Below are 57671 nucleotides of genomic sequence, written 5' to 3' on the forward strand. Positions count from 1 at the left end.
GGCGAACATATCGCTGGTTGTTCCCATCGTATCGAACTTCAATTTCATTTTGAGTTAGTTCTGGTGCAAGGAGTCCAAGATCCTGCAGTTCAATAAAACGACAAGAGATTTTAGATTGTTCTTGATGCAGACTTTTTGCAAAGCCCACTAAAGCACGGGCATAAACACAAGGATTTTTACTAATACAAACCAGTTGTATTGGATTTTTGGGCTTTAATTGGCATATTTGGCGTGTTAGCGTTTGGAGAAAATAATAGGTTCGCTCTAAATTCTTTTGAATCGAATCAATTTCTGTAACTGAATAAGGCTCCTTATTGGAATCGTCCAGGGCAATAACAATACATTCCCGAGGTGAGTCGATTAATATGTCTGTACTATAAGGATCAGTCACAAGTTGGCATGAGACCGTGGGAGCTGATACATGCTCCTTAATGGATTGGATTACTTGCGGGTTATTCCCTAAAATCAGGATGGATTCCGGAGACTTTGTTGAGGAACATAGGGATTGAATGCTCCATTGGGAAGAATAATAGGCTACCCTTGCCTCAGGTTTAGGAGATGCAGGCACTGCGCATAAGGTAAATCCCGTAATAATTAATAAGAGTGTTCCCTCTGTATCAGTCACTTGAATATTAAATACAGGCATGTGCTGATTATCTACAGCAGAAATCAAGTTGGCCCGGACGTAACATGTTTTGGTTAAAGCCTTGTAAATATCAATTTGTGTTATGGAAAAAGGCAGGTAGAGTAGGTCGCGATTTCTAAGTAATACCTGGGTAGTCTGTAAAATCCCATCGAACAAAGCAGGATGGAGCACAAATTCATGGTCCTTAAAAGGAAGAATTGCGGGAAGGGTAAGCTCGGCCAAAAGATTATTGTCATCAAAATTTAGGGTTTCAATAACCTGAAAAGCTGGACCGTAGAATATCCCTACCTGTTTAAAATAGGCATAAATTGCATCAGGTTCCTGAGTTTGGTCCAATGCTGATTTTAACTCCTGAATGTTAAGTCCGATGTGGGGGGCCACAGGAGCGCTCTCCGCACAATAGATAGAGCCACTCATATAGGAAATAGCGTGCTCTTTATCAGTTAACACAAACGATACCCAATCGCTTTCAGGAGCTAGATGAACATGCAGAGGATTGGACAAATCCGGAGTTTTTATTGGTTTTTTCCATATTATATTACTTAAGGTGAGTACGTGCTGATTGTTTGAAGCCAGACTTGCAGCAACACGAACCATCTCTAAACACACAGCACCAGGTAAGACCGCTTCATCATGTAACTGATGATCGTGCAAATAAAATTCATTTCCTGAAAATTGCTTACTAAAAACCGATGCCGAAAACGTAGACCTATTTTCATCGATCAATGGATGGATACTTTGATGCGTCTTACTTTTAAGCTCCACCCAATGTGATTCTCTGGCGAAGGGATAAGTAGGGAGCGATATTTTTTCCTGATAATTCCCATAGATGGTACGCCAATCGATGGGTTTGCCTTGTAAATACATACTCTGAATTTGTTTTAAATCAGCAGCCTGCTCATTGGTATTGGATTGTGCTGCTGCGAGCAGATATTGGTCGATATCTTCACTGGATGAAATAGAATTCAAATAGTCCTTTAACTCATCAATCGTCGTCACTATCACGCAAAAACGCTTGGGAAAATGTTGCCGTCCCGCATTCAAAGTGTAGCTGAGAGAAGCTAAAGAAGGAGCATTTTGTTGTCGATCCAACCATTTAAGCAGCTCAGCCGCTCGTTGCTGCAATGCAGATGTCGTGAGTGCAGATAAGCTAATTAGGTAAGCAGAGTTTTGAAATAAGCTTTGGACGCGCTCTGGACTCTCTTCAAGAATAATATGGGCGTTGGCGCCGCCAAACCCAAATGAACTTACTCCCGCTCTTCTAGGATTGTTCGCTGTTTTGGGCCATTGGGTCGGCTGATTCACGAGATAAAATGGGCTGTCCTCAATTTCAATATAAGGATTTAATTCATTTAAATGTAAATTAGCGGGTATCAGTTCATGATGCATTGCAAGTAAAGTTTTAATGATCCCCGCAATTCCTGCTGCAGATTCCAAATGACCAATGTGGGTTTTCACTGCTCCTAAACCGCAATAGTGCTTGGGTAAGGATTCAACCTGTTGTTCCTCAGCCAGATGATGGAATGCTTTTTTTAAACCATTGATTTCAATGGGATCCCCCAACGGCGTTCCAGTCCCATGGGTCTCGATGTACTGAATGCTGTGGACAGGGATTTGCGCGCGCTGACAAGCAGTGATGATCACCTCTGCTTGTGCATTGGGATTGGGCGCGGTAAGCGTATTGACATGTCCGCCATGATTGACTGCAGTTCCCTTAATTATCCCGTAAATATGGTCGCCATCGTCTAAGGCCTGAGTGAGTTTTTTCAATAAAATAGCGCCCGCTCCTTCACCACGTACATATCCATTGGCACCTTTATCAAAAGTTTTGCAACGCCCATCCTCACTTAACATTCCCGCTTGATTGGCAGCAATAAATGAATTGGGAGTGATTAATATATTCACTCCGCCTGCAAGGGCAAGATCGCAATCACCATGTAAAAGCGCTTGGACTGCTTGATGAACAGCAACAAGGGAACTGGAACACGCTGTATCAATGGTCTCGCTCGGTCCGCGCAAATTTAAAATGTAGGAAATACGATTGGCAATCATGCTATTCATCGTACCTGTTGTAAGATAAGCATCCATAACTTCATTTTTTTGCAACAGTTCGGCGTAATCATGATTAAATACACCCACAAACAAACCTGTTTTCATTGTGGCTAGAGTTGAGGGACTGTATCCAGCATCCTCAATTGTTTTCCAAATGGTCTGGAGAAATACGCGTTGTTGTGGGTCAATTAACTCCGCTTCGCGGGGCGAGATATTAAAAAAAGTTGCATCAAATTGATCGATATGATCAATAAAACCACCCCATTGTACAGTTAAATCATGCCAGTTCCAGCGTGATAGAGGTACTTCACTGATGCAATCTTTACCCTGTAATAAATTCTCCCAAAAGGCATCAAGATCAGGCGCTTGAGGGAAAACACCGCTCATTCCGATAATAGCAATATCATTCGATTCAGCAGATACTGGTGTTTCCTTGTTAAACATGTTTACAACCCCAGGGCCTGCTAATAAATCGGTATAAAATTCTTCCAGAGTGGCATATTCATACAATGTAGCTGGAGATAAGGTTAGTTGATAGGCTTCATTGAGGATCGTAGTGAGGTGAATGATATTAATGGAATCGAAAGAATAACGGCTTAAGGGTGCATATAAGTCGATGTCGTTTTCATCTATGTTCAGTACATTGGCTACTAAAGTGATGAATTGATCTTGCCCACGATGATTTTTATTGGAGTTTGCTGAGGTGTGCTGTGAAAAATTCTGAGCTAAAACTGCAAGATTGTGTTCATTATATAATGATTGAGCTTTTTTTCGTTGTAATTTGCCACTACCGGTTTTAGGAAGGGCTCCCTTAGGACTAAAAACTACTTCATGAATATCTACACCATGATGTTTGGTGATTGCATGACGAATGGCATTTTTGATCTCAGGCCATAGTGATTGAGGTGTTTCTTCTCCCAACTCCTGTACGATAATGATTTTTTCTTTGTTGGCAAATTCTGTAGAAAAGGCGACTTGGGGAAGTGTTATTTTGAACGGAGAGAGGGCATGGGCCACCGTGATTTCCAAATCGAGAGGATAATATTTCTTGCCATATACCACGAGGACCTCTTTTAATCTGCCGGTTAAATAGATTTCATCATCTTGAATCAACCCAAGATCACCCGTTCTGAAGTAATGGTGATCGATGCCAGGAACGGTTGCATGAAACACTGCTTGTGTTTCATCAGGACGTCTCCAGTATCCCTGAGCGAGTGATTTGCCGGATAACCAAATTTCACCCGTTTCTCCAGCTGCAACGGGACGTTGTGTTTCAGGATCCACAACAAGTGCCTGTAATCCGTGCAATAATTTACCGCTGCTGACTAATCGTCGTTGATGATTTGTATCGTTTTGTTGGATCAATGAATGCGGTTCCGAGCCAAAAGAGGTTACTGCAATTGCACCTGATAATTCGGACATCCCATATGCGGAACAAAACTGCTTTAATGAAAAACCGCAGGAGCCAAACTTAGTAGAAAAATCAATAAGGGTTTGATATTGCACAATATCGCCCCCATTAATTGCGACCTTCCAGTGTTTTAAATTGAGTGCTGCAATTTCTGTTTCTTTGATATCCCGTACGCAAATATCATAACCAAAGTTGGGGCAACCACTATGGGTAACTCGATAGGTTGAAATAGCGGATAACCAGGTAATAGGTTTATTAATGAATGCAGCTGGGGGAACGATAATTGCTTTGGTTCCGTGATATAGCGGTACTAATATTCCACATACCAGTCCATACACATGGGTATGAGGAGCCCAGGTCAAGGTGATGCTTTTTTTCGTGTAATGCCAAACTTTAATCGTTTCTTGCAAACTATGCTGTAAATTTCCATGCGTGATGATTGCGGCTTTGGGAGTCGAAGTTGACCCTGAGGTATATTGTAAGTAGGCTACGGTGTCGTCAGTAATAGGAATTGATTGATAATTTGTTACAGACTTAGTTTTAATTGTATCCGTAGTCAGTATCGGTACTTTTCTCTTTAGAATAGTTTTAATACCTGAGTGGAACGAAGATAAGCTTAAGACTGCGGCAATATCAGCATCTTCTGCAATACTGTTTAGGAATGCCTCATGTTTGGCAAATTCATCTTTTTTAGGGCAGGATATGGGTACGGCAATAATGCCAGCATACCAACACCCAAGCAAACTTGTTATAAACTCAACCCCTGTGGGGTAAAGAAGAATGACGCGTTTGCCAGTCATTTTTTTGGTTTGTAAATGGACGGCAATTATTTTTGCCTGGTAATCCAACTCCGCTAAGGTAAGTTCTGCTGTTTTATGTACACCATCTTCTAGGTAAAGAATTGCTTCTTGATGAGGATTTTTTTGCGCTCTGTTTTGTACTACATTAACAATGTTCTGCATGAGCAACTTCCATTTGCTAAGTCACAGTTGGGTTGCACCATGCTATCAATACTCGCAAATAATGTCATCCTTATCTTGAGAGATATTATTGCAGCTAGTGTATAAGGGAGCGTAACCCGGGTTTACAACCCAAGAGAGTCCAGGTTGGCCTCATTTTGCACTGTCGATAGATGTTTACCAATTAGTCAAAGCTTCATAGGTATTTGTGGCGTGTGCTTTTAAAAATTCAGAAAAATCTTTGACATCCAGTGGCTTACTAAAGTAATAGCCTTGCATAATGTAACAACCATTTTCTTTTAAAAATTTAATTTGTTCTAACGTTTCTACACCTTCAGCCAGACAATCAATATTCATTCGATGAGCCAAAGCAATGGTGTTTATTACAATATTTCTACTATCAATACTGACGTCAACATCTTGGATAAAGGTCTTATCAATTTTTATTTTATTGACTTTAAAGAGCTTAAGATTACCAAATTCAGAATAACCAGTACCGAAGTCATCAATGGCTAGGGAGATCCCCATTTCGGTAAATTTATTAATAATTGGGATGGCGTCGTTTTGAAATGCATTGGACTCTGTTAGTTCAAGTTCAAGAAACTTGGGGGATAGCTGCAGTTGATTTAAAATTTTCTCGATACGCTCAACCAGATCTTGTTGGACTAGCTGTTTTGCTGACAAATTAACGGACATAACTAATTTAAAGCCGCTGTCATGCCATTGTTTCAATTGATGGCATGCGGTGTTTAATACCCATTCACCAATCGGAAGAATCATACCGTTGGCCTCGGCTAAAGGGATAAACTCCAATGGGGAGAGCAGTCCTAATACAGGATTTTTCCAACGTATTAAAGCCTCGGCACCACAAACTGTTCCCGTTCTTAAATCAATAAATGGTTGGTAATTTAATATGAATTCGTGATTTTCAATAGCACGATACAGTTGATTTTCTATATTTAATTGTCTGGAGGCATCGGCAGTAATTACGGTATTGAAAATACGTACGCTATTTCCTCCACGCTCGGTAGCTAATGTTCGTGCGGCTTCTGCGTGCGTAATCAAGGTATCTACATCGCGGCCATCATTCGGAAATATACTGATACCCACACTTGCTGTTAAGTTTAATTCTTGTTGGGCAACATACACTGGATTTTCTAATACAACAAATAATTCCTGAGCACTGTCTTCTGCTTCCAGAGAATCAATGATTGGATCGATTAAAATAACAAATACATCTTTGCGTAATAGAGAAATGAAATATTTTTTATTCTTTTCTGCAAGTTGGGCAAAACGTTGGGCGATGCGGTGAATAATGGTAGCGGATGCTTGATGACCGATACTATCATTAATTTTCATCATATTGTTTAATGAAAAACAAGCAATGGCAAATTTTTGGTGTTCTCTAACCGCTCGTTCCGTTATATCCTGAATGTGATCAAAGAGAAAACGTTCATTAGGTAAATCGGTTAATAAATCATGTGTGGCTTGATAGGTTACTAATTTAAGCGATTGTTCTAATTCTTCAGTGCGTTCTTTAACTCGTTGTTCTAACAAAGTATTCATATCTTCGAGTTTATGGTTCAGTAAAGCATTCTCATAACCCAGACGAAATACTTTTAAAATGATTCTATTCCCTACAAAGCAAGCCACGAGCATAAATATCCCGAGCACGAAAAAGGAGCCCGTAACCGACATACTTATATGACTCGCCTCAGAATGAAATAAGTCAATGATTAGGAAGAAATGATATAAAATGGTAGGGGTGAGTAAACAAACAATACTGCTTACACCCATGGTTAAATCAATTGCCGTCGAGAAGGAAAAACAAATTAGAACAGCAGACAAAAAGATAATGGTGGTCATTCGTTGATCCATTCCATCATCCATAAACAAAATACCAATACTGCTCCATATCAGACAGATTAAAATAACAAGGTAAAGGAATCCTTTCCGACATTTAAGAATTTCTTCGCGAGTTATATGCTTGTATTCAAAACGAAAAGCCCATAGGACATTGAGCAAGTTGGCAAGCACCAAAATAGAGTACCATGAAATGATTAACACAGGTCTGGTTGTACTATAAACCGCTAAAACGTAAAAAAAAGCACCAACAATATTGGCAAATGCACCAAGCTTGACCATGCTGTGAAAGGATTTAGCTGTTTCAAATTCAATTTTTCGATCAATCTCGCGCTGTTCACTGGAAGTTAGTTGCGGCGTCTCGATAAACTTATGTCCTTTAATGGGCTTTGACATATAAGCTCCTTGCTCTATCATAAAATTGACAGAGTCATTTCCTAAACCCCTATATATAGTATATTACTATTTTATTTTCTTGCTTTGAGTACTCAAATTGTTAAAACATAGAGCATAACCTCCAAAATACTTTTATTTTGAACTCGTCCTGGAATTTTTTCCTGCAGGAGCAATCGAAACTGATTTTGTTCTGCTAATTTTTTAATATAATCAGGATGATGGCTGAAACGTGCACTCGCTTCAAGCGACCAAGGGATAGTCGAACTGATCTCAGTACTAAAGATAAAATAGCCTTTAGGTTTTAAATGGTGGTAAATAGTATGAAAGAGTCCGTCCAGTTCACCAAAATAAGGTAATACATCGGCTGCGACAATGAGATCATAAAATGCTTTATTTTGTATTAGAAATTGGTTGATTTCAGCTTTCACCAAATTGTCATAAATTTCTTTTTCTTTGGCCTGAGCCAACATTTTTTCTGCGATATCAACGCCGGTTAAGTGTTTACTTATATCTCGAAGAACGATCCCGGTTAAACCCGTGCCGCAACCTAAATCTAAAGTGTGGGTGTTCATTGGTAATTCGAGTTGATGAACTACACGTGCCACATGTTGCGGGATGGAATAATTTAGTGTCCCTTTCATATGCTGATCATAATAAAGCGCGTAGTTGTTAAATAAATTATGGGCATATTCGGGAGTAGTTTTTGCTTGCTCATCCCCAGTGATTGCGTGAAACATATGGGCACTTATTGTATCTTGGGGATTAATCGCCAGTGCACGTTCTAGATACTCTCTTGCTTTATCTCTTTGTTCTAACTTAATGTAAATTGCGGCCAGATTATTCAGCGATGAGGTATGGGTGGGTTCTAAGTCGAGTATATGGTCAAAAAGAATAACGGCTTCATTTAAATGACCTAAAGCCATTTGCGCTACGCCGGAATTATATAAATATTCAATATTATCAGGTTCTTTTTGCAATAACACATCATAATGCATGAGCGCATTTTCAAAACGATCATGGTGCATGAATGTTGCTGCCAAATTATTACGGGCTTCAATATTCTCGTTGTCCAGGGCTAATGCTTTACTGAAATAATCGATTGCCAGTTGGTTTTGTTGTCTTTTTAAAGCAATGACGCCTAAGTTGGAAAGTGCCTCTATTTGCCTGCTATCTTGCTCTAAAACATTTTGAAAAGCTTTTTCTGCTTCGACAAGTGCATTTTTTTCGAGGTGCAAAACACCGAGATAGAACAGTGCTTCCGTATGAAAAGGATTTAAAGAAACGACATTATTAAATTGAATTTTAGCCGCATCCAATTGGTTATTTTGCAACAACAATAAGCCCAAATTAAAATGAGCTGCACTAAAATCAGGTTCAGCATGAACTGCTCGAGTATAGTGTAATAATGCTTGTGGATAATTATTTTGCAAAGCATAAACTGTCCCTAAATTATTATGAGCTTGGGCATAATCGGGCTGCAGTTTTATGGCTTGTTGATAATACTCTGTTGCTTTATCAAGCTGATGTAATTTCTTGTAAGCGTTCGCTAGGTTATTAAGCAGACTGGCATTATCAGGACTTAAGGAAAGCGCTTGTAACAGATAGAGAATTGCGTTATCCATGTCACCTAGTTGAGCATAAGTGAGTCCTAAAAAATGCAGGGTATTTAGATGCTTGGGCTCCTGGGACAATATTTGTTCATAAAGGCTTATGGCTTGGGGCAGTTGACCTTCATATTGAAATTTATATGCTTGTGCAAAGAGTGCATCCGTATCCATCATCAATTCTTAAGTAGATCACGCAATTGCTTTAAGGCATGTGCGCGGTGACTGATATTATTTTTAATTTTAGCAGGTAATTGAGCCACCGTGCATTCAAACTCAGGAATATAAAATATGGGATCATAACCAAATCCACCTTCCCCCAGAGGAATGTCCTGGATCACTCCTTTACATCGACCGGTTGCGATGATTGGAGTAGGATCTTTTGCATGTTGCACCACTGCGATGGCACAGTAAAACCAAGCTTCGCGCTGTTGTAAAGGAATATGGGCTATTTTTTCCAATAACAAATGGATATTCTCCGCATCGGTTGCATTGGCGCCTGCATAACGTGCGGAATAGATTCCTGGTTCACCGTTTAATGCAGGAACTACTAGCCCTGAATCATCAGCTAAAGCAGGTTTTCCTGCATGTAGACTAGCATGACGCGCTTTGATAAGTGCATTTTCAATAAAGCTTAAACCATTTTCAACCGCATCTGAAATTCCCAAATCGGTTTGTGGAATACAATGAATAGGCGCTAATAAATCGCGCAATTCTTTAATTTTTCCAGGATTACTGGTAGCAAGAATAATTTCTTTCATCATTTAAACTATAAAAATTGGAGTTACATAAACCTCTTAAGGTGAAGCACCGGAACCTTGAAAATTAGGCACTCTTTGGCAGTTAAAAAGTTTTTTTTAAACTCCTTTCGAAAAGTTATCCAGTTTAACCTGATGGATTAAAAATAGAAATTAATTTGTGATAATACCTGCCCCGTCTAACTTTATTAGCAACCAAAGGTTACTTTTTTTGATCACTTAAGTGATTAAAAATTAGACTAAACAAATAGCTTTATTACCGCATTTAGGCTAAAATGTGGTTTTTGTCGGATCGCTCAACAATGCCTATTTCACATCTTTTATTGGCTCTTTTAGTTGTGGTAATTTGGGGGGTAAACTTTCTTTTTGTTTCTTTTGGACTGGAAGAAATTTCACCGCTGTTGCTCTGTTCCCTCCGTTTTTTATTAGCAAGTGTTCCGGCTATATTTTTCATCAAAGTTCCTCAAGGCTCATTCAGAGTAATTGTCCTTTATGGCTTTGTTATGTTTGCTTTGCAATTTTCTTTTCTCTTTATGGGTATGAACATCGGTATGCCTGCTGGAATGGCCTCTTTACTCATGCAAACCCAGGTTTTCTTTAGTATGTTTTTTGCTGTAATTTTTTTAGGTGAGCAACCTAATATGGGGCAGATTATTGGCGCGTTAGTAGCTTCGCTTGGAATTGGCTTGGTTGCCATGCATTTTGATAGTGAAATCTCTTTGCCCGGTTTTATTTTAATTCTTGCCGCTGCTGCCACTTGGGGATTTGGGAACCTAATTACTAAGAAAATTAAAGGGACGAATGACAATATGATGGCAATTATTGTCTGGGGTAGTTTTGTTGCATGTCTACCTATGTTTCTCTTTTCTTTAATCGTTGAGGGACCTGCTAATTGGGTTTATACCTATGAACATATAAGTTGGCGAGGTGCTCTGTCATTAGCCTACATTGTGTGTGCATCCACTTGGATAGGTTATGGAGTTTGGAACTGGCTCATCGCCCGTTATCCAGTGGGAGTAGTTGCTCCATTTACTTTATTGGTACCTATTGTTGCTATCCTTAGTTCAGTTCTAGTTCTTGGGGAACCGTTTCAGTTATGGAAACTTGCTGCCGGATTATTAGTCATCGGCGGTTTGTGCATCAATATCTTGGGCGCCCGCTTTTTTACCGTTAGAGTACAGTCGGAAACCGCATAGAATAAATCTGGCCATGGGATGGTAATGGGACTTGGGTGCAGCAGCGATGCGCAACTTGAGATTCACCTCTTGGCACCCAGGCTATAACTTGATTGAGAAAATGATATATTATATGCCTTTGTTATTAATATTGGCCCTCAATGATTCATTCGAAAACCATAACCTTGTGTGCAGATGATTTTGGCTTAGACTCCGGGGTTTCAGAAGGAATTCTTAAATTAATAAGCATGGGACGGTTGTCTGCTGTTAGTTGCATGGTAAATATGCCCGGTTTTATTTTTTATGCAAAACAACTTCTTGCTTTAAAAAAAAGCAAGCCCATCAAAATTGGCTTACATTTCAATCTAACCGAAGGTTATTTAACCTCAATTCCGGGACAATCGGGCTTTACTTTAGCTGAATTATTAATAAAAACACATATGCGCTCCGTGAAACTATCGTTCATTGCCAAAGAATTTTTAGCTCAATTGGAACAATTTACTAAAATCATGCAACAACCCCCTGATTTTATTGATGGCCACCAGCATGTTCATCAATTTCCTGTGATACGGAAAGTGGTGTTAGATCTTTATACTCAAGAATTGCGAAATTATGGGACTTATATTCGCTCCACGTGGCCTGCTATTAATCTGCCCCAATATCGATTTAAAGCGAAAGTACTTCGTTTTACTGGAGGAAAGGCCTTAACGAAACAATGCATTAAATTAAACATCCCACATAATCAGTATTTTTCAGGAATTTATGATTTTGCACCCAACACAAACTATAGAGAATTATTTAGAAATTGGATGCTTTTCGCGAAGAACAATACTTTGTTTATGTGTCACCCAGGCGAAAGTTCAAATAATTCCGATCCTATCGCTCAAGCGCGGATTAAAGAATTTAATTATTTTTCAAGTAATGATTTTTTAAAAGATTGCGAGGAGTTTCATATTCAGTTAGAGCAAGATGAACCTCTTGAGTATTCCTAAAGCAATTCAAGGTTAAATTTACTCGTTTACTCTTTTTATGTATGATCTTTTTAGACAATTATACTCTATTTGGAAAAAGGAAGAACCTTTGAATGACGTGTTTTGGATCTCTTGCGGGGCGATCATGGGTGCGAATTTACGTTATCTCGTGAGTCGTTTTTCCGTTAGATATTTATCAGCAGATATTCCTTTTGGAACCTTCATTGTTAATCTTACGGGAAGCTTCATTTTAGGCTTTTTTCTTGCTTGGACTTTAGAACGAGTGGAAGTCGATCCTAGATGGCGCTCCTTTGTAGCGGTTGGGTTTTGTGGTGCTTATACAACTTTTTCTAGTTACAGCTATGAAACCTATGTACTGATTGAACAAAGTGATTACGCACTTGCTGCGCTAAATTTTATTTGCAATAATCTTTTTTCATTATTGGCTGTGGTTGCGGGCATAGCGCTCGCTCGGGCAATCTAGTATGAATCATGTAAGCGTTTCTATCTATATTAATGAAGCAGATAAATGGCAACATCGTCCTTTGCACCTTGAGCTATTAAGCATGCTGGATCAGCACGAAATTGCAGGGGGAACAGTTTTACGCGCAATAGCTGGATTCACCCTTAAAAATCCTGTTGTTTCGACCTCATTGGTTGACATAGGAAGTAAGCTTCCCCTGATGGTGCAATTCATCGATACCGTCGAAAAGGTGGATGCCATTCTACCTAAAGTGAAAGAAATGGTGGGACATCGTCTTATCATTCGCGAGCCTGTTGAAGTAGTTCAGGGGATTCTCGCTGCTCCCTTTGAAAATCCATGAGCTCCAAAATCCTATAAAAAAGATAACTTTCGAGTTCTCTTCACTTCTACTAGGTGCCCTCACGTATAAATTGCTTGTAAAAATCTATTTATATACTATAATTATCTATAAATAGAGGGTTATGATATGAACCATTTACATTTGGCACCTTTTACCTCTCAGGATTTAACTGAAGATGTGCTGAAACGCAATACTCAGAATGTAGTTGCACTCTTTAAACATTGGCAATTGAAAAATGAAGAAGAATGTGAACTATTAGGAGGAATTAGTCCCGCGCAACTTGCCAAATTTAAAAAAGGTACTGCGCACATATCGGGCAGAGACACAATCGAGCGGGTAGGAAATCTCTTGGGAATCCACAAAAACTTGAGAATTCTTTATCCATACAATCGAGAAGTAGTCTATCAATGGATAAAAGGAAGAAATCAGAAACTTCACAATCTTCGCCCTTTGGACCTTATGCTGGAGCAAGGTTATATTGGAATTGCTCAAATAAGACGACTTACGGATTTTATGCGGGGGCAGTAACGTGTCTTTGTTTGATACAGTCAGGGACTATTCACAAGATGTTTTTAGAAATATAAGGGGCATCAAGGTATCTCAAGATTTGTTTGATGATCTCAGTGATGATCCAGTCAATTGGGATGCAGCCAATACCATAGAAAGTTATACTCATCCTGACTTAACCCACCAATCGTTAATTCAACGCGCATTTGACTACAGCAAGAATGATTTTATTGATTATCCATTTGAAAAAATAACCAGCTCCCGTTACAGCGACGGTACCATTGCGTGTTGGTATGGCTCAGAAACATTGAAAACGACGGTATATGAAACCAACTATCATTTTATTCAAGAAATAAAGGATTCCTGGGAAATTTTTCAAACCCAAGATATGATCATCATCGATAGAAGGGTGGCAAAGGTTTATTGCCAGGGACTAGGGCTTGATCTAACAGGAAAAAAAGAAGAGTTTCCTTGGCTTGTTGATTCGGATAATTATACTCAATGCCAAGAAACGGGTAGACGGGTAGCTCAAGAAGGACATCCTTTATTAATTGTTCCCTCTGCTCGTCATGTACAAGGAATTAATCTTGTCGTGTTTAATCCCAATTTACTTTCGAACCCTAGAGAGTATTGCAGACTACAATATGTTTTCGATGTAAAAAAGAGAACAATACAATGCATTCGAGGCGAAGAGGATATTATACTGAAACAAAGTGAGGTGGAAATTTGATTGGCTAAGTCAATTAGATGCAAGCTATCTCTTGATTCTACCTGTGTCCTCGAGTACTACTTTATAATCTGACGGCAAGCCCAAACTCTTGAAATGATGAAGCTGTAAACGGAAACACATCCCAAGACGAGAAATAAAGCAAACAGGTAATTTAAGGTGGTGTAACGTAAAAGTAAGAAATAAAGCATTTCATTAATTAGTCCTGCAGAAACAGCTACTAGAAAAAAATGCGGTAGGCTCAAGATTTTTTCATCATGCAATTGCGCAAAGGTTAAATATTTGTGTCCTAAGAAGCTGACATTGAAAGCAATTAAAAAAGCAAAAATGTTGGCTATTAGGGCCTGCACATGCATAAATTTCACTAAATTGAACACAGTAAAGAGGTGGATTAATGCAGCAGAACCACCAATACCTATAAAATAAATTAGTCTATACCTTAATTTTAATGGGGCTGTCATCAAAACTGGATTCCTCATCAATAACGTAATGGGGCCGGTGTTTGACTTCATCAAAAACTCGACCGATGTATTCACCCACTACCCCTAAAGCAAACAATTGTAAACCACCAAAAAAAGTAATTGTAGTGACTATAGTGGCCCAACCCGGGGTTTCTATGCCAAAAATCATGGTACTGATAATAATCCACACGCCATAGAGTATGGCCAGGGTAGCAACGCTAATTCCACCAATAGCAATCATTCTTAAGGGGAATGCAGTAAAGGATGTAATTCCGGTGATGGCCAAATCCAAGAGCGAGTAAAAGTTCCATTGTGAAGTACCTGTTTTACGAGGTTGGACCTCAAAAGGAATGGCAATTTGTTTAAACCCCACCCAACTGTATAATCCCTTCATGAAACGATTTCGTTCAGGTAATTTTTGGAGTGCTTTTACGATCTTCCGATCCAGCAGTCTAAAATCCCCAGCATTTGCAGGGATGTTGATCCGGTTTATCCGTGAGGTAAATTGATAAAATGCCTTTGCGCACGTTCTTTTTAACCAAGATTCATCGGAACGATTTTGCCGGACGGCATAAACCATATCATAGCCTTCTTCCCATTTGGCAAGAAATTGACTTAAAAGTTCAAGGGGATGTTGGAAATCAGCATCTACTAGGATAACGGCGTCACCTTGGGCGTGATCAAGGCCTGCACTTATGGCATTTTCTTTCCCAAAATTTCGACTAAAACGGATGCAGCGAAGCACAAATTGAGATCTTAACTGCTGAATAATCAACGGGGTATTGTCCTGACTTCCATCATCCACAATAAGTATTTCATAAGCATATCCAAGTTTTTGCAAGGTATCAGTCAATGCAGCAATGAATTCGGCTATTCCTGCTTCTTCATTGTAGACTGGGACAACGCAGGAAACACGTTTTTTATGAGGTACTGATATGGACATTTTTGGGTTTAATAAGTACGGGAATGCAGTAAAGCGTCTATATTAACCCGAATCGAAAATTCTCGTAAGTGGATTTAAATTTTTTTTCTTCTTCTAAAAAGAAACTGGTACTATGACATCCTGTTTTTTGCTTCAAGTGTTATGGACAAAATATGAAGTATACTGATTTTGATGTGGTATGGAAAAATAAGAGTGGCCCCATTTTCCTAGATAGTAAAGTGGCTAAATTTTTATTTAAACAAAAAGAAGAGGTAACTTTTCTACCTTCCTTGTTTAATAGTTCAATTTCAGAAAAATCGTCAAAATTAAGCCTTTTTTCGAGTGCAGCCCAATTTACTTTTAGTCATAATATAGTCCGATCAGGTGCCAATCAATGGCATATTATTGATAATACTCACAAGGGGAAAGGTGGGTTTGGCTCAGTAAATGAATCAAAATTTAAAATTGTTGTCACTCATGACTCCAAAAAAAAGGGATATTATGCCCAACTCATCCCTGTAAACGATGTGGTCAAAATACAACTGCCTAACGAGGATACACGCTATGCTGAACTTTTGTCGCGGACTTTAAAGGAAGCAGCACGGCAAAAAAAGCATGGTGTGAATGTTGTGGGTGTTGTTGGGGCAGGAGATAAAGTGCTTACAATCCTTGAAGATTGTGGGACCAGTCTTGATAAGCTATTACCTTTTACTCCTAGCTATAATTATTCGTTTCAATTCCGGTTGGAAGTGGCTGCACGCATAGCAAGTGAAAAACTTTTGTTGCAACAAAAAAATGTGGTGCATCGCGATCTTAAGCCCGCAAACATCTGCTATAAAAAATTAGAGAAGGGACAATTTCATATTATTTTTATTGATTTTGGATTAGCTGAAGACATCGACTCAAAGAATAATCTAAGACGATCAGGAACTCTGGCTTATATGGCTCCCGAGGTCATTCTAGGCCAGGGCAGTACTTATCAATCGGATATGTATGCTTTAGCAGCAATTTTTGGCGAAATTTTTGGCGCAAAGGAAATTTTAAAATTTAAGGAATTAGCATTAGATCTGAGAGATTTAGCTCGAGCTCCCTATTGTTTTGATGGTTTATTTACAGGTTATGATGTATCCAAAATTGATCCTCATCTTTTAGCAGATATTAAGACCTTACTGAGTCATCTACAAAGTGGAATCCCTGAAGAGCGTCCGACAATCGAACAAGTTAATAAATTTTTAATTACTCTGCCCGCAAGGATGGATGCTTATGAAGATTTCAATACTAAATGGGCACTCATGTCGCAACATTTTGCAGAATTTGAGGCCTATCATCAACGTATGAATTTATTAAAATCAAAGCATTCTTTACTTCCATTTAGAAATAATCAATTAAATGAAGAGAATTTATTGAGTCATGGATTTAATCGGGGAATGCTTCAGAAAAGACAGGCAATTTATAAAGAAATTTCAAAATTTGCTTTACCCCGTTCTCACTATGAATTGTCAAAAACATTGATAAAGGAAAATCGTAGAGCAGATTTTGAGGATGAAGATAATCCTTACCCTAATGTAGAAACAGTAATTCGGATGCTGCAACAGGAAAATTTGAAATTTAAAAACGCAATAGCTAGTTTTAATAAATGCGCCAAGGTGATAGTGAATGGGAACCAATTAACAAGAAAATTTACGACTACGAACAGCACCGGAATGAGAAAAATTGGGCGTATTTTAAGTTCATCCTTATCTCCTTTAGAGCAATTGGAACAATTACATCAAATTGGTCAAGCAAAAACGACAGCCGGATTCTTTTACTTCTTTAGCCATTCGAAAATTTTGGGTAAAGGCCGGCATAAGAACATGGAGAAACTGTACGAAAAGTTGGCTCAGATCGACCCGGAAAAAGAGCAAGATGAGTATTTTGCCAAAACTCAATTAGAGGAAATTACTCAATTTATTCAAACTACGGCAACATTTACGCATTAATTTTATAGGAGCCTAGTGCAGCGAGTCCGGTTACGAAAAGAAATGTGAAATAATAATTATAATCCACACAACAAGGGCATTAATAATTGTGACGAACACAGCAGCAGAGCCTAAATCTTTGGCTTTTTTTGTTAATGGATTCCAGGAGCTATCAATTCGATCCAAGGTTGCTTCGATAGCTGAGTTCAATAATTCAGCTATGATAACGATGAGTAAGGTACTGATTAATAAAGCCCGCTCAATGGAGGTTTTTCCTATAAAAATGGCAACGGGTAAAGCGATGATGCCAGCCAAAATTTCAAGGCGAAATGCGAATTCGTCTTGAAAGGCAGCTTTTAATCCATGAAAAGAATAACCGCTGGCTTCTTTTAATTTCCGAATTGCTCTGACTGTGAATTTGGCCATTCCATTAGTCCTACGAAACTTTGTTTAACTTTCTTAGTTTGTCTGAGATTACTGTACTTTTCAAATAGATATTCCATAATAAATTACCCTTAAGGGTATTTATACAGTTCTCAATCAGTTCAGTCTTCATTTAGGGGTGTGGTATGGGGGAAAATTGTTACACAAGTTTGGTCGATTTACTTGAAAAAAAAGTAGAAAAAAATCCGGATTTTCCACTCTATACATTCATTCACAGAAAAATAAAGGAAACTAGGAGCCTCACCTATCGTGAGTTAGCGGAACAGGCAAAAAAAATAGCAAGCGTTTTGCACGAATTAACCTCTCCAGGTGATCGTGTCTTACTTATTTATCCTCCCGGGCTAGAGTTTATTTCTGCTTTTTTTGGTTGTTTGTATGCAGGGACTATTGCCGTACCCTCTTATCCACCCTCTACAAAAGATTGGGCTGAGAAATCCCAACGTATTATTCAGAATTCAGGTGCACATGTAATTTTGACCACCAAAGAACTTATGCTGCATATCAAAAAATTAAGTTTAAAATATAATGAATATTCGGCGGTTCAATTCATCACAACAGAAGATTGGATTAATACCCCGGAGAACTGGAGTGCGCCTTTTCTTACTCAACATCATATTGCTTTTTTACAATACACCTCAGGCTCTACTGGAAAACCAAAAGGCGTTATGGTGAGTCATGGTAATTTGCTGCATAATTTATTTGTAATCGAAAAAGCGAATCAGCTCACCGAAGAAGATATAAGCGTGTCTTGGTTACCTCATTATCATGATATGGGACTCATTGGGGGGATCTTACAGCCAGTTTTTAGCACGATTCCTGTAAAACTAATGTCACCCTTGACCTTTTTGCAGCGTCCAGCGATTTGGTTAGAAATAATCACCTATTATCAAGCCACAGCTACGGTCGCTCCCAATTTCGCTTACGATTTATGTACGTATAGAGTGACTGAAGAAGAAAAAGAACATTTGGATTTAAGTAGCTTGCAGTGTGCAATGAGTGGAGCAGAACCTATTCGCAAGGCAACCATTGAATGTTTTACAAACCGCTTTGAATCGTGTGGGTTTTCGCCAAAGGTTTTTTATCCTTGTTATGGACTCGCTGAGTCGACATTGATGGTCACCGGAGGAAATCGCCAACAGGGAATAAGCTACCAATGGGTAGATAAGAAGACCCTTGAGCAGGGGGAGGTGCTTTATTGCGATGAATCCCATCCTGATGCCCGCAGTTTGATTAATTGTGGACAGCCCTTTGACAGTTGTTATCTTGCTATTGTAAATCCTGAAACCTTGCAGGAGTGTGGGCCACGGATGGTTGGAGAAATATGGGTGGCAAGTCAAAGTGTTACGCAGGGATATTGGCAATTAACTCAAGAAACACAACACGCTTTTAATGCGCGTCTTAAAAGTAAAGACTTTCCTTTTTTACGCACAGGAGATTTAGGTTATTTGGATGAGGGATCACTTTATGTAACGGGTCGTTTGAATGATCTCGTGATTATTCGGGGTCGTAATTATTATCCGCATGATTTGGAAGATTCTATCCATGCATGCCATCCTCAGTTGCAGGAGTATGGTTGTGCCATTTTTTCCATAGAAGAACAGGAGCGTGAATTATTGGTCATCGTTCAAGAAGTTAGACAGGATGTTGAGGGGCTGGATTCAGAGGAAATAATTAAAACCATACGGAGCAATCTGCTGCAAACACATGGAATCGATGCTGACATTGTAGTTCTTGTGGCGCGTAAATCAGTTCCTAAAACAACCAGCGGAAAAACCCAACGTTTATTATGTAAGAAAAAATATCTCCAAGGGGATTTAGATATTATCTGCATCGATAAGAGTGCAAATAATGAAGCAGGGGAACCCATAAAGATCCTTCATGCAGAAGCTGCAGAGATTGCTCAGATACTCCAACCTATTTTTAATAAAAAGATTACAGTTTTAGATAAAGATAAAAAGTTAAGCGAAATGGGGCTCAGTTCACTGAAACTGAGCGAGTTACACTACACCCTCTCCACAAGCATTGATGCAGAGCTATCCATTGAATTTCTACTCAAGGATCCAAGCTTGGGTGAAATTATGGATTTATTCACAGGTAAAACCAAAGAGCAACAGCTAACGGAAGAGAATCCAATTGATTTGGTTGCTGAGTTTAATCGATATAAAAACATCACCCCCCATATTACCTCACTCCCCAAGGCTATTCCTCAACATGCTTTATTAACCGGAGCTACCGGTTTCTTAGGCGCTTATTTACTTCGCGAGCTTTTATCCCATACGGACTGGCGGATTACCTGTCTTGTTCAGGCCAATTCGCACGCATTAGGAGTCAGCAGAGTCGTAAAAAATATGGAATACTATGGGATATGGAATCCAGCTTATCATGAGCGAATTAAAGTTGTTTTAGGCAATTTGGAAAAATCCAATTTGGGTGTTTCAAAGCATGATTGGTACTACTTGGCGGATACGGTCGATCTTATTTTTCATGGAGCCGCGGTACTTAATTTTATCTATCCTTATCAAAAAATGGCACCGAGCAATGTCTTCGGAACCAAACAACTCATTGATCTGGCTGGATACAGACAGTGCAAAGCACTGCATTATATTTCCACCGTAGGCTATTTTATGTCCGCTGACTTAAAGAATGATAGGGTAATTAGCGAGCGGACAGAACTTACACCGCAAGAGGGAATTTATGGGGGGTATAATCAAACCAAGTGGTTGGCAGAACAATTAGTATTTCATGCCCGAACCTATAACATTCCCACTGTGGTTTACAGACCGAGTCTAATTACTGGAGACCCTCATACCGGTAATTGGAATCAGGACGATATAGTTTGTCGTATTCTTAAAGGCTGTATTGAATTGGAAGCTCGCCCCCTATTGGATGTTGGATTCAATTTTGTTCCTGTCGATTACGTCGCCAAAGCAATTACTCGTTTGGCTATAGAAAAACCCCAGCAATCCGATACATATCATTTAATCAATCCACAGGAAGTCAGTGTAGATCAGTTATTTGAATATGTACGAGCCAAGGGCTTTAAAATAAAGGATCTCACATATCCTAACTGGAAACGAATGATAAAAGAGCAAAGTCAACTCTCTTCCTCCCTCTCTCCATTGCGTCCCTTTTTTACAGAAAAAGTATTGGATAAAGACAATTCATTGTTTGATTTATATCTTCACAATAATAAAGCGAAAATTGATTGTACTTATACAAAAACTCAGTTAGCTCATTATGACATTTATTGTGACAAAATAGATAAAACAGTATTCAATCAATATCTTAATTATTTAATTCAATGTGGTTATTTAACTCAATTAACCGAGGATGCTTTGGTTTAGAAGACCTATGTTTAGCCTTGTACGGATTCTAACAGCCTATGTGCTATATTTTTACAGGAATGAATGATTAGGAAAAAGCATGCAATGCATCCACTACATCACATCACTTCCTGTTGATGGAATTGATGTTAGTGAACGTGTCAAAGACTATGGATTTGGTTTATATGAGACCATGGGAGCTCGCCCAAGCCAAGAAGATGCGGCTTTTGCATGTTGGTATGCTCCAAACCATTTTAATTCACTTACCCCCCAAGATATAGGTCGCCGTTTATGGACCAGTTACCATTTAATTAACATTTTAGGCCGTAATGTGATGTATGGAGGAACCACGGCGTCGACGACCGTGTATGATGGCCATGGGACCTTAATCACCGCAACCTTAGCGGATTCCCTTTCTTTTGCAGTGATTTACAATGTCTGGGATAAGTTAGCCGGTGTGGTACGGTTAAATAGTATCATTCATCACCCCGAGGTAGAGTTAGAGCGGATTCAAAGAGCGGGAGGCGTGGTCTTTTTCGATCGGATCAATGGTCAATTGGCGGTATCTCGAGCGCTAGGTGATTTTGATTTCAATGCGGAGGTAGTTTGTGCTGATGCCCATATCGACGTCCATCCTCTTAATAAAATTCATTCATCCCTGGGCATTTCTCCAGAACAGGTAGGAACGATGCAAATAATTACAACCTGCGATGGTTTTACAGAACCTTTAGCATTCCAGACCCAAAAAGAACAGGAACAATGGCTTTTTAATTGCTTAAACGAAATACCATTGGCAAATAAACTGGAAGAACACCAATTAGCAAAAATGCTTGTGAATAAAGCACTCGAAGAAGGATCTCGAGACAATATTTCAATTGCGATACAGACGCTTTCGACTTCGCGCCCTTTTTTAATAGGGATCTATGACGGTCATGGAGGAAAGGGTGCCTCCCAGTTCACCGCGAAGAACATAGGTTCTGTGTTTGATTATCAGTGTTCTTTAACTCAAGAAGCCTACGTTCAGCAATCTCTAAGTGCGGAGAAGAACTTCATTACTTATTATCGGGATAATAAAGATTGCCAATGGTATGAATCTTTAGCTGAGGCTGTTCAACTAGAGAGAGAAGCTGAACTATCCAAATCCGCAGGAATTCGTGCCCAAATGCATTTATTGAGAGTTAAAACTAAAGAATATCTTGGTACGATGGAGGCAAGAAATAATGAATCCTCGGCACTTTTGAGCGCAGAAGTTCAAAATTTTTATATGTGCATAAATACATTATGTAACCGCTATGTTGATTTGACGCTTAGCAAAGATGAGTTGCAAGAGTGTGTGAACTACATCCTTAATAGTAGTATGAGTCGATTTGAATGGACTAAATATTCATTTTTATCGTTAAATTTTAAAGAATGTAGGAACAATGCAGAAACAATTAAACGCAATTATTTATTGAAGCCAGTACTAGCACGCTTAACCACGGCCTTTGGCTCTATTTTTCATGTGAGTTAAATTCAGAACTTTTATACCCAGATTATCAGAAGCATCTCAAGATTGTGTTATTATTACATTTTACGATTTTAGGGAGGATATTGTGCAAGAGTTTGTATCTATAAGTGTATTGATTATGTTAGCTGCAATTTCTCCGGGACCTGATTTTGCTTTAGTTACGAAAAATTCTTTACTTTACTCCAGAAGAGCAGGCGTTTATACCGCCTTTGGGGTTTCAGTGAGTCTTTTAATTCATGCGAGCTACTGTATTTTGGGATTGGCTCTAGTTATTTCTCAGTCATTACTTGCTTTTAGTATTATCAAATACTTGGGGGCGGCTTATTTGATATATATAGGTATCAAGAGCTTATTAGCGAAGCGTGACATGGAACAATTGGAAGTCAGCCATTCACCCTACTCCATTACAGGGTTACAAGCGTTTAATCAAGGTTTGTTGTGCAATCTGTTAAATCCAAAAGCCATTATGTTTTTACTGGCATTTTTTACTTTGGTAGTGAAGCCTGTTCATTCGGTTTTTACGGAGTTCGGTTATGCGGTTGAAATTGCTTTAATTCACATGATTTGGTTTTCTTGCCTCTCTTATATGTTTACCCATCAGTATGTCAAAGCGAACCTGAATCGATTGCAATATTACATCGTGAAAATTATGGGAGGCTTACTCGTTGCTTTTGGTATCCGGATTGCCAGTTTAAGTCAAGCAGCGATGCTGCCAGTAGTCTTAGTGGAGTAGAAGTGAACGTCTAGGACTTTGAATTCCCCTACGGATTACTTTTAAATGCCTCATAATTAGCCAACTTGTGGTCAATCTGCAAAAAATAAATTTCTATTGAAGACTTTTCTTAAATAGGACCAATGTTTTGTAAAAAAGAAATTTTTTAATCAGAACTAAGTAAACAACCTGTATTTTGAACTAATATGATACTAAGTGAGTACTGATTTTTACGGTGCTTCATTATGGACATGAAGGATAGTTTGGACTGTAACAAGCGCATGCCATTAATCTTTATTGGTCATGGGTGTCCTATGAATGCAATTCAAACCAATAAATTTACATTGAACTTGCAGGCATTGGGGAACAAAATTCCACAACCTAAGGCAATCGTTTGTGTTTCAGCTCATTGGGTAACGGAAGGCACTTGGGTAACACATATGGAATATCCCCGCACGATTCATGATTTTTATTGTTTCCCCAAAAAGCTTTTTAATATGAACTACCCCGCAGCAGGTTCTCTCGAAACAGCAGAACTCATTAAAACTGTAGTAAGTCAAACTTCAATTAAACTAGATGACAACCAATGGGGATTGGATCACGGAACTTGGTCGGTGATGCGACATATATACCCCAAGGCAAATATTCCTATTGTCCAGCTTAGTCTAGACATCGAACAAACTGAAGAATTTCATTATCAAATAGGAAAGCAATTACAACAACTTAGAGAACAAAATATTCTTATCGTCGGTAGCGGTAATTTAGTGCATAATCTTTCCAAGATCAGTTGGGAGTGCAAATCCAAACCTTATGATTGGGCAGTTGAGTTTGACCAATGGCTCAAAGATAAATTAGTATCCCGAGATTTCCCTGCATTAATTTCTGATTATCGTGATACTCTTTCAGGGAGGTTGAGCGTTCCTACTCCTGAACACTATTATCCATTGTTTTATATTTTAGGTGCTGCACATCATGAAGATGAACTGGTTTTCATTTATGAAGGAATTGAGAATAGTTCTATTTCAATGCGCTCATTTCTTTTCGGATAAAATTAAAATAATAAAGACTTAACTTTTTGATCTAATTAACAAATAATAAATAACCTGTCTTAAAAGGAATTAAATATGCAAGCTCTTATGGATAAACCACATATTCAATTAGCGATCATGTCTCGATGGTATGTTGTATCACGCGCATTACATGCGGTATCTAAATTAGGCATAGCAAATCATCTGGCTTCAGGACCGAAAAAAATCGACGAGCTGGCGCACGTCACAGAAACAAAGTCCGAATTGCTTGATAGGGTATTAAAGTTTTTATGCAGTTATGATTTATTTAATTACGACAATGGTTTTTATTCATTGACTGAATTATCCAAACCTCTGCGTGATGAGGATCCTCATTCCATGCGAGATGTATTGGGCATGGTTGATGATACTTGGTGGCAAGCATTCTCTCAATTAGATGTGTCCCTCAAAACAGGAATACCTGCCTTTGAACTGCAACATGGTGATGATTTTTTTAGTTTTCTTAGTAAAAATGCAGAGAAACAGCAAAATTTTGATAGAGGGATGGCTAAATTATCTTCATATGATGATGTGGCAATAAGCAATGCCTACCATTTTGATGTTTTTTCGAGCTTTGTGGACATGGGAGGTGGTCGGGGAGGTCTTGTAAAAGCAATTACCCATCGATATCCTCAGTTAAAGGCTATTCTTTTTGATACCCCCTCGGTGATTTGCCAATTGGATCCTAAGGCCTTTTCCAAACAAATAACCCTTCAAGAAGGTGACTTTTTTGCAGCCATCCCACAAGCAGATGCTTATATTTTCAAAGGCGTTTTGCACGATTTTAATGATGAAATGATGCATAAAATATTAAAAAACTGCGCCCAACAAATGTCCCAAAATGCGACTTTATTTATTGTAGAACAAGTAATGCCTGATGACGATAGACCTCATCCTAATAAAACGATGGATATTGTGATGATGGTATTACTAGGCGGTAGACAACGGACTTTGTCGGAGTGGCAACAATCAATTGAACCGGCGGGATTTATTTTTAAAAACAGTTATCCAACCAATAGTTTATTCACTTTAATGGAGTTTAAACCTAAGATCACTAAGTAAAATCTTCCTGCTTGGTGAAGCGAGCGGAATCAGGGTCAAAAGCACCAGTTCCCGGGGTTCCGCTTGGCTTCCTTAATTAGGATGCAAAATCGAACAAAAAACATTATGTGGGTCATAAAGTTCTTTTAATTTAATCCAATCAGTATATCGTTCAGCAAAATGATTTTGCCAAAATTCTTGATCTGGAGCGGCGCCCAAATATCCGGAAAGATAACGCTTTCCACCTTGGGGCAAAAAAAGCGCGTCCAAGTATTTGATGGTTTCTAAACAACTTGGAATCAATGAATTAGGCAAGCCTGGGTTGAGGATCATTAAAGCAAAAATATCTTTATCTTTAGGGAGTTGCAAAAAACCAGCTGGCGCAAGAGGGGCTATGCGCGCAAGATGTACCACAGTGGCATAATGTAAAGGTAACAAGGCCAATAGCTCTTCCAGATTATTTAATTGTGAGCCGGGTATGAAACATTCATACCACGGATGTTGCAAATCCCATTGCCCAGTTATTTTCATTGCATTAAAACGTGAATCATGGCGATGCAAATAAGAGTGAATGGACTCCTCTTGAGTATGGAGTAAACGCCAAGGCTTTAATCCTAACTCACGAAAATCGGGTGGCAGCTGGTCGTATTCGACTGCTACGTGAATGGAATAAAACCATTGAGCAAAAGGGGCCCGACCTTTTGCCGATAATTTTGCACCTTGTATTGCTGGGGTACAAAATGATTCGACATAGTCTGCTCTGGTTTGACACACAAGTAGATCATTAAGCCACTCATCCTTATCTAAATAAATTAAGAAGTAAGTTCTGACGTTTTTTAAACATGGTCTTAATGAAATACATGCTTTGGTAATCAAACCAAACCTTCCTTGTCCTCCTAAACAGGCCTGCATTAACGAAGAGGGTTGTTCTGTTTGAATCAACTCGCCATTTCCTTGCACTATTTCGAGTGCTTTGACATGGGCTGTTACGCTACCGTATTTGAATGAAGATGCACCGATTCCCCCAGCAGAGAGTACGCCCCCCACGGTTAAATTACAATTATGTGGAACTACATGAGGTATCAGAGAGTGTTTTAACGTATTATCCAATAATGAAGCCCATGACACATTTGCTTCCACCCAGATGGAATTTGAATCTGCTGGTGAAGCATGAGTGAAATGTTTCGTACTAAGGAGCATACCACCTGGCATCGCGAGCGATTGTCCGCTTTGACTCATTCCATTTCCTCGGAGGGTAATAGGAAGTTGATGTTCATGTACATATTGTATGAATGATTGTGCTTCTGCGGTGGTATGGGGTTCAAAAGCGGCAATTGGATTTGAATGAATCAATCTACCAAAATCTTCACGAAAAAAAACAAGCGAATGCTCATCGCTGAGCATTGCTTGTCCAAACTTTTTTTTACACTGCTTTATGTGAAATGAGTTCCACTGGTTCTTTGTTTGCAGCATCTTGATGATTCCTTTGTTTTGCAAGTTCGAGTCTTCGATTACAAGCAATAATCAAGCCATCGAACATTTTGTTAAATGCATCGTAGCATCGATCAATCATTTTTAGTGCTTCGCGACGAATATGAAGGGGTACTTGTCTTGAAAACAAAGACCGTTCCATTTCTTCTTCAAACAAAGCATGAGCCATTTCTACTTCTAAGTGTGAGGTGGAGAAATATTTGAGATTTTTATCTTCCCCTGTTTTTTTCACTTGTTTGGAAACTTTTTCAAAGAACACATGCCCTGATGATTCAATCGTTAAGAGGAGAACAATATTTAGAATTTCATCATTCGCTTTATAAACTTCGGCTAAAATAGCGTATGCTGCATCGCGAGTTAATTGAGTTTCTTTACTGTAGAGCCAACTTACGTCATTCGTATCATTTACTGAATCGATATTCACGGCACCCATGTATTTCTTATCATGTAGGAACCATTTTTCATGGCCTGCGTCTTCCAGTCTGTGGTGGCGAGCGACTTTTCGTAAGTAAGGATCGGTCACTCGTTCTTCATTTATTCTTAAAATATCCTGGAACGTCATCGCCCAAAAGGTTAATTCAGGAACAAAGTAGCTCAATTCTTTCAAACTTTTCAGTTGTTCTAATATTTCAAAAAAAGGATGATTCATGAATTCTTGTTGTTTGGAATCAATATAATCTTGTATGATTTTCATAGCCATCTCCATGAGAAATTTGTTGGACATTTTTAACAATGCATTTCGCATACCAACTTTTGTTCTCGTGTTTTGCTCAAAAACCTATGAAAAAGGTCGTTTCTACCCCTTTTTCAAGAAGGGCAACTTAAGGCTGTCAATCTTAATGAGCAAAAAATCAACTATATGTCAAATTTTTGACAAAGCAATCCCTTGAATTTTTTAGCTATTTAAAAATCCAAATCAATTATGCCAATTTTTTGTCATATTGTTTTAATTCTTTCTCTACTTTTTCCCAGTCAATCTCTTCAATTCTCTCCACGTTATCACATATTTTATTTAAAAATACCGCTTGTAATTCCCCATGTGCTTGCGCTTCTGCATAAGGGGTATTTGTAAACATCACTAAGACATGTTTTGAAACATAATATTCTGGATATCGATGCATTAATTCATGTTCTAGTTGTTTTTTTAAGTTAAATCTTCTGTCTCTGATATCGATTTGAATTTCGTGGAAGTTATCAAGAGACATTTGAGCTACAGCATCGGTATTAATTTTTCTTGAACGATAAAATTCAGGCATGACTTTTTGCCAATCATCATGATATTGGTCCAGAAGTTTATTTAAAATACGACAATCTTCAAACGCGCTATTCATTCCCTGTCCAAAAAAAGGGACCACCCCATGAGCCGCATCTCCTATTAGGAGGCATTGATCTTGGTGAAACCATGGATCGCATTTTATAGTACTCATATTCCCTGTGGGATGTTGGGTAAATTCTTCAATTACATGAGGCATTTCGGCATACGCATCTGGAAATGAATCTTTAAAAAAAGTATTTATTTTGAGTTCATCATCCAATTCAGCAAAACTATTTTTCCCTTCATGCGGTAGGAATAGGGAGCCCGTAATGGATTTATCCCGATTGGGATTCCCTAATAATAGAAAGGCCTCTCTTGGCCATAGGTGCAAATGTTCGTGAATAAGATGATTTTGACCAGGCTCTCCAATAGATAACTCTTTATACCCATAAGGTAAGAACATTCGCGATGCATGGACTAAATGCTTCGCCTGCAAGTGCTCACGAACACATGAACCTGCACCATCAGCTCCAATGAGAAGCTCATATTTATGTTCTAAAAAGGTGCCATTAGGTAATTTAAAGATGGCAATTTTATTCTCAACATCCATATCAATGAGTTTCGTATTGAAGTTGAGTTGCACCTTAGAAAATTTCTCCACTTCATAAAGCAATAATTTATTGAGTTCATTACGTAGAATTGCATTTATATATTCATCCTTATGTCGGCCAAACGATTGAAATTTAATTTGACCATCAGTTTCATGAATCGCACGAGCCCGCATAGGAACCATGAGTTTTTTCACTAGTGGCAAAATACCTACCCCTTCCAAGCCGGTAATGCCGCGGCAGGATAAAGCCAGGTTAATTGAGCGCCCCTCATTTGCATGCAGGCGTCTTAAATCAGGTCGTGCATCAAATAATTGGAGTCTATAACCTCTTTTAGCCAAATAAAGTGCAAGTAAGGTTCCTGCCAAACCTGAACCAATAATGGTTACTTCTTTCATTCCAGTCTCCTTTAGAACGATTGCCGCATTTAGTGAGAATAGGGTTTAATCGAGTGGACTTAAAATGATCACCCCCGTACCAATCCATTTCAGACGGCAATTACTACGACTGCTTATTTATTAATAATCAATTCACATGATAAATACCTAAAATTACATCATAATTTTTACCAGCAAGAATCGTACCGATTTGAGAAACTCTAGAAAAAAAATGGGAATAGTAAAGGGATTATAAAAATTAATAGTGTTCGCGGAGGAACTCTTTTAAGTCTTCCGCTTTTTTAGGCATGGAAAAATAATAGCCCTGAGCATAGTCACAACCATGCTGCATAATGAATTCACGTTGTAAATCAGTTTCGACTCCTTCGGCTAACACCTGTAAATTTAAACTATGGCCCAAATTAATAATGGCTCGGGTAATGGCAGCATCATTTTCCCGATTGACCAACTCACTAATAAATGAACGATCTATTTTTAATTTATCTACAGGAAACTGCTTAAGATAAGCCAAACTTGAATAGCCTGTACCAAAATCATCAATGGCTAATTTTGTTCCCATGTCTTTCAGCTCATACATGGTTTCCACCGCATGTTTTACATTATCAACAAGCAGGCTTTCAGTAAGTTCTAACTCCAAAAATTTGGCAGGGAGACCTGTTTCAAGCAGAATATTCTCAATGATTTCAGATAAATGAGCCTGACGGAATTGGCGCCCAGAAATATTCACTGCCATAGTTAATTGCTCATAACCTTGGCGATGCCAGCGTACAAGTTGACTGCATGCTTCACGCAAAACCCACAGCCCTATATCAAGAATTAAGCCATTTTCCTCGGCCATACCTATAAAATCATTAGGAGGAACATCTCCTAAAATATGGCTGTGCCAACGTAATAAGGCTTCAAAGCCAATCGTTTTATTCGTAGCTAAATCTATAAAGGGTTGATACACCAGATGAAATTCATTGCGCTTGAGTGAATCACGCAGTGCATTGTCGAGTTGCATACGATTTATGATGCGCATATTCATTTCTTTATCATAGGTACGATAGGTGTTGCGGCCATTATCTTTCGCATGATACATCGATAAGTCAGCACACCTCATTAAGGATTCATAATCATCGCCATCTTTAGGGTAATAGCTAATTCCTATACTACCGGTAATTTTTAAATTATGTTGATCAATTTGAATCGGTTTGGCAATAGAGGCAAGTATTTCTTCTGCTTTTTGTTGTGCCTGCGACTCGCTAACAACATCCTGTAGCAAAACCACAAACTCATCCCCCCCCAAGCGACAAACAGTATCAAAATCGTCAGTAGCAATTACTAAACGATTCGATACAGCTTGCAACATTCTATCCCCAATACTATGGCCTAAAGTATCATTGGTCATTTTAAAGTGATCCAAATCAAGGAATAAAAAAGCCAGCATGGAGCTTTTTTTCTTGGCAAGTAAAATAGCTTGATCCACACGGTCAATTAATAAAACTCGATTGGGTAATTCAGTGAGTGAATCATGAGTAGCCTGTTGAATTAATTGTTGTTCCATTTCTCGACGTTGGGTTACGTCGTTAAGGATGCAGACATAATGCTTGACGTTATCAAATGAATCTCGGACGGGTGCCACACTGACTTCAGCCCAAAAAACCTCACCACTACGTCGGTAACTTTCCAACTCTACAGTTTCTTCGCGTAATTCCTTAATCGCCAAAGTAATTCGTTTCTGATTCACATGCTCCACTTGACTACCATGTAAAAAGGTAAGATTTTGTCCTAATATTTGTCTTTCGCTATATCCTGTAATGCGTTCAAATGCTTTATTAACATAAATAATGGGCAAATCGGGCTTAGAAATATCAATAATTGCAACCCCATGGGTACTGGCTTCAATGGCACGCTCTCGGATACGAAGCTCGTCTTCTTCGAGCAATTTTTGGGTTATATCCCTGAAACTGTATACTCTACCAACAATTTCAGAACCTATTCGTTGCGGTTGAGTAAATCGCTCAAAAATTCGGCCATCTTTAAAATGCAATACGGGTAGTTCTCCTTGCCACTCGGGATTTTCATAAAGATATTTTACATCTGCAATTACTGCTTCAGGATTACTTAATTGTTGCAAAATGTATTCAAAACCAATACTTTCGGTACCAGATTCCAACATATGGGAGGGAATGCGCCACATTTCTACGAATTTTTGATTCCAGTCAACAACTTGGCCTTTTCCGTTTACCATCATGATACCATCCGCAGTGGATTCAAGAGTGGCACGCAAAAGAGATAGGGACTTTTCCAGTTCTATATTTTTTTCAAGAATATCATGGGCCTTTATATTTATATTTTCTGAAAGCGGAGCTTTAACAGAGCGCTGAAATTCGGGTTGGGTGTGATACCATTTTTCAAGAAGCATAGATAGGTTAGAGGTAGGTGTAATGATTCCTAATTCTTCACAAACATTGATAAGAGAGGGTTCTCGGCCTTGTTTTTTAACTCGTTCCGCAGCCTCTGCTACCTCTTTGTAATTTAGTTCACGTCGTGCCATGTTCCCTCACTCATCCCCTCATTACTAGCTAATGAATTAACTTATTGTTCGAAGCCAATTCAATTTAAATTATATACTCTTAATGGATTTTTGCCTAAAAAGAAATCAAGCGATACTTATAGATAATTAAAACAGGGCTAAAACAAGAATTCCCGCGCGTGCGGGAATGATTTTTTGAACTTATTTTTTTGGAGCAGGTACGGTTACTGGCTGCACTTGCTTTCCTGCTAATTGTTGTACTTGTGTGTTCACAGTTTGTATTTGAGTTTGCAATTGATTTTGTACGGTCTTGATCTGATTTTGCAGCTGACTATTGGCTGTTTGTATTTGTTGCTGTAGATCATTTTGTATTTTTTGAATTTGTGCTTGGAGTTGGCTGTTAAGTTGCTGTATTTGTTGTTGCTGCTGGGCTTGTAGCTGTTTTAACTGACTTTGAATTTGCGTATTAAATTGTGCTATTTGATCATCAGCAAAAGCAGTATTGGCCAAAAAGACAGTACAAAAAAGTGATTTTGCTAAAATTTTCATTACTATTCCCTTAATTAAAAAAAATCGGACATAAATACTTTAACCTAATAATCAATGAATTGACTAGAAACCTAGTAAATTTTTAGCATAAGAAGCGGTAGGATTAAATAGTGCTAACGTTTAAAACCGAAATAACAAAGAACGATGCCCAGGAGCAGTTCAAATCCGGCGGCACTGTAGGCAATGTTTTTATTTTGCATAAAGAGAAAAGTGGCTTGATCAATATAGTGAGGGTAAAAAAATATACTCGCTCCTTTGAGCAATACGACCCAACTAATCAAGGTTATTAAAAGCCGCCAATTCCATTGCCAAATATTATGACTTACAACCATAAGTAATCCAAGCATGAGAGTCCAAAGCCCTAAAACCAGCATTAATGGGGCATCCTTAAGGAGCGCTTGCACATAAATTGTAAACTGTTCTAAGTTGAGAAACATCGCCAAGCTTACAATGATTAGATAAATTCCAAGAACTTTGCTTAAAAACTTTGATTTGTCCATTTTTGATTATTCCGTTATCTATATAACTGAAGTGTAGTTCTTGATTCGAAGAAGTTCTATGTCTGAGTTTCACTATGTTTCACCCAAATATAACCGGGATCCACTTATTCTTAGTAAACCAATATCTCTTGTCTTTTTTGTTCCTCCTCAGCTACATTCATTACATTCCGAGGGTTTGGAGGTGGAAATAAGCTTTGGCTTTGTGCATAAGTACGAGCTTCAAAATATTCCGTAGCGATATTTTGTGCTTCATCGATCAGTAATTTAAATTTTTCGGTCAGAATTTTGATAAATTCATCAAAGTTATAGTGAATTAATTCAGTAAGAATGAGTCGATTGTCGAGCGCTTTAGATAAAGGCAGTCTACCGTGAAAAGTGGTTGGATTTTGGGTTCCAATAAGACAAAAACCTGGTTTTTTAGGCGGATTGCCTTCAAGATCATAGCCTGAAAGTAGGGCATTTAGTAATTGTTCATGAATTTGAGTATTAAATTCTTCAATACAAACAACCTGACCCTTATGAAATGCATCTAAAAGTTTTGCTTGAACTTCTTGAGGATTAGTGGGAAAAATGGTTATGTATTCAATTCCCTTTGCTTTAAGTAATGTATGAACTAATTGACTTTTGCCCAGGCCGGGTTCTGCTTCAAGAATAATCCCATTAATGCCCAGTTCTTGATCCCATACCCCTTTTATTTTCTTTTCTCGAATAAGCAACAGCATTTCGATACTCAAAGCAATTTTTTTTCGTGAATCTGTCCAGATGAATTTTTTGTCGACAGTTTTTGGATGAAATTGTTGCAATGCAGTTTTGAGTTTCCTCTTCTCCTCGCTCCACGTTGTTCCTTGTTTTATGTCATAGCGAAGAGGTAGGCTCAGCTTTTTATCCAGACTTAATGTTTTGATTTCACTTAAAATGGCGTATCGGATCAAAAAATCATCCGTCATCAATTTGGTTTGTGAGTTCTCTTTTAAAATAAAATAGCGCAAACACATCATCTGAGCATTACGAGGCGTGATGTTAAGTCCGGCATCTTGTGCTTTGGTATAGTAAGCTTCAATGAGTTTTAATAAGCCCTTCGGATCCTCATTGGATTCAAGGAGCGGCGTTAATATTTTTTTTAGCGGTTGTCCTTCGAAAGGCAAGTAGTTTGGGTATCGTTTAATTAAATTAGGTTCAAAACGCCCCTCGTAATGGGTAGGATTTCCCGCAAAAATGATTTTATGATTTTTTAATGGATAACAGGTGCCTTCATACCAAAACTCTTTATCGCCGCGGGCAAGTGCTTCAAACAAAGCGTAATGCTCCTGACTCAGATTGGCCTCATCAATGAATAATATAGGTTGACTTTCACCTTTGTGTTCAAGCCAATTTTTTATCGCTGCCAATTCATGGTAGATGATAATGGGCTTTTGATGTTCCTTCCCATACTTGGGCAAGATTTTTTGGACGAAATAACTTTTTCCCGTGCCGGTTTTACTGGTTAAAAATACCAATGGATGATGATCCAGATAGTCCAGCACCATTTCAGGGGTTGTTGGTTCTGCACTTTCCGGAAGAATTCCTGCGCTCCATTTCAGTTTTCTAATTAAACCATCAAGCCATTGCGAATGCTGTGTGGTGTTGGTGGGTACATCTATGAAATGGCTATGGCATGGCGTTAATTTGAGTTGCTGATAGGTTTTTTTTAATAGTTCTGCCAATTCTGGATGTAACCGAGCGAAGTCTTTTTCAGGCTTATAATGGTGAACGGTTTTATGGATGGCCTTGAAAGGGGCTGGATTGTCACTTATTAATGTGATGTTTTGAGCCGAAACGGCCTCTCCATTGACCCAAAGAGTAGGAGGATTGATAAAGAGAGTTTGTAATTGTTGAGCCAAAGTTGTTGAAAATTGGCCTTTGAGGACTACAGCCTTACCTGATTTAATGGCTTTAAGTAATTCAGTTTCTTCACCCTTAAATAATTTGTTTTTTAAAGAAACGTGGAAAAACAAACTGTTAAAATTGGTTTTTGGATCAATATTGATCGTGATAGCATCTACAGGTTTATAGTGTTCTTCCGCATCATCTAAATCATTTGTAATAATGAGTTGATTACTCTGGCCTAACCCATCAATGGGAATGATTGATTTTTTTAATGGTTCTGGAACAAACACATTAGGTGTTGTCTTAATATTTAGGGTGCATTGTGCTTTTTGAGCTTCCCTCAAAAGGCTGAACCACTGAATTTCAGTTAAGTTATCCGTCACTAGTAGTTCGAGTTGTTGGTCTAAAGCAAAAAATCCAGGAAGTGGTTTAAGTGTATGATTCTCGGTGATTTTGTATTGATTGGAAAATAAAGGAAGTGTTGTTTGATTAACAATTCGTTTTTTTCCAGCGATAGGTTTAATCACGTCGGGATAAGTACTCAAGTCAGGTTGGGCAAATTCTAAGTGAAAGTCTTTAGGCAATTCATGCCATTCACCATTAAAGAAAAAACGGTTTGTTGCCATTAATTCTGTGATCAAAAAGCGAAACTTAGGATCTTCAAATGGCGCATTATGCACAGTTAATTTAGAAGTTTTATTTTTGGCGGCTTTCATCAGCGCACCGGGAAAAACACCTAAAGTTCCTTCATTAAAGGTATGTCTTCCTAGAAAAATAGATTCCCAGTTTAAGGGAGAAGGAAATAGGACGTCGTCATCCCCTACAGGTTGGTTCAGCTTAATCGCTGGTAATTCGATAGGAGGTATGTCAGGTGCTTGGCTGATGGCATTGAAACGTGAATAAAAGTCATCTCCCATTTTAAATGCAGATCGCTCATCCATTCCCACCACCACATGCACATTAGGGGGAATAGGGAGATTACCCAGATTTGGATTTTCCTTGTCGATGATACTATTTAAACTGACATGGCGGGCTTTAGGATCAGACCAGTTTATAAACCAGGTATAGGATTCATTTGGATTTAAAGTGGCATTTTTTAAAAACTGACTTATAGGGCTATCTACCTGCTGGTCCAGGCTGTGTTCCACTCGCAAATTACGGAGGACCATAGAATCTAAGTCACGTGAGAAAAAAGTGTTTTTGTATTCTGTGGATGCTTGATGAAGCGCCTCTATTCCGTGGTTGTCTTTAAAAATAAGCCACTGCTTTGCATACCAATTCTTGGAAGTAAGTTTTTTTATAAGCTCACCGGCATTTAGGGCTTGGAGCGGTACGTTATTCCAGGTTTGAAAGCGGTTATCGGGTTTTAAAGGGCTAACCGTTTTTTTGGTTTTTTTATCTTCAGTGGTCTTTTCATCCTTTCTTTTTTTTAGTGGCGGCATGGGAAGATCAATCAAGTGAGCAACACCTCCCCCTAAATCCAAAGTAAAATGCGCATCCTTGTGTCGAACGAGAACGAATTGGTGGACATCGTTCTCTTTAAGGCTGGCATCAATTTGCAATGCAAATGCCAAAGCAGAAAAGAGTTGAGCTCGATGTCTGCACACTCCTGCACGTTGTTTGATTAAAGAATTCAATACGTAAATTGCATTCCCTTTTATATCCGCTGTAGCGGATTCTTCTTCAAAACGACAATATTCGGCCAGAGCTTGAATACGCTGCGTCTCATCAAGATTCAATAACTTTTGATATTCATTGTTGTTAATCAAGGCACCTGTGACATCAAAAGATAATTTGGAGATCCATTCTAAATGTTCTTTAGGTGCCTTGTTTTGAAGAGTAAAGTCAACGTTATTTCCTGGTTCAATGATGTAATTGACCAGACATGATTCAAGCTCCCTCTTAAATTTTATGAAATAATAACCGGAATTCTTACATCTTTTTAATTCAAAATCTGGATGTTCTGCAGCATAGTTGAGCAATTTATCGCAAGTGCTTAAGGCAGGTAATTGCAGCCATTGATTAATTAGAGGCTTTTCAAAAGTGATTTGCCCATAAACGAGTTTTTTTGACGTTTCGGATTGATTAAATTCATCTTCTAACTGGTGGGTAGTGCATTTTAAAGCTTCAGGAACAGCCTCTAGATTTTTTTCTAAAGGAATGTAGGGTTTAAAGTTTTTACTGAAAGGGGACCAAAAGAAAGTATTAAGATGATAACTTGAAACATGAGGGCTCGGACCCGTTTTCGTTTTGAAAATCGTACGTGCAGGCAAGGATGGAATATGCTCCGTTTCGCCTATATTTCCATCAAGAGATAAAGAATCCTCTGTATATCCATATTGTGGTATTTGTTTCAAGTGAGGTTCAAATAAGTTGATTTCAATTTGGGGGTAACTGTGTTGTACCCATTGTATCGCAACTAAATCCTCTTTGTTTCGTGGCGTTGGGAACGATATTGATTTGACGTTAGGTGCAACTTTGATTAATTGATTTAATTGCGAAAAGCTCAAAGCATTTAAAGAAAAAGTGATGTGCCTTAATGACGAAAGCGAAGCGGGTTCCAATGCATTTAGTAAAGTAAGAAGATCATCGGGATTATCCATTTCAATTTCATTTAAATTTCTTGCAGCCAGGAAAAAATACAGTAATTGATCGGAGGAAATATGAGTTCCTCGGGTAATCAGTTTTTTTAAATTGGGTAATGAGTTCGGTGCTATAGAAATCGATTCAAAATCAAGATAGCAGGATGATAATTCAAGATAGGTTAAATTGGGTGCATTGGTTAATAGGCTATAAAGTTGCGCGGGAGCCATTTTTCCTTGGCCGAGGATAACTTTTTTTAAAGATTTTAGTGGCTTATCAGGTTGGATGAGCGGTTCACTATATTCTGTCCAATCAAATGAATAAATAAACAAAGTTTCGAGGTTTGGAGCAGAGTTTACAAGAATATAGACATCATCAAAAATAAAACTGGAGCTAATGGAAAGATCTTTTAAGTGGATGAGCGGGGCTTTCAGGTTCAACGAATCTTCCCAAGATAAGAATAGGTTGGCGAGAGCCAATTCTCTTAAGTTGGGTGTTGCATTAATTAATGCATTTATTTGATGTGTCGATGTTTTTACACTGTTTAATGAAAGCGTTTTTAAATTGGCCATTTTTTTAGAGAGCAAAGAGAGAGATGGAGCCTTGGTAATGGTTCCGTCGACGAGACAAAGCGACAATAAATTTGGTGAATTATTTAATAACGATGCGAGACGTTTAGAAGAAAAATTAATCTCTTGTGCTAATAAAAATCTTAATGAAGTAGTTAAAAGTGGATTTTCATTTTCTTCATCCTCAAAGTCATTCAATGACTCTAATTCACAATTTTCCAATGCCAAGGAGAGTAGACCTTCTCGTTTATTGAGAAAAGAAGGGAGGGATACGATGCTGTTTGTCAATGAAATATGAATTATTTTTTTGAGTATGTCAGGACGATTTTTTAATAAATAAGCGAAATAAAGTTTGTCGGGTTCAGGGAGGAGTGTAGGGGACGACATGCTGGATTGTAAAAATTGAGGAATTGGTTTTGTCTGGGGTTCACATTCGATCGCTTTTTCAAAATGGATGTACTTTCGACGCCAGTCTATATCCATGTCTAAAGGAGTATCAAAGGACCATTGTAGTGCACCTACTAAATCTTTTCGAACTACTTCGGTGTCAATTAGATCGCTGAATAGATTGGGTAAATACAGCGTTAATGAATTGATGAAATTAAAAAATGCATCAGGGGAAGTTAAAACTTTGTTACAAAACGCATCAAATTCAACAGTATCTAAAAAAGTTACCCGATCACCAATGAGATTTAATTTTTTTATCTCAGCGATTTCTTGGGAGGGATCCATCTCGCAATATTTCAGATGGATGGTATCAACTTCCTCTACATCTTCTATTTTTTTTAAATCTTCTTGAGTAGGAAAATACACAGAAAAATGATCATCGACTAACTTTTTTATAATGCATTGTTTCAGATAAATATTTTCGGTGGTTTCGCTCAAGCTGGATTTAAGAATGATGGATTTCTTTTCGAGTTGAGCAGAATTTATAACAATCGCATCCCAGCATTCTGAATTATCCGCCAGAGCTTTATCAAGGTTCAGGACCCCGCCATTTGGCTCAACCGAAGATTCAATCGTGGGTAAAGGATTTTTTTCATATAATAAGTCGAGATCACTGAGGATTTCAGTTTGGGTTTTCATGCAAATCCTAATCTGAGTTTAATGCGCAGATCGTATTTCTAATTGATGGGTTGGGTAATTATATATCTTTTGGTGGATTTTGTAGACATTAGCGAGATTGCGTTGCCAAATATTTATCAATCATTTGACGTGAAAGGCTGATAGGTTTGGGGAGTTGTGGGAGTTTTTTTATAGAAAACCATTGAGCATCTTCAATTTCAGTTGCATCGATTTGAATTTCACCGCTGTCATATTCGGCAATGAACCCTAACATTAAATTACTTTGAAATGGCCAGGGTTGAGAGGAAAAATAATACAAATTTTTTATGGTTAATCCCACCTCTTCTTTTACTTCGCGCATAACCGTCTGTTCAAGCGTTTCTCCAGGTTCCACAAAGCCCGCCAGCAGACTGTAAACTCCAGGCATAAAATGAGGTGATCGCGCAAGTAAAAGCTCATTATCTCGCCAAATTAAGACCAACATAGCAGGGGCAATTTGAGGAAAAATTAATGAGTGACATTCAGAACATATTTTAGCTCGTTCTTTTGTACTGTATTGAGTTGGATGACCACAATACCCACAAAACTGAGTGCTTTTATCCCAATACAAGAGTTGCTTGGCTTTGGAAACAAGTAAAAAAAGATCTTCGTCGCCTAGAAGTTCATGTGCTTGCCGGATATGTTGGAACCTAGCATCTTTGGGAAGTATCTCAGGGCGTTTCTGAATCTGTACAGCAAAACACGGGGTGTTGTCATAGATTCCAAGATAAATTTGGCGTTCAATAAGGAGATGAAGATCGTCAAGATTGAACAATTTGGGGATAGTGTGGTTCTGTAAAAGGATGTCTTCGCCATGAAAGATAAACCAGAATGCGGGTCCATTAAAGGAAGTAGGGGGATGAATTTGTGATGTAAATGGTTTTAACATAAATAATCCATAATTTTGTAATCCATAATAAGTGTATCGAATGGTTTTGTGGGTGGTCAAATAGAACCTAAATTTTAAGGAAAATACTCCATTCATTGAATCGTCATTTCAAGCGCAGCATTGCTCAGATCTGTAACGAACATTTGCGTTCATCGGAAGCATTACAAGATGAAACAGGCGATCTTTTGCATGCAGTTTTTTCACTGTGCGTATGCAATTTGTTGGCTGGTTTACCCCTAATTTGCTTGTGCATGACCCCAATGCAATAATACTAAATAAGATTAATTAAAAGGATTTGAACAATGGAGAAAGTATCCACAGGGATCGTTGGTCTTGATAATATTCTCAAAGGTGGTTATCCAAAGGAAAGACCCACTCTCTTAAAAGGTGGACCCGGGTGTGGTAAGACCGTGTTTTGCCTTTTTTTTGCGTATAGCAATATTCTCAATAATCGGCACGTCACCTACCTTACTTGTGAGGAACCGCCTGAACTCATCCTAAAAAACATGGATCAATATGGATTATCAGGAAGTGACGCAAATAAAAATAAGAAACTGGCTGTTCTTGATTTTCGCCCCAACCTAACTGATACTGTGACCGGTGGTTTTGAATTAGATGCCATTCTTATGCGAATTCAATCCAGCTTATCAGGGGAAGACCCTGTGCTCATCATCGATTCACTCCAAAATCTACTGATTGGTTTAGAAACACCCAATTATCAAATTGATTTATTAAATATTTTTACATGGTGTAAAGAGCATCGAATTACCTTATTGGTTACGGCTGCAAGTGGAGAAGACAGTTATTTTGAAGAATATGCAGCCGATTGCGTTATTTTACTTGAACAAGTGATTTGTAAAAAATTAATGACCCGCATTTTAAGAATAGTTAAAATGCGAAGTTCAGCTCACGGGACAAATCAATACCCCTTTTTGTTAACCGAAACAGGCGTTTCAATTTTACCTATTACGGACACTAGTCTTACCGAACAAGAAAATCTATCTTATATTTCCACCGGAATTCCAGTTTTGGATAAAATGTTTGGCGGTCAAGGTTATTTAGAATCATCCTCGATTATGATTAGTGGATCATCGGGTACTGCAAAATCACTTCTGGCAGCTACATTGGCAGCATCTGCAGCCAAGCAACAAAAAAGAGTGCTTTATGTTTCTTTTGAAGAGTCTCCCATTAATTTTATAAGAAATGTTAAATCAGCAGGTATCAATCTTAATGATCCCGTCGCAAACAATATGATAAGTATCCATTCTCTTCGCACAATAGAGATGGGTTTAGAGGAACACCTCATTAACATTATCACCCTTATTGAAGAGATAAAACCACATATATTAATTGTGGACCCCATCACATCATTTCTAGATATTGGTGATAGTTTTGAAGTTAAATCAATATTAATTCGTCTGATATCTTATGCAAAATGCAAAAATATCACCTTTATTTTTAATCAATTTGTCCATGAGTATTTAGGGTACCAAGATCTTATCCCTGCTTCCAGCTTAGTAGATTCATGGATCAAATTAGGTCTGATTGAATCCAATGGTGAGTTTAATCGAGCATTGCAGATAGTGAAATCTCGAGGAAATGCAACCTCAAATCAAATGAAAGAGTTTCATGTTACGAGTAACGGTATTGTCATTGAGGACCCTTATTTCGGGGATGGAGGCATGATTTTTGGATCAAGAAAAAAAGAAAAACAAGCTATAGACAAGAAAAAGAAAGAATCATTGGCAACTCAATTAGAATCAATTAATAAACAAATCGATTTGATACAGAAAGATCAAAAAGATAAAGCACCTGAAAACATTGAACGCTCATTAGTTATATTTAACTTGCTAGAAAAAAAACAAAAAATTGAAATGGAAATTCAATTGACAGAGTCAATCAATTTAGAAAATAAAAAATGGAGAAAGTGATAATGGCTAAGTATAAGTTAAAACTTTATATTATCGGTTACACATCTACAGCTAAAAAAGCAGTTAAAAATCTCCAGGAAATTTGTGCGTTACCTGAACTTAAGGGTAGGTATGAAGCGGAAGTCATTAATTTATTAGAGCATCCACAATTAGCCGAGTCTGAAAAAATTATAGCAACACCGTTATTAATAAAGGATTTACCTGAGCCAATTCGCAGAATAATTGGTGATTTGTCTGATCGAGAAAAAGTACTTGTGGGATTAAATATCAGTGAAATCTGAGGAACTAAAAAAAGATAATTACTGGGAAACGTTTGTTGACGCTTTGTCAGAGGCGATTCTTGTTTTAGATTTGTCGGGTAAAATTCTTTATGCCAATCACGCATCCTGTATTTTATTCAATAAAGGAAGTGTTGATCTTATTGGCAGTGATTTTAGTTATCCAATTGAACTAGAAAAACCAACTAAAATAGAGATTCTAGATGTTAATAACCAAATAATATATGCGGAAGTATATATGAAAAAGACTATCTGGAAACATAATCCAGCTTGGGTTGCTACGTTACATGATATTACTGAAAGAGAGAATGTTGAAAAAAAATTACATCTATTAGCGAATGTTTTTCATTTTGCAAAAGAAGGCATTGTTGTTACAGATCCTGATCTGAATATCATTGATGTCAATGCAGAATTTACTAATATTACTCAATATAAAAAAGAAGAAGTCCTCGGCAAAAAACCCAATATTTTAAAATCGAATATTCAAGGCGTTGGATTTTATAAAAAAATGTGGGCACATTTAAAAAGCCAAGGATATTGGTATGGTGAGATATGGAATAAGAAAAAAAATAATGAACTATATCCGCAATTGCTGGCGATATCAGAAGTAAAAAATGTTGATGGCGATTTAGTAAATTATGTTGGCGTTTTTTATGATATTACACAACAAGAGGAACAAAAAAAACAATTACTTCATCTCGCTTACCATGATAGCTTGACAAATTTAGCAAACAGAAAATCATTATTAGAGCAATTAGAAACTGCAATGTTAAAAACACGGCGTTTAAATAATTACATAGCGCTTGTATTTTTTGATATTGATGATTTTAAGTCAGTTAATGATTTGTATAGTCACAAAACGGGGGATAATCTATTAATAGAAACTGCACAACGAGTCAAAAATCTAATACGCGAAACGGACACCTTGGCGAGAATCGGAGGTGATGAGTTTGTGTTATTATTGGAGGGACTGAGTCATCCTTATGATTTCAAACCTGTGATGGATAAGATCTATGAAAATTTAAAGAAGCCAATCATTATAGATTCACATAAAATATTTATCACTATTAGCGCTGGGATTTGTTTTTATCCGCAAAAAATAGCCATCGGCCCGTCTGGTTTGCTTTCTCAAGCGGATCAGGCTATGTATAAATCTAAGATGACTGGGAAAAATAAATATTCTTTATATGATGTGGCGCTTGATTTAGAAATTAGAAAACAAGAAAGATTAATTAACGCAATTAAATCTTCAATTAAAAATAATGAATTAAAACTTTATTACCAGCCTAAAGTGAACATGAAAACAGGTAAAATATTAGGATTAGAGGGTTTGATTCGTTGGGAGCACCCTAAAAAAGGGCTCTTACTTCCAAATCAGTTTTTACCTCAAATAACTAATGATGCGTTTTCTTTTACACTTTTAGAGTTCACCCTAAAGGAAGCACTTGAGCAAATACGATTATGGACACACATTGATGATCAGCTAACAATCAGTATCAACATCAGTGCGCGGCAACTCGAACAAGAAAATTTTTTTGAAAAATTAATGAACATTGTAAAACTTTATCCTAAAAATATATACAGTCGACTTGAATTAGAAATTTTGGAATCTAGTATTATCAATAAATTTGAATTAACCTCAGGCATTATAAAAAAATGTAATAAGATTGGTATAGAATTTTCACTGGATGATTTTGGCACCAAATATTCATCGCTGAATTATTTAGTCAATTTACCATTTCGCTATATGAAAATAGATACTGAGTTTATTAGAAATACTTTAATAAGTGAAAGGGATACTAAAATATTAAGAGCAATACTTGATATTGCAAAAGCAATAAACGTCATGGTCATTGCTGAAGGCGTAGAGACACAGGAACACATAAACCACCTGATAAACCTTGGTTGTCATTTAGGTCAAGGCTTTGCTATCAGCAAAGCAATGCCCGCGGAGCAGTTTGCACAATGGTATCAATCATGGAACAGCAAAAGGCGGGGTAACCACAAACCTGGGGGATAATGTGGTAATCCCCCCAAAATAAACCAGCAGGTGGTCAACCGGATCCAGTCGTACCGATCTAGTCTTCCGAACCTTTCTTATGTAAGAGTAGCCCTAATTTCCCTAAAACATCCCATTACTATTCGCTGACTCAGCAGGAATAGGTTGAATAACATCCCAGTGCTCATAAATTTTATTGTGTTCCAGTCGAAAAATGTCAACAATGGCTCGTCCCCGCGTTCCCGGTTCTAAGATGGAATGGACATGGACAATCACATAATCTCCTTCTGCGAAAATTCGTTTAATTTCACTATGTGATTGTGGATAAGTACTTTTCAGATAATCAATGTAATTCTTTAAACCCTCAATCCCATCTTGAGCGATAGGATTATGTTGAATGTACCAAGCACCCAAGTAATTTTGCGCAGCATCAAAGTCCTTTTCATTCAAGGCCTTTTGATAAAATTGGGTGACAATGTGTTTGTTCGTTTCCTGTAGAGCTCCTGCAATTCCAGAAACTGAGTGAAACAACAAACCACTGGATATGAGTGATAACATTATTTTTTTCATTTATGCTCCTTATTAATCAAACAAATTGATTATAAATGGCTATTTAAATTAAAAAAGCGCATAATTTTGGCTAAATATATCTAATTTTTAGATGGATTCAGGTTGGCACACGATGACCAAAGTAACTCTTGAACAATGGCGTGTATTTCATACAGTGATCGACGAAGGAAGCTTTGCTAAAGCAGCAATGAAACTGCATAAAAGTCAATCGAATATCAGCTATACTATTGCAAAACTTCAAGACATGCTGGGGTTAAAATTACTCCAGATTGAAGGGCGTAAGGCCGTCTTGACGGAACAAGGCATTGAAATTCTAAAATTATCGCGCCAAATTACCAGAGCTGCAAAAAATGTAGCGAATGCAGCTGTTAATTTAAAATCAGTTTTTGAAAAATCGATTCGCCTGGCTATTGATGAAATTTTTCCACTCCCTTTATTGATGGCTGTATTGCAAGAATTTTCCCAGCAAAATCAACACACCAAATTGAGTATTACGCATGGGTTATTATCAGGTCCTAGCGATCAATTAATTAGTGGCGGTGCGGAGCTTGCTATTATTTCAAAAATTCCGGAAGGTTATACGGGCAATAAATTGATGGATGTTCATTTTATTCCATATGCTCATCAAGACAGCCCTTTGCATCAAAAACGACTCACCCTCGAGGATCTTTATGAGGAACGTTACCTCATTGCCCAGGATTCTGGTGTAAATAAAAAACGTAATGAAGGGTGGTTAGGTTCTGAATTTCATTGGAAAGTAAGTACTTTGGAAATGAAAATCCAATGTGTGGCACATGGAATAGGGTTTGCCTGGTTGCCGCAGAAAATGGTTGAGGGTCGAAACATACCTATTCTCCCTTTGAAAATGGAAGAAAATAATATCAGAACCTATCCTGTTTATTTGGTGCACCACCAACCTCAAGAAATGGGGCCATCAGCAAAACTCTTAATAGAGCTTTTTAAAAAACACGCCGACAAAAGTTAGATTTTGAGTTTTAGTAAAGCTTCATCTAATGACACCCACGTTAAATTGACCTATAAGTAATAAATCCCCCTATCGAAGAGAGAACTATGAATGCTTCAAAAAAATCCCTTATAAGCGGTTTAATGATTTTATTTTCAGTTTCAGCCAGCAGCATGACGGAACAAGTTTCCCAATCCCAATCCGATGCGGCGCGAATTTCAATGTTGGAAAAGGCTTTGGCTCCCCAAAAACTGGATGAAGTGGCAACTTTGTTTGCAAAAGCCAATAAAGAGAGGAATGCTGCGGTCCAATTTATGCTGTTTTCGGAACAATTAAAAAACAAATTTAACGATCGTTGGCCCTATTGGGTATCTGGGGTATCCAGTCCATGGATTACTTCTTATGAGATAAAAAAAATAGCTCAAAGCAAGAGTTCTTGGAAATTTAGAATAACATATCAATGGGCAACCGCAGATGGACCATTTAATCCCCCCATGGTGCAAACCATAGTAGTAGCACCTGTACCTGAACCTATAAATTCATCCCAAAAATTTTGGATAATTGAATTTAATGAGCAATAGGTAAAAGAACCTATCGGTTGTTTTGTCGTACTATAATTATTTAAAAGATCTGTTAAGGAATTAACAAATGCATAACGGAGAAGAGGTAATAACAAAAGATTTTCAAAGTATTTTACTTCGAAATGGGTTTTCTACTCAGGAATTTAAAATAACAATAAAGAATGGGTCAAGTTATGATCCGAATCAAATAGTGAGTACCCAAGTGTGGATCACGATTGAAAAAGATTTTATACAAAAGAAATATGGCTTATACCGAACTAATTGGCCCTATGATTTTGAATCAGATTTAAATAATGGTTACTTTAACCCCTAATGAGATAAACAGTTAACCCCAATAAATAAAATAAGCTATTTTGAAAATTCCACCCCCTAGTACCGCGAATAAGTTGCAGTACTAGGGGGTAGGATAAATGGTCCATTGACTCTAATCGATACCATTAGTTTATTCAGGTTTATCTAGTTTATTTATTGCTTGCGAATCCTATTGTTGCCGCAAATGCTATAGCCATACCCACGCCAATAACCGTTGGGGTGAAGAAGCTATATCGATTTGATGATTCACTTCCTGAAGAGGTAGTCTTTGCAGCATTCACGTGTTTCGGATTAGATTGTTTATTTGAGAACTTCCGCTCGGCGATTTGATCTTTTGAATCATAAAAAATTGGATCGGTTATAATCACTGCTCCGCTAGGTGTTTGCGCCTTTCCCACCATAGATGATGCTTCCACCTCTGAAAACCCTTTTTTCATCAATTCAGCGATTTCTGCTTCTAAAACTTCTTTGGTTGGGGATGCACTGGTATCCACTTTGAGGAAGCTTTCACCTATTTTTCCTTCAATTTGGCCATCATTCCAGGACACACTTTTTTTCTTTGCTTTAAGGGGGGCGTTTTCTATTTTCTCGTTCATAAAAACCTCATCAATATTAAGATTGGATAAAATTAGAACAATTTTAACAGTCAATGATTAAGGAAATATGAAGAATTTGTATTTTTTTTATTCATTATCGTGAAAATGGAAAAAATGAGGCTTGTGTGATTCTATGTTGCACTCAGGTTTTAACAAACCACCGGATGGCTTTATTCAACTATAATTAATGAGTAACATTTTTTATGTTGGTTCATTCCATTTAGTTTTGTGAGGCACAGCAGAAGTATATTAAGGGGGCGATGGATGCTTATCGATAAGGGACACTATTCTGCTTATATCGCCGAGCGCTCACCTTCTTGGCGTGTTTTTTTCCCTCCTGTATTTCTATCCCTAATCTGCATCTTAATCGAATATAAAACGAGTTTTCTGGTTTTTCATGTATTAACTGAATTTGTTTCGGTATGTATTGCATTGACCGCAATGACAGTAGCGGCGACCACGAATCAATTCACTAAAAATCAGTTTGTGGTTTTTATTTCTTTAGCAGCAGGTTGGTGTGCCAGTATCGACATTGCTCATATTTTAGCTTATCAAGGAATGAACTTATTACCGCAGGGCGGTGGTAATTTAAGTACTCAACTTTGGGTTTCTGCGCGCATCCTCCAAGCTTTATCTTTTCTGTGTGCTATTTATTTCCTTAGGCATACTCTGAAAATTTGGGTAGTGAATCTTTTTTTCTTTTTTATAACGCTGGCAATTTTATCTTCCATCTTCTCGGGTTATTTTCCCACGACCTATATCAATAATTATGGAGTGACTTGGTTCAAACTCTATTGCGAATGGGGCGTTATCCTCATTCTCTGCATGACCCTTATCTTGCTGTGGTATGAGAAGGCAATGCTTTCAAAAGAGTTGTTGTTTTATATGAGCTTAAGCCTTATTTCGATGATTGGTTCCGATTTATCTTTATCGAGTTATAAAAATGTGTTTGGTATAGAGAATATAGTGGGTCATGTGTTAAGAATATTCTCATATTGGTTTATCTATATTGCGTTGGTTGTACAAACGTTACGTCATCCTTTTGCAATGATGGCACGAGCTGCAACGACTTACGATAACATTCCCGATCCTACGTTTATTGTTCAGTCTGAAGGTACAATCAGCCAAGCGAACAGTGCTGCTGGAGAACTCACTCATAAAAAACCGGAAGAATTAGTGGGCTTATCTTCCCATAGCCTTTTTCATAATAAATCTATAGAACCAGAGCAATGTCCAGTGTGCTCTCAGCTGTCTGCTCAAAAACGTCAGTTTACTGTTGAAATTGAGACTAAAAAGGATGAATGGGTAGAATGTAGTATGTGCTCGATTAATTCTGATTTTTTTCCTAATTCTTGGGTACAAATCGTAAGAAATATTTCTTTGCGTAAGGCTCTTGAAAAAGAACACACTAAATTAACTTATAACTTGGGTGAACGGATTAAAGAAATTCGTTGTCTTTATACCATTGCCAATTTGATAGCACTTAGAGACTTGAATATTGATGAATTATTTACTCAAATTGTCAATGTACTGCCTGATGCGTTTCAATTTCCAAAGTATATGGTTGCCACAATAAAAAGTGACTGGGGCGAGTTTAGTTCAGACTCAAAAGCGCAAAAACTACCTTATCAATTGGAAAAAGAGTTTCAAACTGGGAATCAGTCTACAGTAAAAATAAATATAGCGTATCGATCGCAACCGCTAATATCTAAAACTCTTTTTTTTCTACCGGAGGAATCAACGCTTTTAGATTCGGTAGCAACGTTATTGCAGAACGCACTTACACGATTTCAATCGGAACAAAAAGCGACAGAAGCCGAAAAACGATTTAAAGAAAGCGAAGAACACTTCCGGGCATTTATTGAACAAGCCCATGTGGGAGTATATATACGTAGTAAAAAACGATTCCTGTATGTAAATCCACGCTTTTGTGAACTGGTTGGTCGCAAAGAAGAAGAGTTATTATCCCTGGGGTTGCTGGATTTAATAGAGGATGAAAGCATTAAAAAATTAGCTCTCAAGTATTGGCGTCGATTAGATCGCGGCGAATCCAGTATTGCCTACAACCTCCCTTTAAAAAGAAAAAGTGATGGCGCCTACTTAGTTTTAAGGATTGATACGACAGTTATTTCCTGGAAGGGACATTTCGAATTTCTTTCCATAGTAGATGATGTTACCGAAATTCAACATGCAAAAGTGCAAATCGAACGATACGTAACTGAGTTAGAATCTGCAATAAAAGGGACGTTTCTTGCGGTTTCCAAGATGGTCGAACTTCGTGATCCCTATACAGCAGGTCATGAACGTCAAGTTGGATTAATTGCCAAAGCCATAGGGGAGGAATTGGGATGGTCATCTGAACGGTGCTCCTCGCTGGAGCTTATGGGATTGGTACATGATATAGGTAAAATTTCAATACCCGCAGAAATTCTTTCCAAACCCACCAGGCTTACTGGGGCAGAGATGGAACTCATGAAGGTGCATCCCCAAGCGGGTTATGATATTTTAAAAGATGTTCCGTTTAAAGAACCGGTTGCTGAGGTGATCTTACAACATCACGAACGACTTGATGGTAGCGGTTATCCTCGAGGATTAAAAGGGTCAGAAATTTTGCCCGAAACCTTAGTGATTTCTGTAGCAGATGTCTTGGAAGCGATGACCTCGCATAGACCCTACAGACCTGCATTAGGCATAGAAGCTGCAATAGCAGAAATTAAACGGGGCAGGGGTGTTCTTTATGATACAGAGGTGGTCAATGCGGCCTTAAAGTTAATTCAAGAAAATAAACTCCCGCTACACCCATAAAAATCAGAAACGTTTTCCATCGAAGAGACTATGAGTCGAAAGCATTACTTATTGTATATTAGACAAATCCTGTGCAATATTACTATATTAATGATTATACTCTGAAGAAAAAGGTTCTGTATGTTTCGAAAAACTGCTCCTTGCTTTTTCGCAGTGGTTATTGATGCTCTAGGTTTTGGTCTTGTTTATCCAGTAATGACCGCACTCTTCACCGCGGATCATAGTCCCGTTTTAAGTGCCGATGCCAGTATAGCTGTGAAACATTTTTATTTGGGATTAAGTTATATGCTCTATCCTTTATGCATGTTTTTTGGCACTTCGTTTATGGGCGATTTATCTGATGTTTGGGGGCGGAAAAAAGTATTGCTATTATGCATGCTCGGAATAACCATCAGTTTTTTGTTAATGGGAATGGGGGTCGCCTTTTCTTGTTTAAGTTTATTACTCATTGGGCGGGCACTTTCAGGTTTGATGGCCGGTAGCCAACCCATAGCCCAAGCCTCCATTGCTGATTTGAGTACCCCTGAAACCAAGGCGTTAAACATGAGTTTAATTTCCATGAGTTTTAGTTTTGGTTCCGTTCTTGGCCCGTTGCTTGGGGGTGTCATGTCCGATCAACAATTGCTGCCTTGGTTTACATTTACTACCCCGTTTTTGATGGCCGCATTGCTTGCCTTCATTGCTTGGATTTGGATAAAACTTGGATACCAAGATACTGTTTTAGTTTTGTCTCAGAAGAAAATTTCCATTTTCCGTCCAATACATATTTTTATTGAGGCATTTCAACATCAATCGGTTCGTATTCTTGCCTTAGTGTTTCTATTGATGCAAATGGGATTTAGTCTTTATTTTCAATTCATTATTGTACACATGAAGATGGTTTATCATTATACCAATTGGCAGTTAGGAGCAGTGCAGGGGATGATTGGTTTAGGCTTTGCTATAGGTATTTTAATTGGTATGCCTTTATGTGTGAAGCGATATAAAGTCCATCACATTGCTTTGTGGACGCTTGTTCTCACCGGTTTAGGTCAGCTTCTGGTTTATGTTATGCCTAATTCATTATTGCAATGGCCTTTGGCCGTGGCGATTGCAACGTTTGATATTATGGCATTTGCTTGTCTACTAACTTTATTTTCCAATGCCGTGGATGCACAATCGCAAGGATGGGTAATGGGAATATCGGGTGCAGTGATGGCATTTGCTTGGATGATAACGGGGTTTGGTTCCAATTTATTATCCATTCTGTCCAGTGCGGGTTTGATTGCTTTAGGTGGGGTTTTACTGCTTGTCTCAGCGTTACTTTTACTAAAAAATAGAACCGTGTAGTAGGAATGATTGATTTTTAAATCATATTGTGGAGGCGACTTTTTTTATGTAAAATTATTATTCACTTGCAGGAGAGTAATAACCGATGTACAAACCTAATATATTAATAGTCTGGTCTAATTATTATAAAGATTTAGCGGAAAAACAATTAGACGTTTGCTTAAATAAATTAAAGCAATATGACTACAATTATCAGGTTGAAACGGTCGAAGCCGGAACCTATGAAATCCCAACCGTGATCCAACATTACCACCGTGTTAACCCCTTTGATGGTTATTTGCCATTGAGTTTGTTACTTAAAGGTAAAACCGATCATTATGAGTTTATTTGGGAACATGTTAAAGAATGTTTTATTCAATTTGCTTTAGATGGATTAACTCTAGGTAATGGAATTATTTCTGCTCCAAGTATGGATATTTTGAGCGAACGTGTTGAAAACGGAGAACGAGTGCAAGAAGCAATTAATGCAGTGGATTATTTAATCCGTTTTAAAAATAAAAAAAATAATAAAGTGGCTTATGTCTAAAATTCTCATTATTTCTTCTGGTATCCATAAAGATTTAGCATCGGAACAACTGGAGCTTTGTACTACTCTTGTGAAAAATGCAGGGTACGCTTATCAAGTGGAGTTATTACAAGCCGGTACTTATGAAATTCCGTTTGTGATTAATACGTATCACCAAAAAAATCCTTTTGATGGGTACATTGCATTAGGCTTAATTCTTAAAGCCAATCTGGATCACTATAATAATATTATGTCCCATATTCGCTACTGTTTCACGCAATTCGCTCTAAACGATATTATAGTGGGTAATGGAATTATTACTGGCGCTAGCATTGAAGAATTAAGTGAAAACATTCGCAGTGCAAACCCTTGTCATTCAGCATATCCGTCTGCGGTTAATGCGGTGGACTGTCTCATTAAACTAAAAAACAAAATAGCATAGTAATACCCCATTCGTGCATATTTATAATGGTTCAAACCCGCCTATCCTGAGGAGTTTAGGACGAAGGATCTATTCTAGTGGTTGTGCCATTTGAGACGAGTTATGCGGGAGCCGGGTTCTACGCAAATTCCTGGGTATAGCATCGCCGTTACCCAGGAACAATGTTAGGTCCCTTCACGAAGAGTTGGCTACTTCAACTCGGGTACCTTCGGTACATTTTCCAATTGTTTTGTGGGTTTGCGCGAAAAAAAAGAGCCAAAATAACTGGAGAGAGAGCGATTAGAAACCGGTTCTTTTTCCTCATTAACTTCGACGATTTTAGGTTCTGGATACAAGTTTTCCTGCACCATTCTAAAACCGGAAAAAACGCTCTTGAGGACTAGAGGTAATAAGCTCAACATAATTAACATGCTGGTTAAATTGGTGGATTCGTTAAATAAAGTATAATTGGTTAGGGATTCCAAGACCGCAATAATTAAAGCAATTCCTATCGTATTGGTAATCAAGGAAGACGCATTGATATTGCGATTATCCATAGGTAAGTCGGCACTTTGATTAATTTCATAAAACGCAATCCATAGCCACAACAAATCAAAAGCGACACTATACCAATGCTGCTGGGGCATTTCGGTGACATTGGCTCCTACTGCTTTAGCTAAATCAAAAGTCATCTTCCCACTTTTAAGTGCTAAAGCCATGCTGGGTTTTTCTTGTGAATTGGCTAAAGGAGCGAATTGCTGGATAAATAAGCTCTTGGGAAGATTAATATCAAAAAGTTCGTAAAAGGTTTTCTCAGAACCAAATAATCTTCTTAGTTGTTCTTCACTGATATTCGATAAGGCATCAACCCCAGGGGCAAAAGTACCATCATCTGAATGATGGGCAATGACCACGTCTGAATTTTTCATCATCATTAGATCATTAGTCCCATCCCCATTTGCGACCACAAAATAATGATGGTCTTTGAGATACCTTGCGAGGATACCTTTGCTCTCAGTACTCATTTCTGCAAAAATAATTACAGGCCGTTTTTCTTTATCGCGAGTCATTAATGTTTTAAAACGGGCTAATATGGCTTCATTAATCCCCGCAAAAATAACAGTGGAATCAGGGGAACACACTTCTTCGCTTAAAAGGTTAAGGTTTTCTTCTTCAATATGGGCTGCTCGAATAGTGATAATCCTTTTTGCATGTTCTGGACATAATACTTTGGCAATATTTACTGCCGCTTTCGTGGTATCACCCGTTGCTACAAATACCGGAACCGATATTTCCCTACATTGAGCAATAAATTGATCTGCACCTTTTTTTACAGGATTATCAACAATAAATGTACCATGGTATTCCAAATTTTTAAGTAAGTCTGGATGTTCTAGAAGGAAGCGCTCTATCGCTTTTTTATCATCTCTATCAAATAATTTCTTTAAAATTGTAAAGTCGTGTTCATTCAGTTTGGTTTGTGCAATACACCAATCACGCGATAAGACCGCAGTGCGACTTTGCATCTTATTATAGTCTTGCAGCAGTGATGTTTTTTGAAACGCATCGGCTTTAGGTACGCCGCAAAAGACCAGAGCAAAATGTTCCCCATCCTGGACAAGTGTTAGGCGCCCTCCGAACGTACGATATAAACCCAAATGAAACGTCTCAATCTCTTTTTTCTTCTCCATGGTAGTAATCATCTTTCTAAAATGGTTATTACCAAGAGTCGTTACTTCCAAACAGTGTGGATCCGCCAATAAGGTTTTGAATAATTCTAAAATTGCGTGTTCTTCGGGTTCTAATTCTTTTTTATTATTGGTAAAGGCATAACAAAATACTTCAAATGATTTAACCCATTGTGCCGTTTCAGGTAGAAGCATCTCGTCTTTTTTTTCCTTGAGAAGTTGCTGAACTTCGGAGGACATGTCGGGAGTCCATAAGCCAAGCACATCCATTCGTGTGGTAGTCAAAGTTCCCGTTTTATCTGAAATAATAGCGACACCATTGGCAAACTGCTCACGATAGTATCCCCCAAGGGCATTACATAGATCCACAATTCGTAACGCATCAATAGTTTCAAAAGGTTGATCTCCTAAATTACTATTTAGTTTTTTCATCAAGCGACTATTCACTGTTTCGCGTAAAAAGGCTTCAGAAAAGGGAATCATGGTTTGAAAAAGTGTGAACATGAGCCGGAGTGTTTCCGCAGGCATCTGGGTAATGTCTCTTTGCAAGAACGCCGCCATAATTATAGAGCCTAGAATAGAATATAAGACATTTCGTTGTTTGCGCTTTGCGATAATTTCATTTATGTAGGCTTTTTTTTCATAATTGCTATTCAACAACAACTCTTTCTCAGGTTTGATTTGAATAAAAATATTGTCCTGATTGTAGGTATTTAATTTATCACCTACAAGCACTCCGGCTTGTTTGCCATCCCTTACCGCATATAAGTCTATTTTGTTGTAATTTGATGAAAGATCAGGTTTTGTATGATGCTCAATCCAAACATCCTCTCCATTTTGAGCTTTAAGATTGACGCTAAATTTTTTTCGTTCCAATGTTTTTGTAAAATCACCTTCCAAATTTCGTTGCAGGGCTATCAACTCCCCAGATATCGGAACACAATCCAAATTGATACGTTCATCACAAAGCACCAAATCTCCTGTTCGAAGCTGATATCTGGGAATTTCAACAAATTTTGAACCGCTCGCGGTAAATCTTAAAACCCGATGTAATTTATGATTGTATTCGTAATCATGATCCAGTTTTTCTTGCTGTAAACGCATTTTTTTTATGGTTGATGGGGTCAAATCGGCTAATAATGCGGGTAAGTTACGAAATTTTTGCACAATTCTGTCGGCGTATCGAATATTGTGAGAAATTAAACCCAATTGGAAAGCGCGTGAACTGATCATCAACTCGCTGGCGATAAAATGATTTATTTGAAAATAGAGATTAGATAAGGGAGTCAGGCCACTGGAAATAACCGCTGTGTCCGATCGCTGGGCCCCGCGATTATACTGGAAGCGGACCAACAACTCTTGTGCTTTTTGAGTAAGATAAGAAATGCCACTTGGAACAACTAATGCACTGGCTCCCAATCCGGCAATTAATGAATATTCATCAGAAATTTGTTCATTGAGTAAAAAGGTAGTTCCTTTAAAAACGGAACTATACATATAAACGATTGCGGTAATTTCATTAGCTACTGCAATAGAAAGTGCTGCTCCAGAATCAAGTTTCTTATCCGTAATTCGGTTTAACGCGCAATACCCTAAGATGGTCGCCCCATAAAGAAATTTGATAATAAAATCATATTCCGGGTTTCCCATGAGGTATTCACTAAGATATGGGGTTAGATAATCGCCAAGAAGTAATGCGGCGCCTGAAGAAATTGCTGGCCACATGTATTTTTTAAAAGTACTCCAATCCATAGAGTCTAAAGAGAAAGTCCATGCCAGAGTATTGTAGAGCTCTTTAACTCGTAACGAAAAAAAATTGCTGAGTTCTGTTACCGTGCTTCTTATGTAATACGTCCGATCGGGTTCGGCGTGTTGTATTAATTGAAGTGGTAAGGCTCTGCTGTCTGTAGGATTCTTTTTTGAAACTTTTTTTGAGGAGGGTATTTTTGTTTGCATAGTAAATCCTTTTGTGTACACCAATAAACGCCATTGGATATTTAGGGCCCATCTTGATAGTTAACTTATCTCTATAAAAGTTCAAGAGGATTTGATAAAAAATAATTATGAAAATGTTGTTACTAAGGAGATTAAAATGCAAGATAGTTGGAACGGCTAAGCGGAATTGCTAAGGCTGTAAAGACAAGCATAGGTTACACCTATACTTGCCTCAGGATTATTATTTAAGGTTGCAAATTCCAGTTATGAACAGCTGCTGTTGTGGGCTTCGTTTTTTCTGAATCCGCAAAAAATCCTTTTTCTGCAGCCAAAAGCCCTTTAGTTAAGTTCGCTTTGTTTTCTGTGGGTGCAGTTGTACTAGTAAATGTGATCTCTTCCAGTTTCGATACGCTGTCCACTCGTTTTTTCACTCTGTCAATATCCGCTTTTAAAGCCCCAAATAAGTCTCCGGAAAATGGTATTTTGTAAGCACCTTTATCATCGACGCTAAATAGTTCACCTTGATGATTAAGGGCATAGCGTGAAAAAATAATCCCTTTTGATGTATCGGATACGAGGGTAAACGTAATCATTCCTGGTAATTGGGAACGACTTTCACGAATTACAAAAGGTAATTCTTTGTTATTTTTTAGAACGGTTGTTGCTTCTTCTGCATTGGCTACAAAATAAGGACTTTTTATAATGTTTTGGTAAAGAGCTTGACCTTCTGAAATTTCAGACTTAGGTTTAGTTTGAATTACAGGCTTGCGTACTTCTTGTTTCTTTCCGGTTAATAGCTGCTGCAGTTCAGGATACATTTCGAGCATCAATTCTTTAAGCACGTTCGCAACCGAGTCTAAGTCCTTAATGTTTTCTTGCATTTGTTTAAAACATGCTCCATAGGAAGATAGTGGTATCCCTAGTCCCTGAATTTCAGCTTGTAAGCTGACATCTTTTCCCGCATAGGCATGTAAGCGTAAATGTACATTGATGGGAATCATATGGGGATGTTGGGTAAAATAATTTTTTAATGCATATAATATATCCAACCGATCATCAAAAAAATCAAATATTATTTCTTCACCTGGATGATCTATGGACGCTTTTTGCATTTGTGCAAAAAGAATAGTTCGTTTGCATTCATCAATCTGATGGATGTCTAAAGAGGCATGTTTATGAATATTGTTGGTAGTATCCATCCAAGAATTATTTCTGATTTCATCCATGATACGTTTGAATGAAGTGCCACTTTCCAAATCGCCCTCTAAATCTGCCAGCAACAAGGGATCAAAGTGGATGGCGAGATGGTTACAAATGGTTTCCATTGCCGGACAGCAAGAACCTTTAAAATTAAAGATAGTGCCACCATTTATTAGATCGGTATAATAATCTTGTCTTGTAGAACCAATGAAGGCATAGGCTGCTGAAAATTCAGCATTTTCTCTTTTAAGCCAATCTAGGAAATCTTTATTTGTATCAAGAACCCCCTCACCCAGGTGCTTGCTAAAATCGTCATGTGGTAATTTACAGTATTCTTTATTAAATAAACATCCATCAAAATCAAAGGATAAATAGCGTATGGTCATTTTTGTACCTTAAAAAAGTTAGTTCGTAATTTAAAATGAAAAATAAATAAGTATTGAATTAGTCTGAAGAAATCGACTCAATTGGATGGATATGAATGAAAAGCATGATTTAAGAAGGTGCAATAAATGGCACTCACCTATAAAATTGTTGAGTTTTTTGTTAAATGCCACTGATATACTTAAAAAATCTATCAACAAATCCAGCTCATTGATTTAAGATCGCTTAAGTTGTACCAGTCCTCCGCTCATACAGAATTTTTTGGGGTCTTTATATCCCACAGCTGCATGAAATAGTTTTAACAATCGCTGTATTTTATAATTAAAATCTTAAGAGAATATTAAAATTAATTAACTTTTGGGTATTTTTTAATCTATTGGTTGTATTTGTGCTAAATTTGTATAAATGGAATTGCCAATGCTACTCAGTATTCTGAGTTCATTATTAGGCCTCCACACACCAGAAAAAGGTGCATGTTAAAATGAATACTTTTGATACCATAGCAATCGAATTTG

The 57671-nt window shown here is 37.9% G+C and carries 42 protein-coding genes (2 of these 42 cut by a window edge); 23 read left to right on the plus strand and 19 right to left on the minus strand.

The genetic code is table 11. The annotated features are described in order from the left end of the window. The 4 genes from HBNCFIEN_RS02035 to rdgB form a co-directional block, all read right to left on the minus strand. On the minus strand, positions 1-5071 hold the 5' portion of the coding sequence (locus tag HBNCFIEN_RS02035) for an SDR family NAD(P)-dependent oxidoreductase (RefSeq protein ID WP_182392491.1). The gene continues 9371 nt to the left of window position 1, outside the view; the window shows 5071 of its 14442 coding nt (coding positions 1-5071); the start codon lies at positions 5069-5071; its stop codon lies beyond the left edge, outside the window. Positions 5072-5245: 174 nt separating this feature from the next. Next, positions 5246-7327: a bifunctional diguanylate cyclase/phosphodiesterase gene (locus HBNCFIEN_RS02040; RefSeq protein ID WP_182392492.1), complete on the minus strand. Its 2082-nt coding sequence runs from the start codon at positions 7325-7327 to the stop codon at positions 5246-5248. 92 nt (positions 7328-7419) lie between these two features. After that, positions 7420-9105 carry a tetratricopeptide repeat protein gene (locus HBNCFIEN_RS02045; RefSeq protein ID WP_182393584.1) on the minus strand — a complete coding sequence of 562 codons (1686 nt, stop codon included), beginning with the start codon at positions 9103-9105 and terminating at the stop codon, positions 7420-7422. Between the two features lie 2 nt (positions 9106-9107). Next, positions 9108-9692 (minus strand): RdgB/HAM1 family non-canonical purine NTP pyrophosphatase, encoded by a 585-nt coding sequence (gene rdgB / locus HBNCFIEN_RS02050; protein WP_182393585.1) that lies wholly within the window; start codon positions 9690-9692, stop codon positions 9108-9110. 299 nt (positions 9693-9991) lie between these two features. Here rdgB and HBNCFIEN_RS02055 point away from each other — a divergent pair, with 299 nt between their 5' ends. The 6 genes from HBNCFIEN_RS02055 to HBNCFIEN_RS02080 all read left to right on the plus strand — a co-directional run bounded on the left by HBNCFIEN_RS02055 (position 9992) and on the right by HBNCFIEN_RS02080 (position 13896). Further along, positions 9992-10885, plus strand: coding sequence for an EamA family transporter (locus HBNCFIEN_RS02055; protein WP_182392493.1), 894 nt, complete (start codon positions 9992-9994; stop codon positions 10883-10885). A 140-nt stretch (positions 10886-11025) separates the two neighbouring features. Continuing rightward, complete coding sequence (locus HBNCFIEN_RS02060; protein ID WP_182392494.1) at positions 11026-11856, plus strand: ChbG/HpnK family deacetylase; 831 nt, start codon at positions 11026-11028, stop codon at positions 11854-11856. A gap of 97 nt (positions 11857-11953) precedes the next feature. Next, entirely contained in the window at positions 11954-12319 is a 366-nt protein-coding gene (gene crcB, locus HBNCFIEN_RS02065) for a fluoride efflux transporter CrcB (RefSeq protein WP_255464402.1), read from the plus strand. Position 12320: 1 nt separating this feature from the next. Beyond that, entirely contained in the window at positions 12321-12659 is a 339-nt protein-coding gene (locus tag HBNCFIEN_RS02070) for a DUF190 domain-containing protein (protein WP_182392496.1), read from the plus strand. Between the two features lie 126 nt (positions 12660-12785). Next, positions 12786-13187: a hypothetical protein gene (locus HBNCFIEN_RS02075; protein ID WP_182392497.1), complete on the plus strand. Its 402-nt coding sequence runs from the start codon at positions 12786-12788 to the stop codon at positions 13185-13187. Position 13188: 1 nt separating this feature from the next. Beyond that, complete coding sequence (locus tag HBNCFIEN_RS02080) at positions 13189-13896, plus strand: RES family NAD+ phosphorylase (protein WP_182392498.1); 708 nt, start codon at positions 13189-13191, stop codon at positions 13894-13896. Between the two features lie 56 nt (positions 13897-13952). On the opposite strand, the gene HBNCFIEN_RS02085 is transcribed toward HBNCFIEN_RS02080, so the two are convergent. Continuing rightward, the gene (locus tag HBNCFIEN_RS02085; RefSeq protein WP_182392499.1) at positions 13953-14354 is read right to left on the minus strand and encodes a GtrA family protein; all 402 of its coding nucleotides are present in this window, start codon (positions 14352-14354) and stop codon (positions 13953-13955) included. Further along, entirely contained in the window at positions 14326-15297 is a 972-nt protein-coding gene (locus tag HBNCFIEN_RS02090) for a glycosyltransferase family 2 protein (protein WP_182392500.1), read from the minus strand. The genes HBNCFIEN_RS02085 and HBNCFIEN_RS02090 overlap by 29 nt, the downstream gene beginning before the upstream one ends. 152 nt (positions 15298-15449) lie before the next feature. Between HBNCFIEN_RS02090 and HBNCFIEN_RS02095 the strand changes: the two genes are divergently transcribed. Then, a complete protein-coding gene (locus tag HBNCFIEN_RS02095; RefSeq protein ID WP_182392501.1) occupies positions 15450-17255 on the plus strand; it encodes a protein kinase in 1806 nt (601 codons plus the stop codon). Positions 17256-17285: 30 nt separating this feature from the next. Here the strand turns inward: HBNCFIEN_RS02095 and HBNCFIEN_RS02100 are convergent, their stop codons facing one another. Beyond that, complete coding sequence (locus HBNCFIEN_RS02100; protein WP_182392502.1) at positions 17286-17660, minus strand: diacylglycerol kinase; 375 nt, start codon at positions 17658-17660, stop codon at positions 17286-17288. A gap of 143 nt (positions 17661-17803) precedes the next feature. Here HBNCFIEN_RS02100 and HBNCFIEN_RS02105 point away from each other — a divergent pair, with 143 nt between their 5' ends. The 5 genes from HBNCFIEN_RS02105 to HBNCFIEN_RS02125 all read left to right on the plus strand — a co-directional run bounded on the left by HBNCFIEN_RS02105 (position 17804) and on the right by HBNCFIEN_RS02125 (position 25349). Continuing rightward, positions 17804-21022, plus strand: coding sequence for a thioester reductase domain-containing protein (locus HBNCFIEN_RS02105; protein ID WP_182392503.1), 3219 nt, complete (start codon positions 17804-17806; stop codon positions 21020-21022). A gap of 79 nt (positions 21023-21101) precedes the next feature. Further along, positions 21102-22511: a PP2C family serine/threonine-protein phosphatase gene (locus HBNCFIEN_RS02110; protein ID WP_182392504.1), complete on the plus strand. Its 1410-nt coding sequence runs from the start codon at positions 21102-21104 to the stop codon at positions 22509-22511. An 82-nt stretch (positions 22512-22593) separates the two neighbouring features. After that, the gene (locus tag HBNCFIEN_RS02115) at positions 22594-23241 is read left to right on the plus strand and encodes a LysE family transporter (protein ID WP_182392505.1); all 648 of its coding nucleotides are present in this window, start codon (positions 22594-22596) and stop codon (positions 23239-23241) included. Between the two features lie 224 nt (positions 23242-23465). Then, entirely contained in the window at positions 23466-24269 is an 804-nt protein-coding gene (gene ygiD / locus HBNCFIEN_RS02120) for a 4,5-DOPA dioxygenase extradiol (protein WP_255464306.1), read from the plus strand. 75 nt (positions 24270-24344) lie between these two features. Continuing rightward, on the plus strand, positions 24345-25349 hold the full coding sequence (locus HBNCFIEN_RS02125; RefSeq protein ID WP_182392506.1) for a methyltransferase: 1005 nt from the start codon (positions 24345-24347) through the stop codon (positions 25347-25349). Between the two features lie 72 nt (positions 25350-25421). Here the strand turns inward: HBNCFIEN_RS02125 and HBNCFIEN_RS02130 are convergent, their stop codons facing one another. The 8 genes from HBNCFIEN_RS02130 to nudC form a co-directional block, all read right to left on the minus strand. Then, positions 25422-26801, minus strand: a complete 1380-nt coding sequence (locus HBNCFIEN_RS02130; RefSeq protein ID WP_182392507.1) for an FAD-binding protein — start codon at positions 26799-26801, stop codon at positions 25422-25424. Beyond that, complete coding sequence (locus tag HBNCFIEN_RS02135) at positions 26752-27513, minus strand: hypothetical protein (RefSeq protein WP_182392508.1); 762 nt, start codon at positions 27511-27513, stop codon at positions 26752-26754. Before HBNCFIEN_RS02135 ends, HBNCFIEN_RS02130 begins: the two co-directional genes overlap by 50 nt. Positions 27514-27739: 226 nt before the next feature. Further along, positions 27740-29080 carry an NAD(P)/FAD-dependent oxidoreductase gene (locus HBNCFIEN_RS02140; protein WP_182392509.1) on the minus strand — a complete coding sequence of 447 codons (1341 nt, stop codon included), beginning with the start codon at positions 29078-29080 and terminating at the stop codon, positions 27740-27742. Positions 29081-29318: 238 nt separating this feature from the next. Continuing rightward, positions 29319-31619, minus strand: a complete 2301-nt coding sequence (locus HBNCFIEN_RS02145; RefSeq protein ID WP_182392510.1) for a bifunctional diguanylate cyclase/phosphodiesterase — start codon at positions 31617-31619, stop codon at positions 29319-29321. A gap of 180 nt (positions 31620-31799) precedes the next feature. Then, positions 31800-32147 (minus strand): hypothetical protein, encoded by a 348-nt coding sequence (locus tag HBNCFIEN_RS02150; RefSeq protein WP_182392511.1) that lies wholly within the window; start codon positions 32145-32147, stop codon positions 31800-31802. A gap of 113 nt (positions 32148-32260) precedes the next feature. After that, positions 32261-32647: a hypothetical protein gene (locus HBNCFIEN_RS02155; protein WP_182392512.1), complete on the minus strand. Its 387-nt coding sequence runs from the start codon at positions 32645-32647 to the stop codon at positions 32261-32263. A gap of 110 nt (positions 32648-32757) precedes the next feature. Next, on the minus strand, positions 32758-38751 hold the full coding sequence (locus HBNCFIEN_RS02160) for a hypothetical protein (protein ID WP_182392513.1): 5994 nt from the start codon (positions 38749-38751) through the stop codon (positions 32758-32760). An 88-nt stretch (positions 38752-38839) separates the two neighbouring features. Continuing rightward, entirely contained in the window at positions 38840-39658 is an 819-nt protein-coding gene (gene nudC, locus HBNCFIEN_RS02165; RefSeq protein ID WP_182392514.1) for an NAD(+) diphosphatase, read from the minus strand. 302 nt (positions 39659-39960) lie between these two features. On the opposite strand from nudC, the gene kaiC reads away from it, so the two are divergent. Genes kaiC through HBNCFIEN_RS02180 form a run of 3 tightly spaced genes read left to right on the plus strand, consistent with a single transcriptional unit; the run spans position 39961 to position 43887 of the window. Next, positions 39961-41589, plus strand: coding sequence for a circadian clock protein KaiC (kaiC, locus tag HBNCFIEN_RS02170; RefSeq protein ID WP_182392515.1), 1629 nt, complete (start codon positions 39961-39963; stop codon positions 41587-41589). A 2-nt stretch (positions 41590-41591) separates the two neighbouring features. Continuing rightward, the gene (locus HBNCFIEN_RS02175; RefSeq protein WP_220471002.1) at positions 41592-41870 is read left to right on the plus strand and encodes a circadian clock KaiB family protein; all 279 of its coding nucleotides are present in this window, start codon (positions 41592-41594) and stop codon (positions 41868-41870) included. Then, positions 41860-43887 (plus strand): bifunctional diguanylate cyclase/phosphodiesterase, encoded by a 2028-nt coding sequence (locus tag HBNCFIEN_RS02180; protein ID WP_182392516.1) that lies wholly within the window; start codon positions 41860-41862, stop codon positions 43885-43887. The genes HBNCFIEN_RS02175 and HBNCFIEN_RS02180 overlap by 11 nt, the downstream gene beginning before the upstream one ends. 102 nt (positions 43888-43989) lie before the next feature. Here HBNCFIEN_RS02180 and HBNCFIEN_RS02185 read toward each other — a convergent pair whose 3' ends face one another. Further along, positions 43990-44436, minus strand: a complete 447-nt coding sequence (locus tag HBNCFIEN_RS02185) for a nuclear transport factor 2 family protein (protein WP_182392517.1) — start codon at positions 44434-44436, stop codon at positions 43990-43992. Positions 44437-44548: 112 nt separating this feature from the next. Here HBNCFIEN_RS02185 and HBNCFIEN_RS02190 point away from each other — a divergent pair, with 112 nt between their 5' ends. From HBNCFIEN_RS02190 to HBNCFIEN_RS02200, 3 genes are all read left to right on the plus strand, one after another. Next, a complete protein-coding gene (locus HBNCFIEN_RS02190; protein ID WP_182392518.1) occupies positions 44549-45421 on the plus strand; it encodes a LysR family transcriptional regulator in 873 nt (290 codons plus the stop codon). Positions 45422-45507: 86 nt separating this feature from the next. Next, a complete protein-coding gene (locus tag HBNCFIEN_RS02195; RefSeq protein WP_182392519.1) occupies positions 45508-45981 on the plus strand; it encodes a hypothetical protein in 474 nt (157 codons plus the stop codon). 67 nt (positions 45982-46048) lie between these two features. Next, positions 46049-46294, plus strand: coding sequence for a hypothetical protein (locus HBNCFIEN_RS02200; RefSeq protein ID WP_182392520.1), 246 nt, complete (start codon positions 46049-46051; stop codon positions 46292-46294). A gap of 148 nt (positions 46295-46442) precedes the next feature. Here HBNCFIEN_RS02200 and HBNCFIEN_RS02205 read toward each other — a convergent pair whose 3' ends face one another. After that, positions 46443-46889 carry a hypothetical protein gene (locus HBNCFIEN_RS02205; protein WP_182392521.1) on the minus strand — a complete coding sequence of 149 codons (447 nt, stop codon included), beginning with the start codon at positions 46887-46889 and terminating at the stop codon, positions 46443-46445. Between the two features lie 264 nt (positions 46890-47153). Here HBNCFIEN_RS02205 and HBNCFIEN_RS02210 point away from each other — a divergent pair, with 264 nt between their 5' ends. From HBNCFIEN_RS02210 to HBNCFIEN_RS02225, 4 genes are all read left to right on the plus strand, one after another. After that, complete coding sequence (locus tag HBNCFIEN_RS02210) at positions 47154-49694, plus strand: MASE3 domain-containing protein (RefSeq protein ID WP_182392522.1); 2541 nt, start codon at positions 47154-47156, stop codon at positions 49692-49694. A 120-nt stretch (positions 49695-49814) separates the two neighbouring features. Beyond that, entirely contained in the window at positions 49815-51023 is a 1209-nt protein-coding gene (locus HBNCFIEN_RS02215; RefSeq protein WP_182392523.1) for an MFS transporter, read from the plus strand. 85 nt (positions 51024-51108) lie between these two features. Next, the gene (locus tag HBNCFIEN_RS02220) at positions 51109-51549 is read left to right on the plus strand and encodes a 6,7-dimethyl-8-ribityllumazine synthase (protein ID WP_182392524.1); all 441 of its coding nucleotides are present in this window, start codon (positions 51109-51111) and stop codon (positions 51547-51549) included. Then, positions 51542-51970 carry a 6,7-dimethyl-8-ribityllumazine synthase gene (locus tag HBNCFIEN_RS02225; RefSeq protein WP_182392525.1) on the plus strand — a complete coding sequence of 143 codons (429 nt, stop codon included), beginning with the start codon at positions 51542-51544 and terminating at the stop codon, positions 51968-51970. Before HBNCFIEN_RS02220 ends, HBNCFIEN_RS02225 begins: the two co-directional genes overlap by 8 nt. A 188-nt stretch (positions 51971-52158) precedes the next feature. Here HBNCFIEN_RS02225 and HBNCFIEN_RS02230 read toward each other — a convergent pair whose 3' ends face one another. After that, positions 52159-55593 (minus strand): cation-transporting P-type ATPase, encoded by a 3435-nt coding sequence (locus HBNCFIEN_RS02230; RefSeq protein WP_182392526.1) that lies wholly within the window; start codon positions 55591-55593, stop codon positions 52159-52161. 224 nt (positions 55594-55817) lie between these two features. Then, positions 55818-57158, minus strand: a complete 1341-nt coding sequence (locus tag HBNCFIEN_RS02235; protein WP_182392527.1) for a hypothetical protein — start codon at positions 57156-57158, stop codon at positions 55818-55820. Positions 57159-57637: 479 nt separating this feature from the next. Here HBNCFIEN_RS02235 and HBNCFIEN_RS02240 point away from each other — a divergent pair, with 479 nt between their 5' ends. After that, on the plus strand, positions 57638-57671 hold the beginning of the coding sequence (locus tag HBNCFIEN_RS02240) for a magnesium transporter CorA family protein (RefSeq protein WP_182392528.1). The gene runs 947 nt beyond the window's last position; 34 of the gene's 981 nt are visible here — the first part of the coding sequence; it begins with the start codon at positions 57638-57640; its stop codon lies off the right edge, out of view.

It is taken from the genome of Legionella sp. PC997 (assembly GCF_014109825.1).
Taxonomy (GTDB): Bacteria; Pseudomonadota; Gammaproteobacteria; order Legionellales; family Legionellaceae; genus Legionella.

Excerpts from the sequence above, each read along its gene's own strand:
- HBNCFIEN_RS02055 (WP_182392493.1), top strand. The coding sequence starts at position 9,992 with ATGCCTATTTCACATCTTTTATTGGCTCTTTTAGTTGTGGTAATTTGG.
- HBNCFIEN_RS02105 (WP_182392503.1), top strand. The coding sequence starts at position 17,804 with ATGGGGGAAAATTGTTACACAAGTTTGGTCGATTTACTTGAAAAAAAA.
- HBNCFIEN_RS02100 (WP_182392502.1), bottom strand. The coding sequence starts at position 17,660 with ATGGCCAAATTCACAGTCAGAGCAATTCGGAAATTAAAAGAAGCCAGC.
- HBNCFIEN_RS02190 (WP_182392518.1), top strand. The coding sequence starts at position 44,549 with ATGACCAAAGTAACTCTTGAACAATGGCGTGTATTTCATACAGTGATC.
- nudC (WP_182392514.1), bottom strand. The coding sequence starts at position 39,658 with ATGTTAAAACCATTTACATCACAAATTCATCCCCCTACTTCCTTTAAT.
- HBNCFIEN_RS02215 (WP_182392523.1), top strand. The coding sequence starts at position 49,815 with ATGTTTCGAAAAACTGCTCCTTGCTTTTTCGCAGTGGTTATTGATGCT.
- HBNCFIEN_RS02195 (WP_182392519.1), top strand. The coding sequence starts at position 45,508 with ATGAATGCTTCAAAAAAATCCCTTATAAGCGGTTTAATGATTTTATTT.
- HBNCFIEN_RS02095 (WP_182392501.1), top strand. The coding sequence starts at position 15,450 with ATGAAGTATACTGATTTTGATGTGGTATGGAAAAATAAGAGTGGCCCC.
- HBNCFIEN_RS02220 (WP_182392524.1), top strand. The coding sequence starts at position 51,109 with ATGTACAAACCTAATATATTAATAGTCTGGTCTAATTATTATAAAGAT.
- ygiD (WP_255464306.1), top strand. The coding sequence starts at position 23,466 with ATGGACATGAAGGATAGTTTGGACTGTAACAAGCGCATGCCATTAATC.
- HBNCFIEN_RS02155 (WP_182392512.1), bottom strand. The coding sequence starts at position 32,647 with ATGGACAAATCAAAGTTTTTAAGCAAAGTTCTTGGAATTTATCTAATC.
- HBNCFIEN_RS02175 (WP_220471002.1), top strand. The coding sequence starts at position 41,592 with ATGGCTAAGTATAAGTTAAAACTTTATATTATCGGTTACACATCTACA.
- HBNCFIEN_RS02125 (WP_182392506.1), top strand. The coding sequence starts at position 24,345 with ATGCAAGCTCTTATGGATAAACCACATATTCAATTAGCGATCATGTCT.
- HBNCFIEN_RS02045 (WP_182393584.1), bottom strand. The coding sequence starts at position 9,105 with ATGGATACGGATGCACTCTTTGCACAAGCATATAAATTTCAATATGAA.
- HBNCFIEN_RS02070 (WP_182392496.1), top strand. The coding sequence starts at position 12,321 with ATGAATCATGTAAGCGTTTCTATCTATATTAATGAAGCAGATAAATGG.
- HBNCFIEN_RS02210 (WP_182392522.1), top strand. The coding sequence starts at position 47,154 with ATGCTTATCGATAAGGGACACTATTCTGCTTATATCGCCGAGCGCTCA.
- HBNCFIEN_RS02205 (WP_182392521.1), bottom strand. The coding sequence starts at position 46,889 with ATGAACGAGAAAATAGAAAACGCCCCCCTTAAAGCAAAGAAAAAAAGT.
- HBNCFIEN_RS02130 (WP_182392507.1), bottom strand. The coding sequence starts at position 26,801 with ATGCTGCAAACAAAGAACCAGTGGAACTCATTTCACATAAAGCAGTGT.
- HBNCFIEN_RS02160 (WP_182392513.1), bottom strand. The coding sequence starts at position 38,751 with ATGAAAACCCAAACTGAAATCCTCAGTGATCTCGACTTATTATATGAA.
- HBNCFIEN_RS02150 (WP_182392511.1), bottom strand. The coding sequence starts at position 32,147 with ATGAAAATTTTAGCAAAATCACTTTTTTGTACTGTCTTTTTGGCCAAT.
- HBNCFIEN_RS02225 (WP_182392525.1), top strand. The coding sequence starts at position 51,542 with ATGTCTAAAATTCTCATTATTTCTTCTGGTATCCATAAAGATTTAGCA.
- kaiC (WP_182392515.1), top strand. The coding sequence starts at position 39,961 with ATGGAGAAAGTATCCACAGGGATCGTTGGTCTTGATAATATTCTCAAA.
- HBNCFIEN_RS02075 (WP_182392497.1), top strand. The coding sequence starts at position 12,786 with ATGAACCATTTACATTTGGCACCTTTTACCTCTCAGGATTTAACTGAA.
- HBNCFIEN_RS02235 (WP_182392527.1), bottom strand. The coding sequence starts at position 57,158 with ATGACCATACGCTATTTATCCTTTGATTTTGATGGATGTTTATTTAAT.
- HBNCFIEN_RS02135 (WP_182392508.1), bottom strand. The coding sequence starts at position 27,513 with ATGAAAATCATACAAGATTATATTGATTCCAAACAACAAGAATTCATG.
- HBNCFIEN_RS02185 (WP_182392517.1), bottom strand. The coding sequence starts at position 44,436 with ATGAAAAAAATAATGTTATCACTCATATCCAGTGGTTTGTTGTTTCAC.
- HBNCFIEN_RS02085 (WP_182392499.1), bottom strand. The coding sequence starts at position 14,354 with ATGACAGCCCCATTAAAATTAAGGTATAGACTAATTTATTTTATAGGT.
- HBNCFIEN_RS02230 (WP_182392526.1), bottom strand. The coding sequence starts at position 55,593 with ATGCAAACAAAAATACCCTCCTCAAAAAAAGTTTCAAAAAAGAATCCT.
- HBNCFIEN_RS02060 (WP_182392494.1), top strand. The coding sequence starts at position 11,026 with ATGATTCATTCGAAAACCATAACCTTGTGTGCAGATGATTTTGGCTTA.
- HBNCFIEN_RS02090 (WP_182392500.1), bottom strand. The coding sequence starts at position 15,297 with ATGTCCATATCAGTACCTCATAAAAAACGTGTTTCCTGCGTTGTCCCA.
- HBNCFIEN_RS02040 (WP_182392492.1), bottom strand. The coding sequence starts at position 7,327 with ATGTCAAAGCCCATTAAAGGACATAAGTTTATCGAGACGCCGCAACTA.
- HBNCFIEN_RS02140 (WP_182392509.1), bottom strand. The coding sequence starts at position 29,080 with ATGAAAGAAGTAACCATTATTGGTTCAGGTTTGGCAGGAACCTTACTT.
- HBNCFIEN_RS02200 (WP_182392520.1), top strand. The coding sequence starts at position 46,049 with ATGCATAACGGAGAAGAGGTAATAACAAAAGATTTTCAAAGTATTTTA.
- rdgB (WP_182393585.1), bottom strand. The coding sequence starts at position 9,692 with ATGAAAGAAATTATTCTTGCTACCAGTAATCCTGGAAAAATTAAAGAA.
- HBNCFIEN_RS02110 (WP_182392504.1), top strand. The coding sequence starts at position 21,102 with ATGCAATGCATCCACTACATCACATCACTTCCTGTTGATGGAATTGAT.
- HBNCFIEN_RS02145 (WP_182392510.1), bottom strand. The coding sequence starts at position 31,619 with ATGGCACGACGTGAACTAAATTACAAAGAGGTAGCAGAGGCTGCGGAA.